Origin of the sequence: Pseudovibrio sp. Ad46 (genome assembly GCF_001623065.1) — a bacterium.
Lineage (GTDB): Bacteria > Pseudomonadota > Alphaproteobacteria > Rhizobiales > Stappiaceae > Pseudovibrio.
On sequence record NZ_LMCG01000080.1, the window covers coordinates 115,344 to 173,014 of the forward strand.

General features: G+C 50.8%; 46 protein-coding genes, 1 tRNA gene and 1 riboswitch (1 of these 48 only partly in view). Of the genes, 20 read left to right on the plus strand and 27 right to left on the minus strand.

Features of this window, described 5'->3' with window-relative positions; translation table 11 throughout:
* The 3 genes from PsAD46_RS23895 to PsAD46_RS23905 form a co-directional block, all read right to left on the minus strand.
* Window positions 1-617: the 5' portion of a calcium/sodium antiporter gene (locus tag PsAD46_RS23895; RefSeq protein WP_063308015.1), read on the minus strand. The gene continues 361 nt to the left of window position 1, outside the view; 617 of the gene's 978 nt are visible here — the first part of the coding sequence; it begins with the start codon at window positions 615-617; the stop codon falls past the left edge of the window.
* A gap of 94 nt (window positions 618-711) precedes the next feature.
* Entirely contained in the window at window positions 712-1,512 is an 801-nt protein-coding gene (locus PsAD46_RS23900) for a sulfite exporter TauE/SafE family protein (protein ID WP_057465702.1), read from the minus strand.
* Window positions 1,513-1,609: 97 nt separating this feature from the next.
* Window positions 1,610-2,392 carry a sulfite exporter TauE/SafE family protein gene (locus PsAD46_RS23905; protein ID WP_063289964.1) on the minus strand — a complete coding sequence of 261 codons (783 nt, stop codon included), beginning with the start codon at window positions 2,390-2,392 and terminating at the stop codon, window positions 1,610-1,612.
* Between the two features lie 163 nt (window positions 2,393-2,555).
* Between PsAD46_RS23905 and PsAD46_RS23910 the strand changes: the two genes are divergently transcribed.
* Both PsAD46_RS23910 and PsAD46_RS23915 read left to right on the plus strand, forming a co-directional pair.
* Entirely contained in the window at window positions 2,556-3,128 is a 573-nt protein-coding gene (locus PsAD46_RS23910; RefSeq protein WP_057465700.1) for a thioesterase family protein, read from the plus strand.
* Window positions 3,121-3,804: a glutathione S-transferase gene (locus PsAD46_RS23915; protein WP_063293923.1), complete on the plus strand. Its 684-nt coding sequence runs from the start codon at window positions 3,121-3,123 to the stop codon at window positions 3,802-3,804. The genes PsAD46_RS23910 and PsAD46_RS23915 overlap by 8 nt, the downstream gene beginning before the upstream one ends.
* Here the strand turns inward: PsAD46_RS23915 and PsAD46_RS23920 are convergent.
* Window positions 3,788-4,444 carry a class I SAM-dependent methyltransferase gene (locus tag PsAD46_RS23920; RefSeq protein ID WP_063289967.1) on the minus strand — a complete coding sequence of 219 codons (657 nt, stop codon included), beginning with the start codon at window positions 4,442-4,444 and terminating at the stop codon, window positions 3,788-3,790. The two genes, PsAD46_RS23915 and PsAD46_RS23920, sit on opposite strands and share 17 nt — an antisense overlap.
* A gap of 83 nt (window positions 4,445-4,527) precedes the next feature.
* Complete coding sequence (locus PsAD46_RS23925; protein ID WP_063290148.1) at window positions 4,528-5,274, minus strand: pyridoxamine 5'-phosphate oxidase family protein; 747 nt, start codon at window positions 5,272-5,274, stop codon at window positions 4,528-4,530.
* Window positions 5,275-5,600: 326 nt separating this feature from the next.
* On the opposite strand from PsAD46_RS23925, the gene PsAD46_RS23930 reads away from it, so the two are divergent.
* A complete protein-coding gene (locus PsAD46_RS23930; RefSeq protein WP_057465821.1) occupies window positions 5,601-6,089 on the plus strand; it encodes a BA14K family protein in 489 nt (162 codons plus the stop codon).
* 107 nt (window positions 6,090-6,196) lie between these two features.
* On the opposite strand, the gene PsAD46_RS23935 is transcribed toward PsAD46_RS23930, so the two are convergent.
* The 7 genes from PsAD46_RS23935 to PsAD46_RS23965 all read right to left on the minus strand — a co-directional run bounded on the left by PsAD46_RS23935 (window position 6,197) and on the right by PsAD46_RS23965 (window position 17,966).
* On the minus strand, window positions 6,197-7,006 hold the full coding sequence (locus PsAD46_RS23935) for an extensin family protein (protein WP_063289968.1): 810 nt from the start codon (window positions 7,004-7,006) through the stop codon (window positions 6,197-6,199).
* 605 nt (window positions 7,007-7,611) lie between these two features.
* The gene (locus tag PsAD46_RS23940) at window positions 7,612-8,208 is read right to left on the minus strand and encodes an NAD(P)H-dependent oxidoreductase (RefSeq protein WP_063308016.1); all 597 of its coding nucleotides are present in this window, start codon (window positions 8,206-8,208) and stop codon (window positions 7,612-7,614) included.
* Window positions 8,209-8,389: 181 nt separating this feature from the next.
* Entirely contained in the window at window positions 8,390-12,136 is a 3,747-nt protein-coding gene (gene metH, locus PsAD46_RS23945) for a methionine synthase (RefSeq protein ID WP_063308017.1), read from the minus strand.
* Window positions 12,137-12,225: 89 nt separating this feature from the next.
* Window positions 12,226-13,146 carry a methylenetetrahydrofolate reductase [NAD(P)H] gene (gene metF, locus PsAD46_RS23950; protein ID WP_063308018.1) on the minus strand — a complete coding sequence of 307 codons (921 nt, stop codon included), beginning with the start codon at window positions 13,144-13,146 and terminating at the stop codon, window positions 12,226-12,228.
* 2 nt (window positions 13,147-13,148) lie between these two features.
* Window positions 13,149-14,165 (minus strand): metalloregulator ArsR/SmtB family transcription factor, encoded by a 1,017-nt coding sequence (locus PsAD46_RS23955; RefSeq protein ID WP_208860167.1) that lies wholly within the window; start codon window positions 14,163-14,165, stop codon window positions 13,149-13,151.
* Window positions 14,166-14,382: 217 nt separating this feature from the next.
* Window positions 14,383-16,725 carry a mechanosensitive ion channel domain-containing protein gene (locus PsAD46_RS23960; protein ID WP_063308019.1) on the minus strand — a complete coding sequence of 781 codons (2,343 nt, stop codon included), beginning with the start codon at window positions 16,723-16,725 and terminating at the stop codon, window positions 14,383-14,385.
* A gap of 155 nt (window positions 16,726-16,880) precedes the next feature.
* Complete coding sequence (locus PsAD46_RS23965; protein WP_057465693.1) at window positions 16,881-17,966, minus strand: DUF2336 domain-containing protein; 1,086 nt, start codon at window positions 17,964-17,966, stop codon at window positions 16,881-16,883.
* 525 nt (window positions 17,967-18,491) lie between these two features.
* Between PsAD46_RS23965 and PsAD46_RS23970 the strand changes: the two genes are divergently transcribed.
* Entirely contained in the window at window positions 18,492-19,379 is an 888-nt protein-coding gene (locus tag PsAD46_RS23970; RefSeq protein ID WP_063289973.1) for a LysR substrate-binding domain-containing protein, read from the plus strand.
* Window positions 19,380-19,583: 204 nt separating this feature from the next.
* Window positions 19,584-20,186 (plus strand): helix-turn-helix transcriptional regulator, encoded by a 603-nt coding sequence (locus PsAD46_RS23975; RefSeq protein WP_063293929.1) that lies wholly within the window; start codon window positions 19,584-19,586, stop codon window positions 20,184-20,186.
* Window positions 20,187-20,210: 24 nt separating this feature from the next.
* Here the strand turns inward: PsAD46_RS23975 and PsAD46_RS23980 are convergent, their stop codons facing one another.
* Window positions 20,211-20,837, minus strand: coding sequence for a metalloregulator ArsR/SmtB family transcription factor (locus tag PsAD46_RS23980; protein ID WP_057465690.1), 627 nt, complete (start codon window positions 20,835-20,837; stop codon window positions 20,211-20,213).
* A gap of 392 nt (window positions 20,838-21,229) precedes the next feature.
* Here PsAD46_RS23980 and PsAD46_RS23985 point away from each other — a divergent pair, with 392 nt between their 5' ends.
* Window positions 21,230-23,254 carry a diguanylate cyclase gene (locus PsAD46_RS23985; RefSeq protein WP_208982010.1) on the plus strand — a complete coding sequence of 675 codons (2,025 nt, stop codon included), beginning with the start codon at window positions 21,230-21,232 and terminating at the stop codon, window positions 23,252-23,254.
* A 29-nt stretch (window positions 23,255-23,283) separates the two neighbouring features.
* Window positions 23,284-23,619, plus strand: coding sequence for a DUF2293 domain-containing protein (locus tag PsAD46_RS23990; RefSeq protein WP_063308021.1), 336 nt, complete (start codon window positions 23,284-23,286; stop codon window positions 23,617-23,619).
* Between the two features lie 7 nt (window positions 23,620-23,626).
* Here the strand turns inward: PsAD46_RS23990 and PsAD46_RS23995 are convergent, their stop codons facing one another.
* Entirely contained in the window at window positions 23,627-23,890 is a 264-nt protein-coding gene (locus PsAD46_RS23995; protein ID WP_063293931.1) for a hypothetical protein, read from the minus strand.
* Between the two features lie 259 nt (window positions 23,891-24,149).
* Between PsAD46_RS23995 and PsAD46_RS24000 the strand changes: the two genes are divergently transcribed.
* Window positions 24,150-25,040 (plus strand): glycosyl hydrolase family 18 protein, encoded by an 891-nt coding sequence (locus tag PsAD46_RS24000; protein ID WP_063308022.1) that lies wholly within the window; start codon window positions 24,150-24,152, stop codon window positions 25,038-25,040.
* A gap of 260 nt (window positions 25,041-25,300) precedes the next feature.
* Window positions 25,301-26,038 carry a hypothetical protein gene (locus tag PsAD46_RS24005; protein WP_063308023.1) on the plus strand — a complete coding sequence of 246 codons (738 nt, stop codon included), beginning with the start codon at window positions 25,301-25,303 and terminating at the stop codon, window positions 26,036-26,038.
* A gap of 58 nt (window positions 26,039-26,096) precedes the next feature.
* Here PsAD46_RS24005 and ettA read toward each other — a convergent pair whose 3' ends face one another.
* The 3 genes from ettA to PsAD46_RS24025 all read right to left on the minus strand — a co-directional run bounded on the left by ettA (window position 26,097) and on the right by PsAD46_RS24025 (window position 30,054).
* A complete protein-coding gene (gene ettA / locus PsAD46_RS24010; protein ID WP_063308024.1) occupies window positions 26,097-27,746 on the minus strand; it encodes an energy-dependent translational throttle protein EttA in 1,650 nt (549 codons plus the stop codon).
* Between the two features lie 223 nt (window positions 27,747-27,969).
* Window positions 27,970-28,635 (minus strand): energy-coupling factor ABC transporter permease, encoded by a 666-nt coding sequence (locus PsAD46_RS24015; RefSeq protein WP_063308025.1) that lies wholly within the window; start codon window positions 28,633-28,635, stop codon window positions 27,970-27,972.
* A gap of 35 nt (window positions 28,636-28,670) precedes the next feature.
* A riboswitch (cobalamin riboswitch) is annotated at window positions 28,671-28,882 on the minus strand.
* A gap of 356 nt (window positions 28,883-29,238) precedes the next feature.
* Entirely contained in the window at window positions 29,239-30,054 is an 816-nt protein-coding gene (locus PsAD46_RS24025) for a hypothetical protein (protein ID WP_208982011.1), read from the minus strand.
* A 426-nt stretch (window positions 30,055-30,480) separates the two neighbouring features.
* Between PsAD46_RS24025 and PsAD46_RS24030 the strand changes: the two genes are divergently transcribed.
* Window positions 30,481-33,690: an EAL domain-containing protein gene (locus PsAD46_RS24030; RefSeq protein WP_063308027.1), complete on the plus strand. Its 3,210-nt coding sequence runs from the start codon at window positions 30,481-30,483 to the stop codon at window positions 33,688-33,690.
* Window positions 33,691-33,734: 44 nt separating this feature from the next.
* On the opposite strand, the gene PsAD46_RS24035 is transcribed toward PsAD46_RS24030, so the two are convergent.
* Both PsAD46_RS24035 and sbcD read right to left on the minus strand, forming a co-directional pair.
* Complete coding sequence (locus PsAD46_RS24035) at window positions 33,735-37,484, minus strand: AAA family ATPase (protein ID WP_063308028.1); 3,750 nt, start codon at window positions 37,482-37,484, stop codon at window positions 33,735-33,737.
* Window positions 37,484-38,731 carry an exonuclease subunit SbcD gene (sbcD, locus tag PsAD46_RS24040; RefSeq protein ID WP_063308029.1) on the minus strand — a complete coding sequence of 416 codons (1,248 nt, stop codon included), beginning with the start codon at window positions 38,729-38,731 and terminating at the stop codon, window positions 37,484-37,486. The genes PsAD46_RS24035 and sbcD overlap by 1 nt, the downstream gene beginning before the upstream one ends.
* A 379-nt stretch (window positions 38,732-39,110) precedes the next feature.
* Here sbcD and PsAD46_RS24045 point away from each other — a divergent pair, with 379 nt between their 5' ends.
* The 5 genes from PsAD46_RS24045 to PsAD46_RS24065 all read left to right on the plus strand — a co-directional run bounded on the left by PsAD46_RS24045 (window position 39,111) and on the right by PsAD46_RS24065 (window position 42,670).
* A complete protein-coding gene (locus PsAD46_RS24045) occupies window positions 39,111-39,842 on the plus strand; it encodes a pirin family protein (RefSeq protein ID WP_063293938.1) in 732 nt (243 codons plus the stop codon).
* A 157-nt stretch (window positions 39,843-39,999) separates the two neighbouring features.
* A complete protein-coding gene (locus PsAD46_RS24050) occupies window positions 40,000-40,362 on the plus strand; it encodes a metalloregulator ArsR/SmtB family transcription factor (RefSeq protein WP_063298235.1) in 363 nt (120 codons plus the stop codon).
* 22 nt (window positions 40,363-40,384) lie between these two features.
* Window positions 40,385-40,795: an arsenate reductase (glutaredoxin) gene (gene arsC, locus PsAD46_RS24055; RefSeq protein WP_063289985.1), complete on the plus strand. Its 411-nt coding sequence runs from the start codon at window positions 40,385-40,387 to the stop codon at window positions 40,793-40,795.
* A gap of 12 nt (window positions 40,796-40,807) precedes the next feature.
* Complete coding sequence (gene arsH / locus PsAD46_RS24060; protein WP_063289986.1) at window positions 40,808-41,515, plus strand: arsenical resistance protein ArsH; 708 nt, start codon at window positions 40,808-40,810, stop codon at window positions 41,513-41,515.
* Between the two features lie 285 nt (window positions 41,516-41,800).
* Window positions 41,801-42,670, plus strand: a complete 870-nt coding sequence (locus PsAD46_RS24065) for a BadF/BadG/BcrA/BcrD ATPase family protein (RefSeq protein ID WP_063289987.1) — start codon at window positions 41,801-41,803, stop codon at window positions 42,668-42,670.
* A 29-nt stretch (window positions 42,671-42,699) separates the two neighbouring features.
* Here the strand turns inward: PsAD46_RS24065 and PsAD46_RS24070 are convergent, their stop codons facing one another.
* From PsAD46_RS24070 to PsAD46_RS24095, 6 genes are all read right to left on the minus strand, one after another.
* Window positions 42,700-43,302 carry a curlin gene (locus PsAD46_RS24070; protein WP_063290150.1) on the minus strand — a complete coding sequence of 201 codons (603 nt, stop codon included), beginning with the start codon at window positions 43,300-43,302 and terminating at the stop codon, window positions 42,700-42,702.
* 41 nt (window positions 43,303-43,343) lie between these two features.
* The gene (locus PsAD46_RS24075) at window positions 43,344-43,868 is read right to left on the minus strand and encodes a curlin repeat-containing protein (protein ID WP_063308030.1); all 525 of its coding nucleotides are present in this window, start codon (window positions 43,866-43,868) and stop codon (window positions 43,344-43,346) included.
* 117 nt (window positions 43,869-43,985) lie between these two features.
* Complete coding sequence (locus PsAD46_RS24080; RefSeq protein WP_063308031.1) at window positions 43,986-45,545, minus strand: curlin; 1,560 nt, start codon at window positions 45,543-45,545, stop codon at window positions 43,986-43,988.
* A gap of 250 nt (window positions 45,546-45,795) precedes the next feature.
* Window positions 45,796-46,746 carry a CsgG/HfaB family protein gene (locus PsAD46_RS24085; protein WP_063302580.1) on the minus strand — a complete coding sequence of 317 codons (951 nt, stop codon included), beginning with the start codon at window positions 46,744-46,746 and terminating at the stop codon, window positions 45,796-45,798.
* Window positions 46,747-46,761: 15 nt separating this feature from the next.
* Window positions 46,762-47,229: a curli assembly protein CsgF gene (locus PsAD46_RS24090; RefSeq protein ID WP_208860170.1), complete on the minus strand. Its 468-nt coding sequence runs from the start codon at window positions 47,227-47,229 to the stop codon at window positions 46,762-46,764.
* A 344-nt stretch (window positions 47,230-47,573) separates the two neighbouring features.
* Window positions 47,574-47,650, minus strand: a tRNA-Ile gene (locus tag PsAD46_RS24095).
* A gap of 206 nt (window positions 47,651-47,856) precedes the next feature.
* Here PsAD46_RS24095 and PsAD46_RS24100 point away from each other — a divergent pair.
* The 3 genes from PsAD46_RS24100 (at window position 47,857) to PsAD46_RS24110 (ending at window position 51,758) form a co-directional block, all read left to right on the plus strand.
* A complete protein-coding gene (locus tag PsAD46_RS24100) occupies window positions 47,857-48,939 on the plus strand; it encodes an AI-2E family transporter (RefSeq protein WP_057461156.1) in 1,083 nt (360 codons plus the stop codon).
* Between the two features lie 125 nt (window positions 48,940-49,064).
* Complete coding sequence (locus PsAD46_RS24105) at window positions 49,065-49,820, plus strand: SIMPL domain-containing protein (protein WP_063289991.1); 756 nt, start codon at window positions 49,065-49,067, stop codon at window positions 49,818-49,820.
* 498 nt (window positions 49,821-50,318) lie between these two features.
* Window positions 50,319-51,758: an MFS transporter gene (locus PsAD46_RS24110; RefSeq protein ID WP_208982012.1), complete on the plus strand. Its 1,440-nt coding sequence runs from the start codon at window positions 50,319-50,321 to the stop codon at window positions 51,756-51,758.
* Window positions 51,759-51,906: 148 nt separating this feature from the next.
* Here the strand turns inward: PsAD46_RS24110 and PsAD46_RS24115 are convergent, their stop codons facing one another.
* Window positions 51,907-52,164 (minus strand): hypothetical protein, encoded by a 258-nt coding sequence (locus tag PsAD46_RS24115; RefSeq protein ID WP_057461158.1) that lies wholly within the window; start codon window positions 52,162-52,164, stop codon window positions 51,907-51,909.
* Between the two features lie 512 nt (window positions 52,165-52,676).
* Between PsAD46_RS24115 and PsAD46_RS28025 the strand changes: the two genes are divergently transcribed.
* Window positions 52,677-56,303, plus strand: a complete 3,627-nt coding sequence (locus tag PsAD46_RS28025; RefSeq protein WP_063308033.1) for a hypothetical protein — start codon at window positions 52,677-52,679, stop codon at window positions 56,301-56,303.
* A 92-nt stretch (window positions 56,304-56,395) separates the two neighbouring features.
* Here PsAD46_RS28025 and PsAD46_RS24125 read toward each other — a convergent pair whose 3' ends face one another.
* Complete coding sequence (locus tag PsAD46_RS24125; RefSeq protein ID WP_057461116.1) at window positions 56,396-56,743, minus strand: helix-turn-helix domain-containing protein; 348 nt, start codon at window positions 56,741-56,743, stop codon at window positions 56,396-56,398.
* Between the two features lie 91 nt (window positions 56,744-56,834).
* Between PsAD46_RS24125 and PsAD46_RS24130 the strand changes: the two genes are divergently transcribed.
* Entirely contained in the window at window positions 56,835-57,575 is a 741-nt protein-coding gene (locus PsAD46_RS24130) for a hypothetical protein (protein ID WP_063302582.1), read from the plus strand.
* Window positions 57,576-57,671 lie beyond the last annotated feature (96 nt).

Here is a 57,671-nt window from a genome sequence, read left to right on the forward strand (position 1 = left end):
TCGGAAACCCCAAATTGATGCGCAATTTCAACGCTGGATGACACCAGCAAACTCGCCCCAATAACGATGCCAACCACACCGACAGCAAAAATTGCAAGCCCCGCCCAAATGGAAAGGTTCGGATAGCTCGCCTGATCAGCTTCAGCCTCATGAATCTGAGCCGCTGCTTTTCCCGCTTTGCGTTCCGACCAATAGCTGAAGAGTGTATAGGCCAGCAGCAGGCCAATCAGAACGAAACCAGCCCATCGGGACAGATATCCCGTCAGGATGACACCCAGCAAAATCAGGCTTGAAAGCACAAGCACGGCACCGTCACGCTGAAAAGCTTCCCGGTTCACCGCAATGGGTAAGATCACTGCCGTAATGCCTAAAATGAGCAGCACATTAGCTATGTTGCTGCCCACAATGTTGCCAATGGCAACACCGGGGTAACCAGCAAGCGCGCCCTGCAAACTGGCTACAAGCTCCGGCATGGATGTGCCAAAGCCAACAAGTGTCAGCCCGATAAACAGTTTGGAAACACCCAGACGCGTCGCAACAGCCACACTGCCGCGCACCAGTGCTTCGCCGCCAACAAGCAGCAGCACAAGCCCCCCAACCAATTGAAGGATCACCATTTTCTGAAAACTTTCCTTAAGCGCAGTTCGCGCTTGCGGTTTAGACTGATGTGCAATTGGGTATCCTTCAATCAGATTGCAAGAAGGTTGGTCATCACATTACATTCAGCCAAACCTCTTTGATAATGAGGCCGAGACCAGAAAAAAGCATCATCACCAGCACGCAATAGCGGAACAGGATCGGGCTGAAGCGCCGGCCAAGATAGTTACCACTCTTGGTGCCGATATAGACAAAAACCAGCCCGGTGATCGAAATCGCAAAAGCACCAAGATGCAACAGGCCCATATATGTCAGACCAAGGATCATCATGACTGTCACGACTGTGAAGAAGCTATTGATCGTTTGAATGAAATGGCTGCGCGGGAGATCGAGCGACACCAGAAACGGTGTGATCGGCATCAATTGTGAGCCTGTCATCCCTGTCAGCAATCCGGTTGAGAATCCAGACAGCGAACTCCCAGCTTTCTCCCAATGCGTTTTCAGCTTCAGGTTCTTGGAGAGCAGCGCATATCCCACAAATGCCATGATGATGAATCCCAGCAGGATTGTCAGCCAATGCGTGGACGCCCACCCCAAAAACCAAAGGCCAATGACAACGCCCGGCACCGAATAAAGATAAATCCGCCAGAAGCGAGAAAAAGATTCCCGAAAATGCCCGGCCTCATAAACCAGTATGAGATCACTGATGAGCCCCGGAATCACAATAAGCGGAATACCCTTCTTCAAACCCACCGTGTAAGCGAGAACAGCAAGGCAGATTGTTGTAAACCCAAGCCCTGCAAGACCTTTCACAAAAGCTGCAAAGAAGAACGTGAACATGATGATGGCAATCTCAAAGGCCGTATAGCCGAGATACTCCGCCGCCATTGCCATGTCTGCTTCCATATCCATCATGCAGCAGAGCCTAGGCGTGAACCTGCAACAATCTCTAACATCTCCATCTGCAAACTGAAGGGATCCATCAACCACCAGTTAGCTTAGAGCATGGCCGCTAAAATCCTTTGACCAACAAGCTCAACCCAAGCCCGAACAAAAGCAGCAGAATAGACGCCCTGAAAACCGACGGCGACATCAGCTGGCGCACCACCGAGCCCAGCTTGGTGCCCAGATAGACAAAAGCCAGCCCAAGTGCAGAAACACCCAGCGCACTCAGATCAAGCAGTCCGAGATAATAAAGACCGCCCGCCATCACAAAGGAGGACAAAGTAAAGGAGCAATTGATCGCCTGCACAAAACGCTCACTGTTGAGATTCAGCGACAGCAGATAGGGCATCACAGGCATAATCTGCGAACCGGTAATGCCATTCACCACGCCCGTAATAAAGCCGCTGACTGGTCCCAAAAAGCGCTCCATCTCATAGGAGAGTTTCAGGTGCGGCGTGAAAAAAGCAAACAAGGCATAGCTGATAAGCACAAAACCCAGCACCACAACAGCTTCCTGAGCGGGCGCCACATCCAGAAACCAGAGGCCCAGCAGAATCCCCGGCACCGTTGCAAGCAACATCCAGCGAAAGCGAACCACCATCTCCCTGAAAGACCCGGCATCGACCATCACCAGAATATTGCTGGTAATACTGGGCAGTAAGATGAGCGGAATTCCTCTTTTCAACCCCACCGCGTAAACTAGAAACGGCAGACAAGTCGTTGAAAACCCGAGGCCTGTTGCGCCTTTAACGAAAGCTGCAAAGAAAAAAGCGCCCGCAACAGCAGCAAGTTCCGTTGAGCTATACGCAATCTCCCACACAAAGAGATAACTAGAAATATCTTCAAACATCTGGCACAACACACCTAACCTAATAGGAAACCTAATTCCCTATTGGAAAATCCATTAGATTTTTGTGAAAGCCCGTGAGCTATCACGTGGAGAAGAAATGCAACTCTGGTTTAGACTTATACTTTATTTCATTAAGTTCCCTTTTCAGGAAAAACTAGCAGACATGTTCAGCAAGTCTGTCGTCCGATTGCGCGTTCTCCCCTCTGACATTGACATGAACATCCACCTCACCAACAGCCGCTATCTGGCCATGATGGATTTTGGCCGTGTGGATCACATGAGCCGCACCAAGCTCGGCAAAGCAATTTTCCGCAACAAATGGACACCACTGGCCAATCACGCCACTGTCCGTTTTCGGCGCGAGCTCCCGTTTGGCGAGCCGTTCAAGCTGGAAAGCGAGATTGTGTACTGGACGGATGAGGCCTGTGTGATGGAACAACGCTTTATCTTCACCAAAGGCCCGAAGAAAGGCATTGTTGCCGCAACCGGTCTGGTGCGCGTCAGCATGTACGACCGCGCACAGAAGGCTTTTGTCCCAACCTCAGCGGTGCTGGAAGAGACCGAAACGCAGGCCACCAAACTCCCATTACAGCCGCATATCGAAGCTTTTTTGAAAGAAGAGAAGGCAATTCAGGCTTATGAGCGCAAATCCGCTGGCATTGCTCCGGTAGATTCATTAGAAATACCAGCTGCTGAAAACGATCAATCAAAGGCAGACAACAGAAAGCATGGCTGAGCAGACCTCCCTCCCGATCCTGTATTCATTTCGTCGGTGTCCCTACGCAATGCGCGCAAGACTGGGATTGGTCGCAAGCCAGACAACCGTTGCCCTCCGCGAAATCGTGCTGCGCAGCAAGCCAGCCCACATGCTGGAAATCTCACCAAAAGGAACGGTTCCTGTCCTGCAACTGGCAGATGGAACCGTCATTGAGGAAAGCCTTGAGATCATGCTCTGGGCTTTGCAGCAAAACGACCCTCAAAGCTGGCTCTCACCTGAGGTGGGTACGCTGGAGGAAATGCTGCAGCTGATTGAAGAGATGGACGGCGACTTCAAACGTAATCTGGACAGATACAAGTACTCAACACGTTACGAAGGCGCGGATCCGGACGAGCACTACACCCTCGCCATCCTAGAACTCTCCAAGCTCTCTGAGCGCCTTGAAGGTTCAACGTATCTGTTCGGAAAACGCCCAGCTCTCGCAGATCAGGCACTCTTCCCATTCGTGCGCCAGTTCGCCAATGCAGATAAAGAACGCTTTGAGATAGAAGCCCCTACAAGCGTAAAAAAATGGCTGCTCGAACGGATCGACCAGCCGGATTTTAAAACCGTATTCGGTATGAAATGGAAGCCATGGTCACCCGAGGATAACCTTGTGCTCTTCCCGCAAGAAGTGACTACACACGCCCTTTAAACAGCGCAACTTCGCCAACCACTTCAATCGTCACATCCCTGAAATACGTCTCCAGATTGGAGCGCAAATCATCAAGGTTGTCTTCAGAATTCGAAAAGATGCCCTTGCTGTTGTAAAAGCCCATCAGCTTGCGCGCTGCCCAGTTTGGCTTCTGCCCTTCACCCAAAATGGTTGAGCCAAACAAGATCCCACCGTCATTCAGCAGCGGTCTGAGGTTCTCAAACACCATATACTTCTGCTTCATGGTTCCCGGCAGGCAGTGCAGCAGATAACCCAGATTAATGCTGTCAAACTTGGCGTCGGTCCACTCAATCGGCTCCAGCACATCAGTCTGTGTCACGCTGACATTTGCCACCACAGAGCGCGCCTTGGCATACTCCAGACAGGTTTGGTTGAGGTCCATCAGCACCAGACGCGTCTTATCCGGAAAGCGCCCGTGCTCCAGAAAGTAACCACTGCCAACCCCTACATCGAGGTGATTGGCACTGACATTGCGGTTGAAGAAGCTCAGTGCCTTTGAAGCGGAACAGCGCCACAGAAACGTGTTGGAGAACCGCAGAACCAACAGGTCATAAATACGCAGAGTTTTATCGGAGTAGACCTCTGCCCCTGCCGCGCTATCCAAATTCTCTTTGTTCATTTCCGCACCAATCCTGTTTTGCTTCACGCATGCATAGTTGCCATACTAGAACAACAACATGAGCAAAACCCTACGTCATGGTTTTACACAGAACAACCAAGAGTTTGCATCAGCAGCTTTTCTAGCTCCGTAACCGACACTTCCTGATCCCAGGAATGACGGTAAACTGCCTCTCCATCAAAGAAATCAGCCCCCTCACCATCAACGCTCACCAACCCCCATTTTGAAGCGCCAACCTTGAAGGTTTTCGAGGCAAACACCCCAATATCATCAGCACGGCGCTCATTCATGCGGATAACAAGGTCATGAGCGGTAGCCGCGAGTTGCTCGCGTCCCTCATCAGAAGACAGAACATCCTCGGTATCCAGCAGGAACGCTTTACCAAAGCCGCCGTTCATGTTCACCCGCTCAACATGCAGGCGATACCAGTCGAAATCAGCAAAATCGACATAGAGCTTTGCCTTGGGATGCCGCATCAAATAGCGGTTGCGTAGCTCAGTGCACAGCGGATCCCCTTTGCTCAGTCGCTCAAAGCGCCCGATAACGGTCAGCCGCGGATGAGCCAGTGGGTCCCCTTTACCGGGCTCACCAATCAGCAAAGACACCCGCTGATCCTGCACAAGGCATTGAGAATGGTTGGAAAGGCTGGAGGCAAGCATAAACGGCGCACCAACAACATCCGAGCTGACACCAACACGGCTGACAATAGGGTAGCCGGTCTCTGGCTCCAGAACAGCAAGAGAAGCAAATCTGACAGACCTGATCAGCTTCTTGGCAAGAGCGCGTGCTTCATCGGTGGTTTCACGAATTGGATCTATCTTCTTTTCCATACCAACCTCACTTTTCCCAATCTGACCCTGCTCAGATTCTTGGCTCTTGTCTATCTCCACTTAAGCGTATTCCCGAAAAGTGGTCTCCATAATCTGGAGAGGACAACATACTGATTTAAGTAAGATGGATAACGTACTCAACTTAAAATTCGGCAAGAAACCAGCGTCTTAAACATTTTTTCAAACATCTAATGAATTGATTTATATAGTTTTTCTAGCCCATTCATCTACATGAACAGAAGATGAATGGCGCTCTCAAAGAAGGTTCAGGCCACTTCTGGTTAATTAGTCTCAACAAACACGAAATACCGTTTACGGAGACGAAAATGGCTAAAGCATCAGCAGTAATTTCAGTAGCGCTTGCAGGGGCAATGATGTTGCCAGTCGTTTCTGCAGCTCAGGCAGGCCCGCGAAACAATACGTACATTGAGAACAACACTTACGTTGAAAACAACTATTACCATAAGCGTAAGAAGAGAAAGCATAAGAAGCACGGCATCAATGCAGGTGAAGCAGCTGCAATCGGCGTTATCGGTCTGGCGGCAGGTCTCATCATCGGCAATGCAGTGACACCGCAACCTCAGTACGTTGCACCACCACGCCCGGCCTACCGTCCACCAGCGCCAGCGTATCGCCCACCAGCCTACCGTCCGCCAGTGGTGCATCAGCCAGCACCGGTTTATCACGCTCAGGCTGTAGCCCCAGCCCCGTGGTCCCCGGCTTGGTTTGCCTACTGCACCAACAAATACAGAAGCTTTAACCCGAACACCGGCACCTATCGCACGTACTCTGGCAAAAACCGTTTCTGCCAGTAAGCCCTGTCATCACAGAACACGCCCGCTTGAAAGAGATAAAGCCCCGTCTCAATCAGGTGGGCGTTCCCACATCATGCTTTTGAAAAAAGGACTGTGAGCCCGCGCCTTTATTTGCAGACGCGATATTTGCAGCCCTTGCCGTGACAGCCCTGATCGAAGTGTAAGTGGTCTCGGTGATACTTGTCGGCCTCTGGGCCAAGTACGGTCGTGAACCGCTCACAGGCTCCTTTATGTAAGCTGCTCAGGAAACGCACTTCAGCTGAAGACCCGTCCCAGCCCTCTTCAACAGTCACTTCTCGTCCATCAGACAAATAGAAGGCTGCAATATCGATGGCGTTGCCCTTGCCATGCTCTGAGAGCTTCGCGCCGCGTTTGTTATTCCGGCCACGACAAGCATACCCTGCAGCCGTGCGAATGCGCGTGATGGATACACCAAGTTCCCGCCGAGCAGCAGGCACTGCCACATCCTGCAACCAGCCATCCAGCTTTTGTGCCAGCTCGCACTCAATTTGCACTGGCATCGTCAGGCCAATCTCTTGGCCACCACCAACCACAGACCGCAAAGAAACAGGCTGATCAATCCCACATCCGCCCGGCCCGTCAACAGCGTTTGAGATCTCAACACTCCAACCACGGAGCACACACATCCTCGCATCGCTTGCAGGAGGAAAAACACGCTGGTTTTCAAGTGGCACAGGAACGAGAGAAAGCGGCTTGCCCGCAGGAACACGTGAAGGCTGAACACTCACCTTGCTCTGAGGAAGAGGCATCGGAGGCAATAAGGTTACATTGCCCACATAAGGACGAGCTTTGGGCATCGGGGCAGCACTAACGTGTGCAGCGCCGATGCACATACCGATAACCAAAACGGCAGACAAAAGTCTTCCGGCAGCGTTCCCACCTGTCTTGTAACCCACCTCGAAATCCCCGATTTGAACAGGCGTTTGCCCGGCGCTGTTCCTGATTCAATGCTGAATATTTCCGTTTTCCCGCCTGAATTGTCATGAATGTTTTAAACTATCCACGCCCAATTCACCCCAGGAAAAGCATGAGTATAGCCCGACGAATATTCGCGAAGCTGCAGAAAACCTGCATATTGATTTGACAGAGGAAACGCAAGAATTCCCTTGGTCTTTCACAAAACAACCAGAAAGTATCCTCCGGCTTTACACATATTATTCGCTACAGAAATTTTCAGTGATCCTAGGTGCTTTTCTAGCAGTGCCATGAAAAATGGCATTTTTTTGCTTCCTAACGTGGCTTCCGTCACATAAGCTTTAAACAGCTAGTGAGTAACGGGAGATAAATCCATGACTGTCACACGAAGCTTTAACGCCGTCGCAATCACACTTGCATTTGCATTTGTTGGTGCTGTCGTTATCGGCTTGCTATAGTCCCCCTCCCCCACACTGACAAAGTCCTTCACAAAACAAAAATCGAAGGCAAGACTTACCAGACGCACAAAGAAACCCACCTTGTTACCAAGGTGGGCTCCAGTTGTTTAATTGCTTTTGCGTATCAGTTACGCTGCCACAGATGTCAGGCCAACCATTGTGTTCTGCGCTTGTGCAATTGCTGCATCACGGTCAACTGCAACACCTTCCGCTGCAACAACGTCCACATCGCTCACACCAATAAAGCCAAGCACCTGCTTGAGGTAAGGCACAGCAAAGTCTGCTGGAGAGCCAACAGGCACACCGCCAGCTGCCGCAACAATGTATGCCTTCTTGCCCGTCAGCAAGCCCTGTGGGCCGTATTCGGTGTAATTGAAGGTCACACCCACACGTGCAATCTGGTCAACCCATGCCTTCAAAACAGCAGGCACAGAGAAGTTGTAGATCGGCGCACCAATAACCAGCACATCTGCCGCTTTCAGCTCCGCAATGAGTGCATCAGAAAGCGCAAGACCTTCTTTCTGCTCTTCACTGCGCTGCTCGTCAGGGGTGTAAGCAGCACCAATCCATGCTTCGTTGATAAACGAAATCGGGGAATTCAGATCACGCTCGATAACGGTGTCACCATTATTGAAGATCTTGGAAGCAAGTTCATCAGAAAGCTGGCGGGTTACGGATGTTGCAGTTGCCGCTGAGCTATGGATTTTCAAAATTGTCTTTTTCATCGGTCGTCTCCTACGCCCCAAACAGGAGCTATTGTCTTCTCCTGAACATACATAATGGAACCACAGCGAATGATTAGATCACTATTTGGAAACAGTCTTTGCACGTCTCAGCGACAATCCGACAAAGAAAAAGGGCTGCGAAAACATCCGCAGCCCCTCTAAATTTCAATGCTCCAAAGCGTTACTCCGCAGCTTCGCGAGCCATCGGGTTGTAGTTCAAGATTGGAGCCAGCCAGCGCTCCGCCTTTGCCAGTTCCCAACCCTTACGCTTTGCATAATCTTCCACTTGATCCCGCTCAATCTTGCCAATGCCGAAGTAGTGGCTGTCAGGATGAGAGAAGTAGAGACCAGACACAGCAGATCCCGGCCACATCGCGTAGCTCTCGGTCAATGAGATACCTGTCTGCGCTTCCGCATCAAGCAGCTCCCAAAGAGTACCCTTCTCAGTATGATCTGGCTGCGCTGGATAACCCGGTGCTGGGCGGATACCATCGTAGTCCTCTGCAATCAGATCAACATTGGACAGACCTTCATTCGGCGCATAGGCCCAAAGCTCAGTACGAACCAGTTCGTGCATCCGCTCTGCAAGCGCTTCTGCCAAACGGTCAGCAATCGCCTGACTGAGGATCTTGTTGTAGTCATCACCAGCTTCGCCGTAGCGCTTGGCAATTTCATCCTCACCGATACCCGCAGTCACAGCAAACCCGCCAACATAGTCCGGGATGCCGCTGTCAATCGGTGCAACAAAGTCCGCAAGAGCAACGTTCCCACGATCAGAGGAACTCCGGTCCATCTGCTGACGAAGGGTATAGAGACGGTTCAGCTCAGTTGTACGGCTCTCGTCGGTGTAAAGCACAAGATCATCACCATCCTGCGCACAAGGCCAGAAACCAACCACAGCATTCGCTTGCAACAGATTGCCGTCCACGATCTCCTTCAGCATCTCCTGCGCATCATTATAAAGCGCCTGAGCTGCAGGACCATAGCGGTCATCTGTCAGCACTGCAGGATAGGCTCCCTTAATCTCCCAGGTGGAGAAGAAAGGTGTCCAGTCAATGTACCTCACCAATTCCTTCAAGGAGACATTGGTAAATGTTTTAGTGCCGATGAACTTAGGCTTGGTTGGAGCATATCCATCAAAGTTCGGCTTGAAGCGGTTTGCACGAGCCTTCTCGATAGATGCCCGAACCTTCTTGTTCCGCGACCGCGCATGTTTTTCAGCAACATCCACATATTCCGCGCGGGTTGCATCATAGAGTGCCTCACGCCCACCTTCACTCACCAGACGGGACGCAACACCCACCGCACGCCCAGCATCAGTGACGTAAATCGCCTGACCCTTGGAGTAGTTCGGATGGATCTTCACCGCTGTATGAACACGAGAAGTCGTCGCGCCGCCAATCAGCAGCGGAATATCCAGACCTTCACGCTCCATCTCAGAAGCCACGTGACACATCTCATCAAGCGACGGTGTGATCAGGCCGGACAAACCAATGATATCAACATTATGCTTGCGCGCTTCATCAATGATCTTGGCTGTTGGCACCATCACCCCAAGGTCAATAACCTCAAAGTTGTTACACTGCAGAACAACGCCAACGATGTTCTTGCCAATGTCGTGCACATCCCCTTTAACAGTCGCCATCAGGATCTTGCCGTTAGACGAGCTCTCATCCAAACCACTGCGACGCTTTTCCTCTTCCAGGAATGGCATCAGATAGGAAACAGCTGCCTTCATCACACGAGCAGATTTCACCACCTGCGGCAGGAACATTTTACCAGCGCCAAACAGATCACCAACCACGTTCATGCCGTCCATCAATGGACCTTCAATCACATGCAGCGGACGATCAAAGTTCTGGCGAGCTTCTTCCGTGTCTTCCACGATAAAGTCCGTGATACCGTGAACCAATGAGTGCTCAAGACGCTTTGCAACAGTTGCCTCACGCCAGCGCAGATCAACCTCACGTTTCTTTCCACCCGGACCTTTAAACTTCTCAGCAGCTTCAAGCAGGCGATCCGTGGAATCTGAACGGCGGTTCATGACCACATCTTCACAAAGCTCACGCAACTCAGCAGGAAGGTCATCATAAACAGCCAGCTGACCAGCATTCACAATGCCCATGTCCATGCCAACCTGAATGGCATGATACAGGAACACAGAATGCATCGCTTCACGAACCGGCTCATTCCCGCGGAAGGAGAACGATAGGTTGGAAACACCGCCAGAAATATGAGCGTGTGGCAGGTTCTCAGAGATCCACTTGGTCGCTTCAATGAAGTCCAGACCATAGTTGTCGTGCTCTTCAATACCAGTCGCAACCGCAAAGATATTCGGATCAAAAATGATATCCTGAGGCGGGAAACCAACCTTATCAACCAGCACATCATAGGAGCGTTTGCAGATGTTGATCTTGCGTTCAAACGTGTCAGCCTGACCCGTTTCATCAAACGCCATCACAACAACAGCAGCACCATAACGGCGGATCAACTTAGCCTGGGCGATGAAGTTCTCTTCCCCTTCTTTCAAGGAGATAGAGTTCACCACAGCCTTACCCTGCACACACTTCAGGCCAGCTTCAATAACAGTCCACTTGGAGCTGTCGATCATCACTGGAACTTTTGCAATGTCCGGTTCCGCCGCAATCAAGTTAAGGAAAGTAACCATGGCTTCTTCACTATCAAGAAGCCCCTCATCCATATTGATGTCGATGATCTGCGCCCCATTCTCAACCTGAGAGCGGGCCACATCCAGCGCTGCATTGTAGTCATCGTTCTTGATCAGTTTGCGGAACCGCGCAGAGCCCGTCACGTTGGTGCGCTCACCCACGTTAACGAAGTTCACTTCCTTAGTGAACGTGAACGGCTCCAGACCGGACAGACGCATCAGACGCGGCACTTCTGGCAAAGCACGCGGCTTCAAGCCTTCCATAGCATCCGCAAGGGCCTTAATGTGATCCGGCGTCGTACCACAACACCCGCCAACCACGTTGACCAGCCCAGACTCGGCAAACTCTTTCATGAGGCCAGCCATGTATTCCGGGCTCTCATCGTATTCACCAAACTCATTCGGCAGACCCGCATTCGGATAAGCACAAACAAGAGTATCCGCAACACGGGAAATCTCATCCACGTGCGCACGCATTTCCTTTGCACCCAGCGCACAGTTCAGGCCAACCGTATACGGATCAGCATGACTGACAGAGTTCCAGAACGCTTCCGGTGTTTGACCTGAAAGGGTACGGCCAGACAAGTCTGTAATCGTACCGGAGATCATGACCGGCAGCTTGATGCCTTTTTCCTCAAACACCTGATCAATCGCGAACAAAGCCGCTTTTGCGTTCAGGGTATCAAAGATGGTCTCAACAAGAATGAGATCACAGCCACCATCAACCAGACCACGGGTCGCTTCAGCATAAGAATCCTTCAGATCATCAAAGGAAACTGCGCGGAAGCCCGGATTGTTCACGTCCGGAGAGATCGAGGCCGTCCGGTTTGTTGGCCCAAGCCCACCAGCGACAAACCGGCGGCGGGAAGGATCAATCTCCTTCATCTGCTCAACAGCTTCACAGCAAAGGCGGGCACCTTCCTTGTTCAGCTCATAAACAATGCTCTCCATCGCGTAGTCAGCCTGCGCGATAGAAGTGGAGGAGAACGTGTTGGTCTCGATGATATCTGCACCCGCTTTCAGATACTGCAGGTGGATATCTCGAATGGCATCTGGCTGGGTCAGGATCAGAAGATCATTGTTCCCTTTCAGATCCTGGTTCCAGCTCTTGAAGCGCTCACCTCGGAACTGCGCTTCACTGAACTGCAGATTCTGGATCATAGTTCCCATGGCGCCATCCAGAACAAGGATACGCTCCTTGGCGGCTGCTTCTAGGGCTGCAAAAATGTCCGAACCGGTCTTTTTCACCTGCAAACTCATGGGATCCGATCTTTTCTAGTACTTTACTTTTGCGGGTCACGAATGGGGTCGTAATCCGACAAATATCTTTATATGTGCGTGGATTGGGTTCAGGCAGCGACAGATGCTTTCACATCCTGTTTTGCGCGAAGACCAAGCATGTGGCAGATCGCGTAAACGAGGTCTGCTTTGTTCATTGTGTAAAAATGGAAGTCCTCGACACCATCATCTGCAAGGCTCATCACCTGCTCAGCAGCAACAGCCGCCGCAACAAGTTCACGGGTGCGAGGGTCGTCATCAAGACCATCAAACCGGTGCGCCAGCCAACCTGGAACAGATGCTCCGGTCTTCTTCGCAAAGCCAGAAATGCCCTTGAAGCTGGTCACTGGCACGATACCAGGAATAATCGGGATCGTGATGCCAGCGGCACGAACACGGTCCACATAGCGGAAGTAATGATCATTATCGAAGAAGAACTGCGTGATCGCACGGGTCGCACCCGCATCCACTTTCGCCTTCAAGACATCCAGTTCTGTTTCCCAGCTTGGAGATTCCGGGTGTTTCTCAGGATAGGCTGAAACAGAAACCTCAAAATCACCGATGGAACGAATGGAATCTACCAGATCAGCGGTAGACTGATATCCACCTTCATGCGGATGATACTGCTCACCAAGTCCCGCAGCCGGGTCACCACGCAGCGCCACAATGTGGCGAACACCAGCATCCCAGTAAGCGCGAATGACTTCATTCACTTCTTCCTTGGTGGCATCCACACAGGTCAGGTGTGCAGCAGGCTTCAAAGCAGTCTCATTCACAATACGCGAAACCGTAGAGTGAGTACGCTCACGGGTCGATCCGCCAGCGCCATAAGTGACAGAGACAAAGTTCGGGGCCAATGGCTCAAGCCGTTTGATTGATGACCAAAGCTGTTGCTCCATCTTCTCGCTCTTAGGAGGAAAAAACTCGAAAGAAACGGAGATGTCAGAGGCTCCATTGAGCCTAAAACGGCGATCGATACTATGTTCGCTCATAACTAAGCAAGCTCCTTGGTCTGATCCGCTACAGGCAGGTCGGTCACAACCCGACGATCCTGAGCGAGCCAAAGGGTAACGGTTAATTTGTCTTTCTCCCCCGCGCCCGGGGTAAGATCATTCGTTGAAACAAGCTCCAGATCAGCCTCGGAAAGCCAATTGCCCACTTGTCCCTGAGAAAAACCAAGACGACGATGCGCATGCTTCTCCCGCAAAAACTCCAATTCGTGAGGAGCAAAATCTACGAGCAACAGACGCCCACCCGGCCGCAAAGCACGGGCAGCTTCCAAAATCGCTCGCCCAGGCTCTTCCAGATAATGAAGAACCTGATGAACCACAGTCAGATCAGCTGTGTCTGGTGCAACCGGCAACGCGTAAATGTCGCCCTGACGCACCTGCGCTTTCTGCAAACCAGCACGGTCCAGATTGGCCCGTGCAACAGAAAGCATGTTCTGGCTGGCATCAATGCCAATGCCACGCTCGTACTGTTCACTGAACAACTCCAGCAAACGGCCAGTTCCAGTCCCCAGGTCCAGGAGGGTATCAAAGGACTTGGACCCCACGAGTGCACGCATCGCAGCTTCAACGGCAACTTCCGGCACATGAAGACTACGCTCCTTGTCCCAGTTGTTGGCACGTGCTGCAAAGAAAGCCGCCGCTTCCTCTGCCTTTGCACGGCGCAACGAAACCAATCGCTCATGGTCGGCAGCAAGTACCGGATCATCCTGCTCGCTCTGCGCAACAATGCGCCGCGCCAGCTCAGCCGGACCACCTTCACCAAGACGATAATAAACCCAGGCTCCTTCCGGATACCGCTTGATCACCCCTGCCTCACAAAGAAGCTTGAGATGTCGCGAAATCCGAGGCTGGCTCTGCCCAAGAATGACTGTAAGATCCTTCACGGTCAGCTCACCAAGCACAAGCAAAGCAAGCAGACGAATACGCGTCGTCTCTCCACAGGCACGCAAGCAGCCCACCAGGTCCTCTACAGGGAGTTTGCCTTCCGGTTCATTGTTCACTGTCGTTATCAAGCCTACTACCGCCACCAACTGATCGAATAATCTGATATAAAGATATCTTTATACGTATAATAACTCGATGACAAGGAGGAACATTCCCTTCTCGCACCAAAAGAGGAATAGTTTTTCTGAGTTTTCCTTGAAAATTGGCTGATCAAAAATCAACTCTGACATTCCGGAGCGGCAAACAGAGCAAAAAAGCGCGGAATTACAACACTTACGCTTTTGGAGAGCCGTTCTGGTCATCCTCTTCAACCACAGGCAAAACAGCACCACCCACTGCCTTTTTCTGTGAGTCAGAGAAAGTTTGCCCACCAGCAGCCCCTTCATCGATCCTCACCTTCACCTCACGATGGGCAAAAGTGATGCCCTCGCGGTTGAAAATCTCCCGAATGCCTGCAAACACTGCCTTCCGCAAAACATACTGATCCCCAGGTCGCGTCGTAAATTTGACCCGCACAATCATCGCGGAATCTTCCAGAGCCGTGATGCCTTGAGATTGAAGTGGCTCCAGAAACTTCGGGCCAAGCTCAGGATCCTCGAGCAACTTGTCTCCCAGCAATGAGATCAACTCCCGCATCCGGTCGACATCCGTGTCATATGTGACCCGAAACGCCAACTTCATCATGGTCCAGTCACGCGACGAGTTTTTCACAAACGACAAATTACCAAACGGAACCGTATTCAGGAGACCGTCCGATTGCCGTAGCTGCATGGACCTTATGGAGATCCGTTCAACCGTCCCTTCAACATTATTGGTGACATAAATGTACTCACCTGTTCGAAAGGCATCATCGAGCAAGAAAAACGCACCTGAGAAGATATCTTTGATGAGCGTTTGCGCGCCAAACCCGACAGCAAGCCCAACAACACCTGCACCAGCAAACAGAGGACCAATGTTCACCCCGATCTCCGAAAGAGCAACCATGCCGGAGAGCACAACAATAGAGACCAGCAGAAAATTCCGCAGGATCGGCAACAGCGTCGCCAACCGCCCCATCTTGGCTTGCCCACTTTTATCGCTTTCAGAGATTTCAATCTGACGCTGGATAGTAATGTGAACGGCCTGGTAAGCCATGTAGCCAAAGAACACGATCAACGCGACTTCCACCAGATTGCCAAACAAACCATCCTGCTTGAAAAGATTGATCCCCCACGCTTCAACGATCACCGCAAGACCAAACATCAGCGTCACAAGGCGGGCACCATGATCAAGCAATTGCCGGTAGGGCCGTCGGGCAGCCTCTTTTTCTGCCGCCAACGCTCGGGCTTCAGCATTGACCTCCTCAGGATTATAGGAATGGCCGGCCTGCTCTTCGACCTGCACAATCTCCTCAACAAAGGCATCCTGCAGTTTGTCGATGTTAATCGGCGGCAAAAGCCACTTATCAATGACAAGAAGTAAGATACCGTAGAGCAAGACGCTGGCAAAAATAGCCATAATCGGCGCCAGTAACAGGAGACTGTCATAGCTCAGTCCTAAGAGCAGGCGGTGGGCAAACACCAGCCACGCCACCAGAAAATACGCCAAAGCACTCAAATGCCAGTTTTGGCTGAACAACCTCCGCCAAACCCGCCGCCTCTCAGTGCTCGCATACTCCCCGGAAAACCAGCCTCCAATAGGCCTGCGAAAAATATAGCAAATCAACGCTGCAGAAACGGCCAGAAACAACCCACTTTGAAGATCATGAATCCGTTGTGCATTGGCATTGAGAGACAAATGGCTCATCCACCTGCCAAATGCCAGCAGGAAGAAAGCAACCCCGCCGCACAGAATAATGGCATTCAGAAATGACCGGGCAACGTCATCATCCAATGGCACAACACGGTGATGTTCATTCCCAACAGCCAGAAAGTTCCGCGTGAAAACCATCAAAAGCCGAAAGAAGAAGTAAAAGCTCGCAAAGATCAGCGCAGCATGTCGAACACTCTCTGTATTACCGGAAATAACAAGAATGAGCCCGAACGTTACAATCACATGCAGAAAGATCGCGGCAACCTGCACCAGTGATCTTGAGAACAGAAATCCAATCTTCTCAGCCCTGCTCTCCGGCATCCCGCGATAAAATCGTAAAAGCCTTTTGGCAAACAGCTTGTCTGCAAACAGCTCAACCACAAAACCAAGCGTGACTGCAAACAGCGTCAGCGCAAATATCTGCCACACCCACGAAACACTCGTATCGGGCCGCGCCCGCTCCAGTGCATTATGGACGTGCCTGGGAAAGTTCCCAAGATCCTTCAAAACAGCATTCAGAGACTGGCTGGAGCGATCAATGTTCTCCAGCGAGAACAGCTCCAGTCCATTAGATAGCCCAAAAACAAGCGGTGCCCCTTCCATAGGAATTGGCTCGCTTTGCACCACCATTTCCTGAGCATCAACCATAGGGTCTGCAACAACTGAGTTCTGGGTTTCTGGCGTTTGCGCAACAACAAAACTGATGTGCAGCAAAAGCCCCATACCAACCAAAACAGCGAGTGTCAGAAAGGAGATAAGGAAATTGAGAAAGCGATCCGCCTTAGAACTGTCAGAAGAAACTTTTTTGCTTTTTCTTATTTGCATCAATCCTGCTTTGGCTACACAACCCAATCAGCAGGAGTAAACACGAACAGCACCTAAAGTTGCTTTGGCAGAAACATTCGACTTTTGGACTAAATTGACCAAAGAAAAGGGCCGCACACGCGACCCTCACAAAACCACTTAAATTTTTGAATGGATCAGGCCATCCATTGCTCTTTCCAGGTAATAAATTGCTTATAGGCTTCTTGTTGGTCAAGCGCCTGATAACTCTTTAACGCAGTCTGACGCTGAGAGTTTGAAAGGCGGTAACGCCATGGCCCAATCTTCAGGAGAGCCTGAACGGTCATCATCCCAAAACCAGAGGCACGACACACCACAAGGAAAGGCTCAGTGTCATTCCGCACGGTCCAATGCTGCGCTTCTGCATGACCAATGCCAGCCAGCATCGCAAACGCAGCAACCGCTTCAGCAAACCGGTCTTCCTCAGCATAAGCACGCAGAGCATTCTCAGTCAGCTTGCCTTCACGGACCAGCTCCATGACGCGGCCACGACCAGTCTCAAAATCATACCGGCCTAGCCAGAATTCGTTAGAAAGTTTGCCAGCTGCAATCCGAGCAGCTTTCGGCAGTTTCCCGGCAGCTTCAGTCGCGCCTTCTTTGATCAGAAGCTTGCGAACCTGCTCACTAGCGAAGTTGATAAGCGCTTCAATATGAGCATCTGCCAAATCTGCGCGTTGCCCAAGGGCCAGCTGAAGGACTTCGTCCCCCTTCGCGTCAGTCATCAGCGAGTTCACACTGCGCTGACCAAGCACTGCACCATCATTCGCAGCAACAGTCTGCTTCACCTCGGTATTTCCAAGGTTCACCAGCACATCACTGATATTCTCGGAAATGACATCCCGCTTCGCAATCGCCAGACGATGATCATCGCTCTTGCTGCGCGCAATGCTCACCAGATCACTCTCGCGCAGAACGTTAGAGTTCCGAAGAAGTGGCTCTGCAATTTCAATTTCATCAAAAGCAAGCTTGCGAACAGTCTGCTCAGGCGCACGGCGCACTTCAGAAAGCTGTTCCGCCATATAACTCAGTGCATGCCGCTCAACCATTTCTGAGAGCCGCAGCATCACACCATCGTAAATATCGATCTGATCGTCAGAACACCGTTCCCATGTTCGCGCAAACAAAAGCGCTACATGACGCGCAAGCTCCGAACGTCGCTCAATATTGTTCTCAAGCGCGAGAGATTTGAAATCAACGATATGAGAAGCCAAGTCAGATGACATTTAAAACACCGATGGGATACGCAAACTGATAAAAACCTATGGAACAGGATTAAACAAAACCTAACTCAATCTATTCTATTTTTAGTTAATTTAGAAAAAATAACATGCGATTTGCATGCTTCAAAAAGCGGAAAAACCAATAAGTTTTCTCCCGTTAAAACAGATTTCAGAAATTTAATTAAAAAGGTAAGTGACAACAACGAGTTACAAAAATATCACGGAGACTTAACAAGCTTCATCTATGTTGCGAGCAGACCCGCACTCGTTAATGACTTGTTTGCGACATGCGTTCTTTTTATCAAAACGTCCCCAAATTATGAGTAACAGCATCAACGTTTTAAGGCCTGTCATTCACTCAATTCCTTACCAAAAGGTCAATTTCGTAAAACCAGCCGTTTTGAGTCGCACCATGCCAGCAACCATGGAGTGCAACACCCCTTCATGATTTCAAGTCAGTAATCCAGTAATAATTAGATCAGAACATGTGAATTCAATTTCTTATATTGATAAGATATCCTGATCCTTATGCTTACGTTCAAACAACTCCGCTATTTCCTCGCCGTGCAACAGCATCACCACTTTGGCAATGCCGCAGAAGAAGTCTGTGTTTCCCAACCTGCACTCTCCATGCAGATCCGGGATCTCGAAAAAGAGCTAGGTCTTTGCCTTGTCGAGAGAAACGCACGTTCAATCCGGATCACGCCGGAGGGCGAAGAAATTGCCAGAAGAGCCAACCAGATCCTGCGAGAAATGCAGGACCTTAAGGATTATGCCAAACACGCAGCATCCCCGCTGAGTGGTATCATACGCCTCGGTGTCATCCCTTCACTTGCACCATACATTCTGCCCAAGCTGCTACCCGCTCTTATCAAGCAATATCCTGATCTTCAGCTCAATCTCCGCGAGACTTTGACAGCATCTTTGGTAAGCGAGCTAAAGCACGGCACCCTGGATGTTGTTCTCGCAGCCCTTCCCATCGAAGAGCCAGAGCTTGAAGAAGTACCTATCTTTGAAGATCATTTCCTTTTAGCTGTGTCCAGCTCACGCAAAATAGATGAGCGTAAGAGGATGGGTCCAGATGATTTGCATGGTGAAAATCTGCTATTGCTTGAAGAAGGGCACTGCCTCAGAGATCAAACACTGAGCTTTTGTGGAGCAATTGGTCAAAATCAATCAGCTAACGTAGGCGCAACAAGTATAGCAACTGTCCTGCACATGGTCGCTGCCGGATATGGCGTCACTGTCCTGCCTGAAATTTGCGCAGATACAGAAATCGCAGACGATCGCATAACACTTTTGCGGTTTGCAGAGCCTCAACCTTCCCGTAGGATAGGTTTAATTTGGCGAAAAACTTCACCTAAAAGCGAGGATTACATGGCACTTGCAAGGTGTTTGCGTAACGTCACCAACTAATGAAACGAGTTAATTTAACCCGTTGCTGTGAATAACCGAAAAATATACCGTGCAACTGCATACGTATTATCGATTTCTCACTAAGCTATAGAATATGGATTAGAAGAACGACTCTTTTTAAGATGAACTTCCTTCCACTCAAATGCACACTATTACGCCATCAGCCGGTTTTAGTTGCTTGGTGTAAAACAGGAATCCACTAGCTTGAACCAAGAGACCGCCCATATTGTAGACCAAGCATTCTGCAAGTTTCTTGCAGACAGCCTTGACCGGCTACAAAAGGGCGTGGCCATTATTCAGGGTAATGGAACCATCCTGCAATGTAATGAGTTTGCAAAACGCTTGTTTGAGCAAACACCTCAGATCAAGGTCAGCACCGGACGGCTAGAGTTCACCGACCCGAGCCACCAGCGCGAGTTCCAGAACGCACAAAGTCTGGCCACAGCAACAATTGATCTGGATGTACAGCAAGAGCTCGTCCTCAGAAGAGATGAAGCATTTCTGCGCCCGATCCATATCGACATACGCCTGGTCGATACTGAGTTCGACGATCTCTTCTTTCTATTCGTCACGGATCTGGAAATCCAACAGCAAATCAACATCCAGAAGGCAACGGCCCTCTTCCGCCTGACGGATAAGGAAGCGATTGTCCTGGAGCAGCTGTCTGGCACACAAACAGAGCCTCAGATTGCCGCTGATCTGGATATTACGAAGAACACACTGCGTACGCACCGCAAGAACATCTACGCAAAGCTTAACGTGAGCAGTCGCGTGGAACTGGCAATGCTTCTGTCAATTCTGGTTTAAAAAGAACGTGAGGTCGCGAGCAGCTTAGTTGGGTGAGACCTTATAGAGACAACGCCGGTCACCTTTCAGGATATGCTCAACACGCTCAATGCGTACATCATCTCCCAAAACCTCCTGAAACAAATCAAGCTCTGATCGACAAAAGTGTTGGCAAGACCGGGCTGCAGCACAAATAGAGCAATGGTTCTCTGCAAACAGATAGCCATTCTCGCCATCCTTCAGAACCTCAGCCATGTACCCTTCTTCACTGCGCTGTTCAGCAAGGCATTGTAGCTTGTCAGACAGGGTCTTTGCAGACTTCATCGCAGTTAGATAGGACTTCCGGGATTGATCAGCCCGCGCATCTATGAGGCGCTGGAGTCCTTCTTCGCCGTAAAGGTCTTTGATGTTTCCAAGCAGATCAACCAGCACACCACTATGGTTATCAGGAAACTTCCTGTTGCCTGTCTCAGAAAGACGCCAGGTTCTGCGAGGACGCCCCACAGTCCCTTTCAGGTCTTCAAACTCAACAAGATCCGCTTCCAGCAACGCATCAAGATGTTGACGCACGGCCACAGCCGTCACGCCCAAATGTTTGGCCATAGTTGCAGCTGTGTTCGGTCCGCGCGATTTCAGCGCGTACATCAAACGATCTTTCGTACGGTCACTCATAGGCATCTCATAGCACAATCGAAATTATATGAAAAGTTTTAGCTTTCCTAATAAAGTAAAAGCTGTAGTGCACCAACATCAGAAAACAACGCGAAGGAATCACTGATAACTTACCCATAAAATAGTATTGTCTTTGAACCATAAGAGATTATGCATCATAATTACTCTTCTACATATGTAATGCACAAATAAGAAATTTCACTTTTCATATAAATCAGAAAAATAGAAGGTGCTTATCCCCATTTTCCTAAAATTTACCTAGTATTTTTATAGTATTCACATAAAGCTTGCCCCTTAATTCTCACAGAGCCCCCCGCTTTCCTTTTGCGTAAAAGCACATAATCCCTATCAATAAGGGCGTGGTAAATAATTGGTTGATAGTGGTGGGAATGATGTCTGAAGCAGGCAACGCAAAATACAATATCGAGTACCCGGCATATAAAACGAACCTGCATCCAGTAGAGATGCCCCCGCAGCCATTCGCTCAGTCTGTCCTGCGCGTCTACGAGAAACTGTTCGAGCTCCCGACCTTCATCATGGTCAATCAATCAGAAACAGGGAGTGGTTCAGAGCTTTTCGTTTCCGATAGCATTCAGCCTTATAAGAACCAACTCAACAATCTGCTTTCCAAGATTACGGAACTCCCAATCTGCGGAGATGATGTGCAGATTTTCCCACATAGGTTTAATGGCGAAGACGCACCCTCAACAGCCAGGTCACCGCATCTCGCAACGCAGTTCATCGCACTCATGCCTCTCTCCCTCCACGAGCGAGTGATCGCCGTCGTGGGTATTCTCTGCAAGTCCGATGCAAACAACACTGCCCATTTTCCCAGAACACATTTCCAGCCAACCACACCTTCAGATCAACTCATAAATGCAGACCTGACCAAAAAGCTCAAAAGCTTCAGAAACCTGGCAAGAATTCTCGTTCCCGGTCTGCTCCGCATCCTCTCAACAAACGATTTGTGCAGCACACTCTCAGTCAATGCCAAGGTGGCAACAAAATACTTACTGCCACCAGAGCAAGCCAATCCGCGAGAAATCTTCACAGTCTGCAATATTGACCCGTTGACTGGCCTGCGAACCAGAGAGAGCTTTGAGCAACTTATCTCCGACGCCATAGAAAGCGTGACAAACCCAGATCAACGCGTGGCCTTGTTCTATGTCGATCTGGATCATTTGAAAGTCATCAACGACGCTCACGGGCACGCTGCAGGCGACGCAGCTTTGGTGGCCATTTCCGACCGTTTGAAGCAGATGGAATGTGAAAACGTCACAGCGCTCAGATTGGGCGGCGATGAATTTGCATTACTCCTGGAAGACACCACATGTCATCAGATCAGAGTATTGCTTGAAGAATTGCCAGTATCTCTCAGTCATCCGATCTATCATGAGCACAGCGAAATACGACCCAAGGTCAGCATTGGCGCTGCGGTATTCCCACGCCACGCAAACACTGTGAAGGAACTGCAGGATAGTGCCGACACAGCTCTGTATCATGCAAAAAAGAGAGGCCGAAATCGAGCCAGCCTGTTCAATCAGGTCATGCGCACCCGGTTGGAACGGCAGGTCACCCTTCAGCAAACCGCAAAACAGGCACTCTTGCAAAACCAGGTCGGAACTATCTTCCAGCCCATAAGGTTTGGCCAAACAAGCCAAATACGAATGTTGGAGGCACGGCCAGAATGGCCGTCTCAGATTTTAGAAATTGCTCGGGGATGTGACCTTTCAAACATCTTCGACAGCGCAAGCTTCAGCAATGTTCTTGGTGAGACAACAATTGCAGCCATCATTCACACCATGCGCGCCTGTCAGAACACTCCTATGCAACATTGGGAGTTCCTGTTCCGCGTCCCCGTTCCCTCTGTGTTAAAGGAAGGATTCTGCGATGATCTCAGCTACCTTTTACAGGAAAACAATGTATCGCCAGACAAGTTCACATTGGAGATCCCCTCGCGTGTTCTCTTAAGAGCCAACGCTCATATCCTCATTGGTCAGCTGAATGAGCTAACAAACACAGGTGTCAAGTTGTGCATCAACCACTTTGACTCCGGCGGACTAAAGATTGAGCATTTCCAGAAGTTGAAGATCTCCTACATCAAACTACACGCGGGCTCTGTAGAACGGCTGTTTGAAGATGATAAAACAGCACGATTGCTTTCCGCTGCAACTGAGTTCGCACATGCCTTGAACATCGAGATCATCCTTTCGGAAATCAAAAATGCAAACACCGAAGAGAAACTGAGAAAATTAGGCGCAGAGTACGTCCAAGGCGCATTCTATGGCCCTGAACAACGCTTTTCTGAGATTTACAAGAAGCACGTGCTCGGCATCTCGCCAGATCCAATCCAGAGAGTAAAAACAAACATGGCACTTAGAAGAATATCGCGCCTGCCATCATCCATGATAAATTAGCGCGCAACACCAGCGCAAAGAGATCATGTGTGAGCAAAACCAAAAGACAACGAGCGATCAGCGACGCCCTGAGCACGCTTATTCCGCATGTTCCATTTCTGGATGCAACTGAAATACGTAGCAAAGCCAACCAACAGCACCTGCGCCACCTCCCAGCCCACATTGCGGTTCTGCTGGCAACAACCAGCTATGTGCGCCATCAATATACTGACTACGATGATTTACTGGAAGAAGGTCTGGACCGGGACGCTGCTCGTTACTGCGTCGCAGATGAGATGGAAGCCACCATCACATCATGGGGCGGAAGCATCACCGCCGGGGAACTGCTTGCCGCTCCCAATGAAAGCGGCGAGCAAGATCAGTAGCTACAAATTATCGGCAAACACCAATAATCCAAGTAAACGCAAGCGCTACAAGGCACAGTGCAGGGATGATGATCGCAGCATACCCGAAGAATGCAATTGCCAAACCCCAGCCAACAAAGAAGTTCGCGCAGAAATAGTATTTTGCTTCGCTGTTGCCATGCACAGCATCTTTGAACAACCAACCGATGATTGGAACAAGGAAAAGAAGTTTGAAGAAGAGTGGATCATTATCCTGCTGATCTTCAGCAGAAGACAGAGTTGTATCGCTCATTGCAGTGCCCGTTATTGATTGATGGGGGAAGAACACAGAGTTGACTTACATCAATTTAACATTCACGCGCATGCGTCACATCAGCACATCTACGTATGAAGCATGAATATAGATGATGGCTCATCTCCCATCATGAGGCCGAAGTCTCACGTATAACTCTAAAAGCATTAACTAAAACACACTTATCAGATCACGACCTCTCTTGATTTTCGTCAGCTAAACGCGAGCTCATTGAGCACAAGAGAAAAAAGGAAATCAGATGCCAAATAAAGAAATTGTCGGCTACGCTCTCAGCACGAATACACAGCTCATCGCTGAGATGGCGCAAAGCGATTATACAACAGTCATTCTTTGCTTTGTTGTGAGCGATGAAGCGGGAAATCTCTCCCCAAGCACAGAACTTCAAGCCATGTTCAATGCACCGGATTTGATCAGTAATCTGAAAAAAGCTGGCAAGCGTGTCTTGATTTCAATCGGCGGCGAAGTCTTTACAACCGCTGCTTGGGCAGCTCTTGCAAACAACCTCGACAACACAGTCCAACAGCTGACTAAGATGGTAACCGACCACGGCCTTGATGGTGTTGATATCGACTGGGAGGATACAGGCTATACTGGATATGACGCAACGACGTTCCTTGTTGACTTATCTAAGTCGCTAAAAACAAGTCTTCCTGAGGGCCAGAACTTCGTAACACATGCGCCGCAAGCACCATACTTTTACGGCGGAGCTCCCGGCTCATACACACAGATCTACGTCGATGTTGCGAAGAATGCCGGAGACACGATCGATCTCTACAATATCCAATATTACAACAATCCTTGGTATGTTGGCGAAACAGCAGAAGAAGAAACCGGCAAGGTTGTAGGCACTGAGCTGGTTGATGGCCAGACATTTCCCTCCAGTGTCGTTGGCATCGCATCAACAGGAGTACCTGCGTCCAAGCTTATTGTAGGAAAGCCGACAACACAGGCCAACGCTGGAAGCGGCTATTTAAGCGACGATGATATAGCATCAAACCTCATCACACCTCTCCTCGCAAAAGAACCTGACTTTGCCGGCGTGATGGGTTGGCAATATCCTACTCAATACGGTTCAGATACAGGCACTGATGAATGGGCAGCAACCATGGCAAAGGCGCTTGGTAACTGATCCCGAGCTATCAGCGAACGGCGGAGCATGCCCTGCTCCGCCACTCAGAAGCAAAACCCCACCTAAAATCAAATAGCGGTTTCCCAGACAAGCAACTTCAAAACAACCGATCTGAAAACAATTTCGTGATCAGTGCCGAGCAGCACGTAATGCACGCTGCACATTCCCTATCTTCTCCCTCAAAGGTTGTAGCAATACAGGGACCAGACAGCCCTGTCTGATGACGCGGCCTTCAAGTTTTCAAGCGAGGAGAGGATCTCATGCCAAAGTTTGGACTGTCTCTTAAACTGCAAGTCCCACCATTGCAGCTCAACCAACCTCAGCAACAGGCTGCTACCAACCACCAAGCCAACAAACCAGGAGGCTTGGCAGGTAAGCAGGACGCTGTTGCGCAGCAAGTGAAAGACTTGCCTGCACCAGTATTCCGCCCAGCAGCAAACCCACCAAACTTCGAAGCAGCAAAGAACAGTGGCTGGGGGTCAGAGAACAGTGGTTGGCGAACGCTCAATATTGAGAGTCAGGACAGCTTCATCCACACCAAGCGCATTGATCCAAACGCAAAAGGTGAGTTTGCGGGTGACAAAATCCATTTAAGCATCGAGCCTAGTCAGGTACCACAAGCCTTTGATGCCATTAACACACTTCTCTTTTCGGAAGACTCTCCGGTCGATAAATGGAAAGTAACCGACATGACACGCGTGACAGAAGGCTCACGCGTACAAGTCGGTGCTCAATTTACTCTTTACCTGCGCCCAAGTGCTGAAGATTCCCAGTACACGGCGCAAGATTTGAAGAATGATAAATCCTTTGTCGAAACCATCGAGCAGAAACTCTCTCATGCAGGTATCCAACCTGGTGAACGACCAGCGTCAGACGTTGCTCCACACCATTGGGACTTTGCCAGCTATCGCAACGAAATTCGAAGCGACCGCGATGGAGGTGCTGCGCAGACAGAAGCTTTGCGGCGTGAACCTGTCTTCGAGCTGCTAACCATCTAGTAAAACAACAAAAAAGGCCCGCAAAATGCGGGCCTTAATTCTTTCAAGCAAGCTAGACTTAGCGTGTAAGTGGCTTGTACTTGATGCGGCTTGGGTCTGCAGCGTGTGCGCCCAGGCGGCGAACCTTGTCTTTTTCGTAGTCTTCAAAGTTACCTTCAAACCACTCAACGTGGCTATCACCTTCAAAGGCCAGCATGTGCGTTGCAAGACGGTCAAGGAACATACGATCGTGCGAGATAACCACGGCACAACCAGCATAGTTCTCAAGCGCATCTTCCAGAGCTGCAAGTGTTTCGGTGTCAAGATCGTTGGTCGGCTCATCGAGCAGAAGAACGTTTGCGCCTGACTTCAAAACCTTAGCAAGATGCACGCGGTTACGCTGACCACCGGAAAGATCACCAACTTTCGCCTGCTGTCCAGCACCCTTGAAGTTGAAGGAGGAGCAGTAAGCGCGTGAGTTGATCTCTTTCTTATCAAGATAGATCACTTCAGCACCTTCGGAAATCTCTTCCCAAACGGTCTTGCTGTCATCCAGTTTATCACGGGACTGATCCACATAACCAAGGTGCACACGGTCACTGACGACCACTTCACCGCCGTCTGGTTTTTCCTGACCGGACAACATCTTGAAGAGTGTTGACTTACCAGCACCGTTTGGACCGATGATACCAACAATACCACCACGTGGCAGTTTGAAGGTCAGATCATCAATCAACAAACGATCGCCAAAGCCTTTGGAAACGCCTTGAACGTCGATAACATTGTTACCCAGACGCTCACCAACAGGGATCAGGATCTGCTCAATTGAAGGCATACGCTCTTCTTGAGCAGTCAACAGCGCATCATAAGCATTGATACGCGCTTTTGACTTGGTCTGACGGCCCTTCGGCGTCATGCCCATCCATTCCTGCTCACGCTTGATAGCGCGGGAACGAGCCATGTTCTCACGGCCTTCCTGCTCCATGCGCTTAGTTTTCTGACCAAGGTAAGTGGAGTAGTTGCCTTCATAAGGAATGCCCTGACCGCGGTCGAGTTCCAGAATCCAGCCAGTCACGTTGTCAAGGAAGTAGCGATCGTGGGTAATGATCAGCACTGAACCCTTAAACTCACGCAGATGGCGTTCCAGCCAGTGCACGGTCTCAGCGTCAAGGTGGTTGGTTGGTTCGTCAAGCAGCATCAGGTCAGGCTCGGACAAGAGCAGCTGACACAACGCGATACGGCGACGCTCACCACCAGAAAGGTTATTTACAGGAGAGTCGGATGGAGGGCAGCGAAGCGCTTCCATTGCCATCTCAACCTGGCTTTCCAGATTCCACAGATCTTGCGCATCAATGATGTCCTGCAGCTGAGCACCTTCATCGGCTGTCTCATCTGAGTAGTTCATCATCAGTTCGTTATAACGATCCAGAAGTGCCTGCTTGTGCGCAACGCCTTCCATCACGTTTTCAAGGACGGTCTTGTCCTCATTCAGCTTTGGTTCCTGCGGCAGGTAGCCAACCTTGGCACCTTCTGCAGCCCATGCCTCACCGGTGTACTCTTTATCAAGACCAGCCATGATCTTCAAAAGAGTAGACTTACCTGCACCGTTTGGACCAAGGATACCGATTTTCGCATCCGGGTAGAAAGACAGGTGGATATTGTCGAGTACTTTTTTTGCACCGTAGGCCTTGGAGACCCCGTGCATGTGATAGATGAACTGGCGCGCCATGGACTGCCTGCATCTCCTGATCTGTGTAAACAATGAAATCTCTGGAGAGCACTCATAGTGGAAGCAGCGCCAAGGGGCAATCCATAACACTTCAGCGATGATCAAATCCGTCGCTTTTTCTCCTCAAACGGAGAATTTCACGACAACACCTGGTCACTTCCACGCAAGAAAAAGGGCAGCAGGTTTACACTGCCGCCCCAATAACAAACAAACTCGTGAAAACTTACGCAAGCTTCAACTGCTGAACCACTGTCAGGTTCCGAACAATCGCATTGTCTTCAACGGCCTTGAGCCCCTTCACAGCAATGAAGGTGACCAATGGCTCACACGCAACAATTGCCAGATAAGACAGAGCAAACTGCGCCCATGCCGTAAACGGCGTAGCAACGTCCCCAATCATCAACCAGAAGCCAACCATGCCGGTCACGCCAGCATAATACATCGCATCCAACTTCAGAATCTGCGCAAAGCTCACACGCTTGGTCAGTTCTTTGGACAACAGCTCACGGCCACTCAGGTAGTGAACGGCAATCAGCGGCAACATCAAAGACAAGCTGTTGACGCCAAGGTGGTACATGTCCTGCGGATCAAAAGCGAGCGCCTGAAACAGCAAGCCAATGGCAAACCCAAGCAGAACAGGGGTAAACCCGAGCGTCAGATACATCGCCATCGCACCAACGAAGTGAAGTTCTGATGCTCCAACAGACATATGGAAGCTCTGCATGAAAATGGAGAAGAAAACCGCAGCCAATAGCGTTTTCAGTGGTGTGAATGGCTCTTTCAGGAATTCGGAGATCTGCTCTTTGCAGCCCCAGACAATAACGCCAACGGCCCCTGCATTGGCAGCAATAACCTTGGCGGCGGAAACGTAACCCGGTTCAATATGCATTTAATATGCTCCTCTTCGCACCCTCCGTGCGGTCATGAGTTTATGTCGTGTCGGGCAGGTTTCCTGGCTTATGGCTTTTGCGTCCTCCGCCTTCCCAGAGATCATCTCCAGTGGCTTTTATGAAGAAGGCACCACGTAACAGTTGCGGGGGCAGCTGCGGTTCGGGCCCATCTTTGGTCATCCCTACCGCATTCCCTTTTCATCCAAGAAGCTTGGCTTCTACAGAACCCAACAGCGGGAATATCCTAAATTACAAGAGAAGACACAACTAGAAATAAGAGGTAGTTGGAATAAGCAACAATCAGAGGGATGCAACGGCCTTCGTAACCCGCCAGAGCTGCAGGCAAAAAAAGAGGCGTGTACCCGTTGGTACACGCCTTTAAGAAAGTTGACACTCCCCCATCCGAGTGCCAGCCGAAGCTGCATTTAGAAATATCAGAGTGCCCCATTTCTTCATTGATCTTCATCAAAATAAATAAAATTACCTCAGAAACATCGGATATTATTCAACATTACAAAAGCACTCAGATTTTCAATCGATTAAAACTAGAATAGATCAAATATATCTCATACAGGTTGCAACGAAAGTCTCAGTATTTTCTATTAGTTCTTGCTATAAGTTCTCTCCGAAGGTGCCTGCCACGAATATTTCCTTAGCCAATGCTCCTCAGGAGAAACCACAAAGCTCCAGGAGTTCTGCTGCTCTCCAGAATCATCAGGAGTTGAATCCGGTGTAGGAGTGGAAGTATTTTGGCTGGCAGAAATTTGGATTTTAAGCACCCCTTCACCTTTTCCAGCAAGCTTCAGCAAGCCAAGATCACTGTGAGATCGTCCAAGAAAAATCTGGGGTGCTGTTCCTATTCTCTCCCAGATAGTACGGGCAAGATCTGTAGAAGACACCGGCGCTGCGCGGGGAGTAACCTCGATAACCCGAAATCTCGGAAGTCCGTAATTCAACTCCGCCATAGTGCAATCTACTTCATGGTCTCCAAAGCTTAAAACCCAAATCTGAAAGTGATGTTCTTTCAAGAACCCCACCAACTCTTTCAGAGGCTGAAAAGCAAACTCTCTATATGTCGCGCCAACAGCCTTCGGCCCGTGTAATGACAGATGAGCACGTACGCTTTCAGAATAGTCAGCAAAGCTACCAAAACTATCGCCAGCTTCAGGTGGCATCACTGCATTGTCTGCGCCAGCCAGCGCGTCACTCCATAAAGCCCCATCGCCAACCAAAACAGCAACACGGTCATCGAGTTTCACATATTCAGGGCTCCCGGCCCGAGCCATACGCTCAATGCTTTCCACGATACCATGGCGCGCTGTGGTTGAGCTCCAACTCGGCAAGATATTATCTCGCTCTCCACCAGTTGGCTGCAAAACCGAAACCGCTGAGTATAAAAACAAGCTGGACCACTGCATCGTTCAAGACCACCTGAAAGTTGTTTCAGCAAGATGGTGAACTACAATGCACATCAATTGCCCATAAAAAATGAACTAAATGCTGTCGTGAAAAGAGAAGAGAATCATAATTGACAGCCCGTCCCTCTTTCCTCTCAACTTGAAGATAAATACGAGTATTCACGTATATAAAGAATTTCACTCAACGAAACACTTACTTACAATTTTCATAAATTTGCTTTGGAAGTGTCAGATAAACATCATATGCACCGCACTTTTCGATACTTTTTAGAATTAAACTCGGTTCATCCCTAGAATTCTTAATAAATGCGCAATAATTTCAAACAATTATGCCGAGGAATTTCCTGGGGTACCCAAATGCATTTTCGAGCCCTCTTACTTCCTGTATTGCTCCTTTTCGTTTTAATTGGTTTATCGATACACTTCATGTCAGCGTCATCGTATGCGTCGATTTTCGATCCTGCGACAGGTGGCCTTCACAATCAGCTCAATCAAGCTGAACTGCTCACTCAGCAGCAGAACCTATGGACCATATTGTCTGTTGGATTGTTCGCGCTTGGTGTTCTTGGAATACTAATTGTCTATTCCAGCCTGTTTATTCAGGAGCGTATGCGGGCGACGCGTTTTTTCAACCGTGCCCTTCTCCTCATCGCCATCAGTTCAGCAGCATGCCTGCTCATCGACACAACGCTGAACTTGCCTGATGTAACGGCACAATTAATCCTCTGGCAGTCTCAAGTGGAGTTCAGACCACAGGGGGACATCCACGCCGCTGCAATCCACGCAGCAATGGCAGCGATGATCGCAGTTCTGGCTTATCTGCCTCTATCGCATCAGCTGACACTGCGTGCGACGGTCATTCTTGCACTCTCAATCGGCGGGATCATTTACCCTGCCTACCTGAAGGGTGTCCAAGGGTTATTGCTTCATCCGATTAGCCAAAACACCGTGCTGTCAGTTGGTTTCGAGCAGATTGGCGGAGGTACCGTAGTCACATTGCTCGCAACCTTCGTAGCCTTTTCCGGCATGTTAGTGACCGGATTAAGAAACTCACCAGCGTTACCTGAGTACATTCTGCGCAACACACAAAACTACAATGTGCTGCAGATCAAAGCAGGCGCGGCGCTGATGGCCGTTGGCGGCATTGGCTTTTCTGTCGGTAACACAAGCATTTACTCCGGAGAGCTGGGCAGCGCGATCTTCAACGTTCTTGTCGCAACCGGCGTCTCGGTACTATTGGGTGTCGCCCTCGGCTTTTTCGCACCGCGCAAGGTCATGTACCCAACCATTTTGCTGAGCATGATCGGCGGCTTGTCCTCCGTTCTCGGAAATGCCCAGCATCTGACGATTGCAGGCGTCGCTCTTATTGCTCTGACGGCCTCAGCTGCTTCTATAGCAGTCGCGCGCATTATCTACGCAAGGTCTAAGACCCACAAAGTCATCATTTACTACACCAGCCTTGGCATTGGCTCTCTGATTGGCCTATTCGGCTTCACAACCGCACTACCAGCAGACCATGTGCTGGCTGGGTTCAGTCTGGATAACCTTATACTTCAGGCAGTTGGAGCTTTACTGACCATCCTTTGGGCCTTCTTGTCAGGTCTATTCCTGTTTACGGCCTTCAAATTTGCGAAGCAGTTCCGCCAAGCCGACGAAATTGATCTGAATGAAACGCCGATTGTCAGCACCATCAGCCAGATGGAGAACTTGATCGGCAAGTTGGTTTGGCATGACGCCAAGCTGGATGAGCGCTTGCCGGTACGGGACAGTGACCCACAAGAACGTCTCGCTTCGCTCTTCAACACGTTCCTCGACAAACTGCAAAGCGACGAGAAACGGCGGAAAATCAGCGAAACATCAAACAGTAAGCAGCAGGAAGAACTCAGCAAACTCGCCACATTTGCAGAAGGCGCATTTGAAGGCCTCGCCATCTCGACAGACGGAATAATCGTGGAATGTAACCACGTGCTCTACGAGCTGCTGGACTATCAGGCAGGTGAGATGCGCGGAACCAGCTTGCTGTCTCATGTCGCGCCAGACTTCCGCGAAAAAGCGCGTGAGAGCATTGTGGCCAATGAGCCAACTCCGAACGAAGTCATGCTTTTAAGCAAGTCTGGCGAGCGTATCCCAATTGAAGTTCGTGGTCGCTTGATGGAAGTGGCAGACGAGAACCTTCGTGTCTCAGCTGTACGTGATATGCGTAAGCAGAAAGAAGACGAAGCGCGCATTCTCCACCTCGCTCAGCATGACATGTTGACCGGCCTGCCGAACCGCACTTACTTCCGCGAGCGCTTCCAAAAAGCAATCAAAAACCAGGCAAACGCAGAACAAACGATCTCCGCAGTCATGCTGCTGGATCTGGATCGCTTCAAAGATATCAACGACTTATATGGCCACCCAATTGGTGACAAACTCATCCAGACAGTGGCTCGCCGCCTCAATGCATGCGTCACCCATCACGACACAGTCGCCCGTCTCGGCGGGGATGAGTTTGCGATCATTCAGGTCAATCTGAAGACAACGGCTGAAGTCGGTCTGCTGACCAACAAAATACTAGAGGTCCTGTCAAAGCCGATCCATGTTGGCAACAACATCACGGTCAGAACGAGCGCCAGCATTGGCATCGCGTTGATTCCGGACCATGGGACGGATCCGGATGAGCTGATGTCCAAGGCGGATATCGCGCTTTATGAGGCTAAAGAAGCTGGCCGAAACACCTTCGCGTTCTTCGAAGACAAGATGGAAGAGGCCATCCTGCTGAGAAGAACAATGGAAGGCGACCTGCGTAACGCATTGGAAAATGAGGAACTTCAGCTCCACTTCCAACCGCAGGCACGCTCGGACACCCGTTCCATTGTCGGCTTCGAGGCGCTTTTGCGTTGGAACCATCCGGAAAAAGGCCAAATTGGACCGAACAACTTCATCCCGGTTGCGGAGGAAAGTGGTCTGATCATTCCGATTGGCCGCTGGGTTCTGAATGAAGCCTGTGCGCAGGCTTCTCAATGGCCGGAGCGGTATCGTGTGGGGGTGAACCTCAGTCCGGTGCAGTTCTGTGATGAGTACCTCATACAGGAAGTTGAAGGTGCATTGGCGCGAAGTGGGCTGTCTCCAGAGCGCTTGGAACTGGAAATCACTGAGAGTGTGTTGATCCACGACGACCGCCGTGCGCTCAATACCTTGAGGCAACTCAAAGAGTTAGGCATCACCATCGCTCTTGATGACTTCGGTACCGGCTACTCCTCCCTCAGCTATCTGCGTCGCTTCCCGTTTGATCGTCTGAAGATCGATCGCAGCTTTGTCAGCGGTGTAACTCAGACACCGGAACTGGCAGCAATCATCCGTGCAGTCATCGATCTTGGGCAGGCTCTGGGAATGGAAGTTATCGCTGAAGGTGTTGAAACTGAACCAGAATTAGAGCTGCTGCGCAATGAATCCTGCGATGAAGTGCAAGGCTTTTTGATTGGCCGTCCGCAAGTGATGGATGGTGAGATGGCAAAACATGTCAGCAATGCCAATCTGGAAATTCAGGCTTTAGACCAATACATCGCAGCACTGCAGGAAACCTCTCTAAAGCTAAAAGAGATGGAAAATCAGGCAGCTAAGCAAGAGCATGAGATGATTGACGCAGGCGACTAAACCCGCATTCTAGTGATGAAACAACAAGCACCCAGCAGGAGTTATCACCATCCTGCTGGTGCATTCACCGCCACACGGCTGCGCCCGGATCCCTGCCTAACCACCTGAACCTGAACGGGAATTCGATCCTTCAGCGCTTCCACGTGGCTGATGACGCCAACTTTTCTCCCCTGCCCCTGCAGCATCTCCAGCGCATCAATGGCAAGGTCGAGGCTTTCAGCATCCAGAGAACCGAAACCTTCGTCGATAAAGAGCGTGTCAACAAACGATTGGCGGCCTTCCAGACCGGAGAGAGCAAGTGCGAGGCTGAGCGAAATAAGGAAGCGTTCTCCGCCACTTAGCGAGCGCGTAGAGCGCGGTGTGTCGCCCATATCGCGGTCGATGACGAACAGGCCAAGACCGAAGTCAGCCCGTTTCAGCTGGTACCGTGGTTTAAGCTGATGCAGCTGTTTGTTGGCCAGCTCCACCAGCAAATCGAGAGTAACGCCCTGCGCCACCTTCTGGAACTTGGAACCATCCGCAGAGCCAATCGCTTCCGAAATCGCCCCCCACGTCTTGGCGGTCTCTTTCGCTTCCAACAACAAACCCATGATTTGCTGGGCTTTTTCTCGGGCGACGGCATCAGCACGTAGCCTTTCAGAAAGAGCCCCCTTACTCTCCTGCAACTCGGAAAGCGCCTGCTTCGAAGCCTCCAACAACGAGGATAACTCCTCCTGTGGCTTCTCCGGCAAAGGCAGGGCCTCAACAACAGCAAGCTCCTTCTCCCAGGTGGAAACAGCCGTTTGCGTTGCTAAGTAAGCGTCATCCAGCATTTTCAGTTCGGAAACCAACGCGTCCAGCTCCTGAGAGCTCCGCTCCTGCAATCCGTCATAAGCCTCTTTCGTCAGCCCCAAGCCCGCAAGCTCTGCGTTTAACCTGTTCAAACAGTCAGTTAACGCAGCAACAGCTTTGGCTTCAGCATTTTTTGCCCCCACCAAGCCGGCTTCAGCACGGCCAAACTCAGCCTTTGCGTTGCTATGTGCGTTACTTGCGTTCTTTATGCTTTCTTTTGCGTTGCTGTGTTTTTCAGAAAATGCCGCCCGATGCGCCCCGGTCGCCATCCCGCCTAACAACAGTTTCCGCTCTGCAGAGCGCTCCTGATGCAACAGACGCAGCTGCTCCAACTGCCCCAGCAACTCACCGGAGGACTTGGCCAGTCCATCCCGCCGTTCACTCAAACCACTCGTTTTCTGTTCAAGCGATTGCAGCGCGGCAGAAGTTGTTCCCTCCTGCTGCTCCAGTTGCTCCCAGGTGGAGATACGCTCCTGCAAATTCGCCTTCAGCGCTGGTAACTCGGCACCAAGGGACCCGAACACCATGCCACCAGCCAGCAGCGTTTCACCAAGCCGCTGTTCCAGTCGTGACTGTGCCTCAAAGTTCTCGGTATGACGACCTTCCACGCCAGAAAGCTCCACCTTGATGGATGAAACTTCTTCAGCCTTGCGAGCCTGATCACCAACTGCTTTCTGGTGTGCATCCCGCAAACCACGCAGCATGACATCCAGCTGCTCCAGCTCTTGACGCAGCACGTCTTCCTGAACAAGAACGGCACGTAGAGCCTCAACCTGTGTCGCCACTTGCACAAGCACAGCGTCCAGCAGGTCCGGCGCATCAAGCAAGCCATCAAGAGCAAACGCCACTTCAACCGGCGGCGCCAAAGCAGCCCACTGTTCTTCCGCCTCAGCCCGAAGCGCATCAGCCTCACTGGCATAGCGTTCCATCAGCGCAGAAGCATTTTTCTGCGATGCCTCACAGGCAGCAAGCTGGCCGTTGATCTCGTCTAGGTTTCGCTGCGCAGCTGCGCGAGCTTCTTCCGCTTCCTTGCGCTGTAGAAACACGTCGCCGAACAGCGTGTCCAACGCAGCCCGGCCCTCCTGTGTATCTACGGGGTGATGGTCAGAACCACAGACCGGACATGGTGCATCATCCACCAGCTCGGCACGCAACAACTTCACCTGATCGCCTTGCGCCGCTTCAGCAAGAGTGGAAAGGCCGCGCGCTGTCTCAAGGGCTTCCCCTCGAAAAGTCAGTTCACTGGACGCTTTGCCTTTCGCCTGCTGCAACCCGGTCATCTGGTCCACCAGCTTCTTCCAGGTCTCACTCTCAGCCTGCTTGTTACGCTTGGCTTTCAAAAAGTGGCGAGACGTCTCCTGCAACTTTTCAGCCCGCTGACGGAACGTAGAAAGCTGCTCCATGCTTTTACGGGCACTCTCAGCACCAAGAGCGGAAATCTCGCCTTTCTTGGCAGCAAACGCGCCTTCACACCCTTCCAGATCAGAAACAAACTGCTCCAGCTGGGCAGAAAGAGTGCTCTGGATATCGCTCAACTCACTCTCGCGCTTGCGCATCTGGGCAAGGTGCGTCGCATCTTTCGTCAGCGCAACCTGAACCCGTTCAAACTCATCCAGATCCGCAATCAGGCTCTCCTGACGGTCTTTCAAAATCTTGGTCGCACTCAACCGCGCCATCTGCTCTTTCACAGTGGCTTGCAAGGCTTTCTGCTCATCCAGAGATTTGGTGTGCTCTGCCAGCGCTGCATCCGCCTGCTTGGCCTCCGCCACAGCAGTGTCAGAGCGGTCCCGCAATTGTTTGCCTTCAACCTCAAGCTCACCCAGCTTGGTGTCCAGTTGCTCAGCTGCACTCCATTCCGGTGTCAACTTGGCGAGTTCAGCTTCCAGCTCATTGAAAACCGCATCAGCCTGTTTGGCCTGCTCTTCCTTGCCAGCAAGGTCTTTGCGGGCACCTTCCAGCATCACCCGGCTTTTTTCAGCAGCAGCACGCGTGCCCGCAACATCCTTCTCGGCCTCAACCACACGGTGGTTCACAGGCTCTAAAGACTTAATGCGCTCAAACTGCGCTTTCAGATCCCGCTTGGCCTTCGCGTTTTCATGGCGGGCCTTCAAAGCTACAAACTCATCTTGCGCTGACGCCAGCTTTGTCTTCGCTTCATCCAGCTTCTGTAAATGGCCCAGCGACTTTGCAATCGCATCCATGTCCGATTGAACAGACTTGGACTGCGTTTCCAGCTCCTCTGACTGCCCCACAAGGGCAGTACGCTCTTCCTCTTCCAAAAGACCAGCCACATCAGACTTTTCTTCCAGTTTTGAGGCTACATCCTTCGCATCAGTAAAGCGCTGGAAAATCTGCTTGGAAATATCCCTGTAGCGCTGCGTGCCCGTCACTTTTTCAAGCAAGGCAGCGCGCTCGTTGTCATTGGCTTTCAGGAAGGCATCAAAATCCCCCTGCGCCAACAAAACCGTACGCTTGAACTGGTCATAGGTCAGGCCCAATCGCTCTTCGACAGCCGCATCCACCTGTTTGATGCCGCTCTCAACCGCAGCATTGTCTTCAATGCGAACCAGCGAGCGTTCCACATTTTGCAAACGTCCTGATGCTTTGTTACGGGCCCGGCGCACAGTCCAGCGCGCACGGTATCCCGTTCCATCCGCGCCAACAAAGTCCGCCTCGGCAAAGCCAGAGGCAGCACCACGTGTAAGCACGGTGCGCGGATTTGTTTCTCGCAGCTCAGCACCGGCAACATCCGGCACGCTATCGCTGCTGCCCGCAGCGCTCAAACGTGGGCATTGCCCAAACAAGGCAAGACACAAAGCATCCAGCAATGTGGATTTGCCCGCACCCGTTTCTCCGGTAATCGCGAACAAACCAGCCCCGTTCAAAGGCTCCTGTTCAAGGTCAATCTCAAACGGAGCCGCCAGACTGGCAAGGTTTTCGCCACGCACCGCTAGAATACGCATTACTCAACCTCCGCTTCTGCGATTGCGCGATAAAAATAATCCAGATGTTTGGCTTCCGGCTCAATGCCGTGCACCCGCTCAAAGGCGGACTTGAAAAGCTCATCCGGCTGAATTTCAGAAAGGCGAATGAGGCTCTCAGCCTCCGCACTTATTGGCTCCTGCGGTTTTTGCCGCAACACCGAAACACCAGCACTGCGCACTGGATATTGCGCAAGGACCTGATCCACTTCAGCTTTCAAGCCACCAGCCGAAACCTGCGGTCGCAAGTCCACATGCACAAACGGCTGTTGCTCCACTGGCAGATCCCCATCCAGCTCCAGCGCCACAAGGGCTGGCACCAGCTCCTCCAGCAGCAAACCACCATCCCCTTTCAGGCGATGGAATGGCACAGGTCGGCTAAGAGGCAAGCGCTCAATGGAAAGCACACCGGCATCAGAATAACTCAGCAAGTTCACGCTATGCTTGTAATGCTGTTCAGCAACAGAAAGTGGAAACGGTGAACCGGAATAGCGAATGGTTTCTTTGCCGACAATCTGTGGTTTGTGAAGGTGTCCAAGCGCCAGATAACTCAGATCATCTGGAAACTGTTCCCACGGCATAGCATGCTCGCCACCTATCAGAATACGCCGTTCAGCCCCTTCAGATTCATAACCACCAACTACATTCAAATGGCCAGTCGCAATCAACGGCATCTCGCCAATTTGTTCTCGCGCCTGAGACACAGCCGCCTCATAAAGCTCTGCCACAGCCCGCACCACAGGAGACCCTTCCTCAGAAGAAGAGAAGCTCAGCCCCGGCAGATCTGTCGCCCGAGGAAACGGCAGCGCCAGCACATAGGCTTTCACGGCACCATCAGTGTCATGAAGCGGTACAAGATGATGGGAAAGGTCCAGCAAGCCGTCCTTTCGGCGCACCATGCCAACCGCCTGCACGCCAATCTTTTGAAAAAGCACACCCGGCGCTTCTACACGTCCGGCAGGGTCATGATTGCCAGCAGTCAGCACCGTCACCAGATGCGGGCGCTTCTCGCGGAACCGCGCCAAAGCTTCATACAACATCTGCGTGGCGTCTGCGGATGGGTTCTGGTTGTCAAACACGTCTCCTGCCACAACCAGCGCGTCCACCTCATGGCGTTCAATCAACTCTTCAAGCTCCATGAAGAATTGTTGATGCTCATAGGTGCGCGACCAGCCATTCAGACTCTGGCCAATATGCCAGTCTGCTGTGTGCAGGATTTTCAACGCCATACTACCTGTTCCACGCTCCAAGCCTTGAGGGCAGCCGTTTTGAAGGACAGCTGCATCATGACTCAGAAATCTTTCATTAACCAATCCGCAAATTAGGCATAGGGTTTACACAGAAGTCTTTAAAGCGCGGCGCTAACCCACAGATTTAGGGGCTTTGGCACAAGTAGCGCACAGGAATCTGTGCCAGCACCTCCCCCTGCGAAATTTTTGAGAAATTCAGAGCCGGATTTTGCAGTTTCCGAAAACACGCCCCGAATCTATTCGTTCACTAATGACGAACAATCAGATCACCAAAGCTTACCTTGTTCATTCCAAGCACTGGAATATCTTTAAGGGCATGACGACACCACTGTAAATATTAAGAAATCAGGAGAGCCCCATGTCTGTTACAGCATCTGATTTGAAACTGAGAGTTCGCCCTTCCCACCAGCGCGGCCATGCCGATGCAGGTTGGTTAAAATCCGCCCACTCCTTCAGCTTCGCCAGCTATTTTGACCGCAATAACATGAACTTCCACAATCTGCGGGTCATCAACGATGACTGGGTCGGCCCCGATGGCGGCTTCCCCATGCACCCCCATGAGAACTTCGAAATCTTCTCCTACATGCTGGAAGGCGCACTGGAACACAAAGACACCATGGGCAACGGCAGCACCGTGCACAAAGGTGGCATCCAGTTCATGAGCACCGGCACCGGTGTGCAGCACTCCGAGTTCAACCCGTCCAGCACGGACGAAACGCACCTGCTCCAGATCTGGCTGATCCCGGACCGCAAGAACACCACACCGCGCTATGAGATGTTGGACCTGAGCGAGGAAGCCCGCAGCGGCAAACTACAACTGTTCCTCTCTCAAGATGGCCGTGACGGGTCCATCCGCACAGAAGCCGCCGCCGATGTCTACTCCGGTAAGCTGGATGGCGCTGACACCATCAGCTTTGAGCTGGCAGACGAGCGCGCAGTCTACGTGCACGTGGCCCGCGGCGAAGTGCAGATCGGTGGCCAAACGCTGAGTGATGGCGATGCCATTGAAGCAGAAGGCCGCGGCACGCTGGAACTGAGCAACGGCAATGGGGCTGAGGTCATTCTCTTCCACCTTGTACCGTTCGGCTAAACACAACGCACACCCCATCTGCACCACCCAATGCCTGACAGGTTGGCATTGGCACATTGGAGGGAGGCACTCCTCAAAGACAACAAAAGCCTCCCTCTCTTTTTTCCTTCAGAAGACTCACCTTGCAATACTACAAGGATATTTGTAGTATTATTGCATGACAGAGAATTCTGAGTGCAACACCTCCGCAAATCTAAAGGAAGACGAAGCCGTCGCAGCGCTGAGCGCTCTGGCTCACAAAGACAGGCTCGCTGCCTTCCGTCTCATCCTGACAGCAATGCCCAAGGGCCTGCCCTCTGGACAGATCGCCAAAGATCTCTCCATCGCCCCCACACGCATGTCCTTTCACCTCGCTACGCTTGAACGCGCCGGGCTTCTCACCGCCCAGCGAGAAGGCCGTGTGGTGCGCTATGCCATTGCCCCACACACCATGCGCGGCCTGCTTCGTTTCCTGACCCAGGATTGCTGCAGCGGCGATCCCACCCTGTGTCTGGATTTCAACCCGTTTCCTTGTCGTTGACCGACCCCATCGGAGAGACCAAATGAACCCGATCATCTACCACAACCCAAAATGCGGCACCTCCCGCAACACCCTCGCCATGCTCAAGCAGGCAGGCATGGAACCAGAGGTCATCGAGTACCTCAAAACCCCGCCTTCCCGCGCTACACTGGAAAAGCTGATCAAAGACAGCGGCCTCACCGTGCGCGAAATCCTGCGCAAAAAAGGCACACCCTACGAAGAGCTCGGCCTCGATGATAAAAAATGGACCGACGCGCAGCTCATCGACTTCATCGAGCAACACCCGATCCTCATGAACCGCCCATTCGTCACCACCGCCAAAGGCACCCGCCTCTGCCGCCCTTCTGACGTCCTGCTGGAAATTCTGGATGAGGAACAGATAGGCGCATTCACCAAGGAAGACGGCGAAGTCGTCATTCCGGCAAAGGGTTAAGCCGTGTCTGAGATGTCTTCTGATCTGCCAAAGGTGGAGGCCGACAGCTTCCAACCCATCAACACTGGTGCTCTGCGCAAAGACGACGCGCCAGACCATGCCCCACGCATCCTGCTGCTCTACGGCTCCCTGCGCAAACGCTCCTTCTCCCGCCTCGCAGTGCTGGAAGCCCAGCGCATACTGGAGCAGCTCGGCGCGCAAACCCGCATCTTCAACCCAAGCGGCCTGCCACTGGCTGATGATGCAGAGCCTGACCACCCCAAGGTGCAGGAACTGCGTGAGCTGATGATGTGGTCCGAAGGTCAGGTCTGGTGCTCACCAGAGCGCCACGGCTCCATGACCGGTATCATGAAAACCATGATTGACTGGGTGCCCCTCTCCGTCGGTGCAGTCCGCCCAACTCAGGGCAAGACACTCGCTCTGATGCAGGTCAGCGGCGGCTCCCAAAGCTTCAACGCCGTCAACCAGATGCGCGTGCTGGGCCGCTGGATGCGCATGGTCACCATTCCAAACCAGTCCTCAATCCCCAAAGCGTTTCTGGAGTTCGACGAGACCGACCGCATGAAGCCGTCCTCTCTCTACGACCGCGCGGTGGACGTGATGGAAGAACTCATGAAATTCACCCACCTCACCCGCGGCCATGCAGACTACCTGACCGACCGCTACTCCGAACGCAAAGAAACCGCCGCCGAACTCTCTGCAAGGGTGAACACGAAGTAAGACAGGCACACCTCACGGCAAGGGGCTCAGCTCTCAGCAAGCAAGCCATCACATCATAAGCGCGCTGCAGACCTAAACACCTCAGTGCGCTTATGCTCTGCGAGGTCCAACGCCGGGTAAACCGCTTGCTCATCAACAAACTCGTCAACCAACACATCCTATTCCAGCCACCGTCAACCAATCCCCCTCAAACCACCGCCCGCTAAAACTGACAAGTCTCAACCATGCATTAAACACCTGCTGCCATACACAGCAGTGGGATTGGAACAAACAGAGGCAAGCTTCATGGATTACATTCTGGGTGTTGATGGCGGCGGCTCCAGTTGTCGTGCTGCAATCGCAACAGCAGATGGACGTTTGCTGGGACGCGGCAAAGCCGGATCAGCCAACATCTACAGCGACCCGACCCAGAGCCTCAGCTCCATTCTCCATGCCGCCAAAGAGGCCTGCAAGGACGCAGGGCTGACCGAAGAAGCCTTACAACAGACATTCGCAGTGCTGGGGCTGGCAGGCGCCAACGCCCACAACGACCCCATTGGCCTTGCCGAAAACCTGCCGTTCGCCGCCGTTCAGGTCGTCTCCGACAGCTTAATCGCATTGGAAGGCGCTCATGATTCTGACGACGGTGTCATCGGCATCCTCGGCACAGGGTCCAACTTCATGGCCCGCAAAGGCGAAAAGCACTATTACCTTGGCGGCTGGGGCTTCCATTGCGGAGATCAGGGCAGCGGTGCCAAAATGGGCGAACGCGCACTGGAAGAAGCCTTGCTCGCCCACGACGGCCTGCGCAGCCTATGTCCGCTAACGGAACACATTTTGCGCCAGTTTAACGACGATCCGCGTAAGCTTTCCGAGTTTGCCCGCACCGCAAAGCCAAAAGACTTTGGCGAGTTCATGCCCATCATCCTCGTCTATGCCAAACAGCAAAGCCGCCTTGCCCTCGACATTGTCGAGGAAGGCACCACCTACGTGGCCTCCGCCCTGCGGCTTTTAAGCGATGATGGCAAACTCCCCATCGCTTTGCTCGGCGGCCTGAGCCACGCCTACGACTCGTTTCTGCCTCCAGACCTGAAGCAGTTCATTGTGCCCGCCAAGAACGACGCCCTGCGCGGTGCTCTGGCAATGGCAGAGCGTGAGAACGCCCTGAACACTTGAAGCTCGCCTCTGCTAAAGCATGGCTCAGCCTACTGCTGATGCACCATCACAGTATTACCTGGTGCATAGACGGTAAGCGTGTTGCCAGCAGCAACATCTGAAGTTTTAAGCCCGTTCCCACGCTGCGTGTAAAGCACATTGGTCCCGTTGCTCGTCACAGCAAGCCCGGCTTCGTTGTTATTGCCATGTTGCCATAACGTGCCCTTGGAACTGCTGCCGGATACTTCTACCGAGCCCTGATTACCGTCACCCGTCTGGAACAGATTGCCCGTTGAATTATCACCTGAAATCACAACGGTTGCTTCATTCCCAACACCAGCGGCAGAAGGGGCGAGAAAGCTGTTGCGCACGGCAAGCGCAGCAACATTATCTGCTGTATCCAGTGTATTTTTTGAGGCACCCAACAGCTTGCCGACAAACCATGTCCCACGCAAAGCTTGTTGACCCAAGCCTGCGGTTAAAGTGTCTCCCCCTTGCAAGACAGTCACATCACTGCCACTCGCATTTTGAGAAACCTGAACTTCGTGATTGTCCCCCACCTGCCGGATGAGAGCCGTATTCCCATCACCTGCAAAAGCCGCAGATGGCATCAAAACAGATGCCAGAATTAAACCCGCTAATTTCCTAAACATATCCATCACCCGAAAATTCGGAGCGAGGAGCCCAATGAAGGCTATTGCCCCTGCATGATACTCAGAGAGTTTCCATCTCCAAATTGATTGAAGAGCGCCCGGTTGTTGTTCCCGAACTGCCCCACCAGCGCATTGTTGTCGTGCCCATAGGCTCTGCCGGAGAGTGCATTGCCATATCCATACTGGATAAATCCAAAGCCATTCCCTGTTCCCTCAGCCTCATAAAGCACCGTATTCCCAGTCCCGATAATGAGCCCCTGCCCGGCAACCGGAGAGTTCGGCACGCCGCTGACTGTTTCTGGCATCACAGGAACGATCAAAGTGGCGTAACTCTCTTCCAGCCCCCGAAGACTGATGGTGTTCCCACCAACTTCAGTCACTTGAGGAATGTTGCCCGTAAACACCTTAGCGCTCTTATTTTCCAGTAACTGAGCAGTTGAGGTACCCTGCTGATACCCAGAGGCATCAACTTGCGGAATAACCGCCATTTCCTGGGCAGAGACACCTGAAAGCGCACCACAAACAACACTGCCAAAAACGAAAAAAACGACACGCTTAAACAACATTGCAATGCTCCGGAAGTGGAATACTCCACTCCCATCACATCACAGCATTTTCTTTTTTTTCTGCATTCAGTCACTAAAACTGAAAAGACCCCGGCCCGTAGGCCGGGGAAAGAAGACTTACCAGTTCGAGCCCATCAAAGTATTGAACGGAACAGAACTGTCAGTCACGATAGCTGGAACTCCCACACTGGCAGCACCCTGATTAATAGTTGCAGAGTTGCTGTCACCGGTCTGGCTGACACTAGCAATGTTGAAGTCACCCTTCTGACCAACCATTGCTCTGTTGTGGCTTCCCATCACAGAGACGCCGGCTTGGTTGTAATCACCGATCTGCCCGACCTGAATGTGGTTATCATTGCTGGTAGAGGCATCAGTCCGATTACCAACGTTACCGGTGATCGAGTTGCCGGTACCGTTCTGGGTGAGGAAGATCTTGTTCTGATCACCATTAACGTCTTCAAAATCGATGTTGTTGGCATCACCACCTTTTTGGATGAACTGCAGGCGGTTGTAGCTACCATCAACAACCCCAACCGTTACGCCGTTGTCGCTTGTCGTCTGCAACACATAGAACTTGTTGAGATTAGGACCATTCAAGCCATCAATGTAAACGCCGTTGTTATCACCAGACTGCTTCACAGCAATATATTGCCGATCGCCCCATGAATAACCAGAGAAGGCATTGCCAGCACCAGACTGCTGAATGGAAACTTTGCCGTTGGTACCAGCACCCACGTAGTCAACTGTGTTGGAGTCTCCAGCCTGACGCGCACGGATCATAAAGTTGCTGCCGTTTAGACTGACATCAATATCCTGCATGTCACCAGTCTGGCGGTATCCAGCATCATTCATGTCACCTTCAATGACAGATTTGGTGTAGGACTGATTTGAACCAGCATCCTGAACCAGATCGACCATATTGCCGACACCTCTGGACTCAAGCCAGAAGTTGTTGCGCGAGCCATTCTGAAGAGCTGATGTGTCGTTGGCAGAACCAACCTGAATCAGCTTCGCACCATGGGATGGACCTTCAACAACAGGAGTACCTGTTCCTGTTGGATCTGGTGGAACATCATCAATGTTAGCGCCGTTAAAGTCCCCACGCTGACGAATTGAAGCAGTGTTTACACCACCAGTTACAGAGGTATTTTCCTGCCTAACCTTAGCAACAACGTTGGTGTCACCACGTTGGTCAATTGTCAGGCTGTTCTGTAAGGCAACAGCACCGGCCTGGCCGGTCTGATTAACACGCCAGACACGATGGTCAGGAGTACGATCAGAAGGAGAGCCATTTGCACGCTGCAAGATACTTGCAGTGTTCTGGTCTCCGGACTGACTAACATTTCTCACCATCTGATTGTTATCTTGGTTGATGGAAAGAGTATTGCTGGCGCCATCCTGCACCATCTGCCCGTCGTACTTACCGCTTGGGCTACGATTGCTACCAGCAATGTTATTGCTGCCAGTTTGCAGCACAGTTGCGTTATTACCACCACCTGCAGTGTTGGTCTGCACTACAATCGCGTCGTTGCTGTCGCCAATCTGGGTGATTGTACCCGTGTTGCCTGCACCAGCAAGATTTACCTGGCTCAGGGAAGATGCATTACCATCTCCCGCATGTGCAGCAGCAACTGAAAATGCCAAAGCTGAACATGACAAAATAAGAATTTGCTTCATAATTACGAACCTTCACCTATAATAGTTCGGGTGAGCAAAGGAGATTGTAACCAATCACATTTGCTCCGTTGCGACATGAGGGTGTGTGAGTTTTTGCGAGGTCGCACACCCTCTATTACCGTTTTTACGGTAACCGAGATCTCTTGCCACCATTTCTCATAGTCACTTATTTTCAATGTCTTAGAGAAATTTTGGATCAAGAGGAAAAAGATGGATGTTGTTCTAGAACTGCTGAACATTTTGCAACATCCTAAGATTTCTTATTCGCCCACAGGTTTGACCATGCCAGTGGAACACTACTCCGATACGGACCCATATTCGATGGGGGGCGAGCCTTTTTAACCTTTACACGCTGGGTCACCTGTGCCTTCTCAGATGTGTATTCCTGATACAAAGCATTGGCTTGAGCCGGGTTCTCAAAACTCCAGGCTCCAACACGCGCCCCTTCCATAACAATGGAATAAACCGCCTTCTCAATGGCCTGCTGCACAGCAAGGGTGACAGGCTCATTCTTGGTGATGCCAGCTTCGGCTTCTAAAATTTCATCCAAAGCGATGTAGCGGAACGCGCCGCCTTTCAGCCCGACAGAGACAACGGATTTTTGAACCATCACGTTGGCCATGACTTCACCGGTCCGTGTGCTGACAGCACGCAGCGAAACCGTCACGTCATCCTGCCGGTAATCCGCATTCCCGCCAATGCCCAGATAACGAGCCCCTAATCCGCCTGTTCGGGTGTTGCTGTCATACCCAACGACACCACCTTCAAACAAAACCCCCGCATAAAGCAGTGGTGGCAGAACCTTCGGATCAACTTTGTCTTCACCCAGATAGATTTTGCGGATCTGGGTAACGATCTGGCGTTCTTTCAGCAAAGCATCAAGATTGCCCCTTTCAACCACGCGGAACCATTTGCGATCCCCGGCATCCTGAAGCGCACGAACCAGCATGGTGTCAGCACCCTGTGTCACAGATCGTGACAGTGTCTGAACTTTGTCAGACGGCTTATACTGGCCTGTCAGATCCTGATAACTGTAGACAGCAGCGTAAATCGGTTCCTTCGGAGCGGGCAGCTTTTTCAGCTTGCTGGCTTGCACCGAAATCGTTGCAAGCTGAGGTCCGGGACTAAATGCCATGCGTGTTACCGGCCCGCAGGCAGACAACGACAACGCCATGGCAACAACAATGGATTTCTTCATCATATCAATAACCTGGCATTAATTTATGGGAGTACCGTCCTGCAGGACAGGAACCGTGATATCGGTAATGGCACCCGTGCTTTCATCAATAATCTGCAGCTGAATGGAATCTGTGCCGCGAACAAACGAAACCTTCTGGTCGCCAAAGCTCACAGTGCCGCTGTCTTTCGGATCATCACCAAAAATCGCCTGGGATACCTGATCCGCCAGAGCATAAATCAATCGGTTCTGCAGCTGGCGTACAAACAAATCAGCCAGGCTACTGCCAGAACCATCAGCACCGCTACCAGACCCGGAACCATACTTGTTGCTTCCTCCGACAGTTGCAGTTTTCTGGGCATTCGCCGTTGCAAAAAGGTGGGTAGTATTAGCCGCATATCCGCCAAAGCTCGGATTAGTCGGCTGATAAACAAGTTGTTGTGCGTGAGAGGAGCCAACACTGAGGACACACCCCAGCATAAGCCCGAGAGCAGAATTTAGTCTCATAGCAACCCCTAATCTAACGAGGACTTCACGATAAATTTCTGAGAAAGAAAGTGTCAGTTATATCGATGTAGCTTTGGTATATTAGGGGAATACTATTGTGTCATCTCTCGACATATCGAGGTATTAGTTTCTTTTAACAAGGTAAGAACCAAGTGATTACTTTAAACTAATTTCACCTAGTAGATGCCTGATAGAATATATCACCTATAAATTCATATTGGTATAAATATCAATTCTAATAGAGCCCACACGATTACATCATGCAGATAGCATAAATGCATAACTTGAATGCAAGTTACATCAAGGCAGCTGTTCTAAAAGGGAAATGAACAAGATAGGAAAGGTGGTAGGCCCGGAGGGACTTGAACCCCCAACCAGTCCGTTATGAGCGGACGGCTCTAACCAGTTGAGCTACAGGCCCTTACCGAAGACAGGTTCTACACCAACAACCACGGGTGAGTAAATTGTTTATAGCAGTGAACAAGGCAGATCCTGTTGAAACTTGGGGATGCGCCTTTTCCCCGGCAGATCAACAGAGCATTCATCACAAAGCTTTATAAATACCTGATTTTAAGAGACTATGTGAAAACTAACAGCTTCCGGCAGCCTGACCCCTTGGAGTGCATGATGCGCCAGCCTCTCATTAAGTTCACCGCCTCTTTGTTCCTTCTTGTCATTATTGGCTGGCTACTCTTCATAGGGCGCTCCCTCATTATACCCCTGATTATCGCATTGGTGCTTTGGTACATTATCAACTCCATGTCCTCTGCCCTGCGACATTTGCCTGTGGTTGGACCGTATCTGCCGCGCCCGCTCACCATTTTGCTGGCCCTGTTCGCGATCTTTTATGTCGTCGGCATCCTGTTCAACATCGTCTCAGTCAACCTGCAACAGCTGGCGTTCGATGCACCGACCTATCAGGGACGGCTGGATGAGCTGCTGCTCAAGCTTGCCAACCAACTGAATATGGAAAAGCCGCTCCAACTTTCAGACATCCTGCCCAACTTCTCGCTAAGCGCAGCCCTCAGCACCGGAGCATCCGTTCTCACCAGTCTGGCCGGATCCAGCTCACTGGTCTTCATCTACGTGCTCTTCATGATTTTCGAGGCGGCAACCTTTGACAAAAAGCTCGCCGCCCTCTTTGAAGATTCCGACCGCGTACAGCTTGCGTTCGCCATCCGCGGAGAGATTGGTCGCCGCATGCGTCACTACATGGGCATCAAAACCGGTGTCAGCATCATCACCGGTTTCCTCACCTACGGCATCACGTCATGGGCAGGCCTGCCCTACGCGGCCCTTTTCGGGTTCATCGCCTTCCTGCTCAACTACATTCCAACCATCGGCTCTCTGATTGCCGTCATCTTCCCAAGCCTGTTATCACTGGTCTATTTCGACACCCTCACACCATTTATCGCGATTACTCTTGGGCTGGGAGCAGTTCAGTTCATTCTCGGCAATCTGGTGGAACCACGTCTGATGGGCACACAACTTAACATTTCACCCCTCGTCATTATGATCTCATTGAGCTTTTGGGGGGCATTATGGGGCGTTATTGGAATGGTGCTGTGCGTGCCACTTGTCGTGCTTGCCATCATCATTTGCGCCCAGTTCCCATCTTCGCGTCCCATTGCAATCCTGTTGTCGGGGGATGGCAATGTTGGCGATCCGATAAACCTGGATCATCAAAATCAAACCCGTGAATTGACATGATCACGCCTGAGAGCCGCCGCAATTGTAACTTCTAATTGCATTTCTCGATATTCGGCTGATCAAGAATGATAGTCCGCAGCACGGATCAGGCATCAGCCTCAACAAATTTGAAACTGGAGAATTTAATGCAGAGCGAACAGAAGAAATTGCGTCTTCCAAGTATAAGCGCGCTGGCAGTTGCTGGTCTTGTTGCCGCCGCCCTTGTTGTATCCAGCGGTGTCAATGCCAAGGCTGCTGAACAAACAGGCAAGATCACAATCTCTGGCCAGGGATCGGTCAACGTGGCGCCTGATATGGCGACGCTGGTCTCTCGCGTAATCACACAGGGTGATGATGCAAAGTCCGCCCTTCAGCAAAACTCCGTCACCATGCGCGCCATCCTGCAGGATGTTGAAGACGCAGGCATCGAAAAAAAGAACATCCAGACCACCGGTTTTGACATTTCACCGATCTACGACAACCGCCGCCTCAAAAACAATGAGCCCAAAGCTCCTGAGATTGTTGGCTACCGTGTGCAGAACGGCATCCGCATCAGTCTGCAGGACATCACCAAACTGGGCACCACGCTGGACATGCTGGTGCAAAACGGCTCCAACGATGTTGGCCAGATCCAGTTCGGCGTATCCAATCCTGAAAAATATATTGATGAAGCCCGCGAAAGCGCCGTGAAAGACGCCCGCACCAAGGCGGAAACCTACGCGAAAGCTGCCGGTGTTAGCCTCGGCAAAATTCTCAGCATTTCCGAAGCCGGGTACAACCCGCGCCCTTACCCGGAAATGATGGGCATGAGAGCTGCAAAAATGGACAGTGCCCCGCCAATTGCAGCAGGTCAGGAGACCCTCTCGTCATCAGTTACAATAACCTACGAACTTGTGCAGTAACACAAGCCTCCAATGCAACCTCTCAAAACCCCGCCCCAAGCGGGGTTTTCTTTTTTAATGCCGACAACCATCATAGTCCGGCAACATGCACATTCCCACGAGCGCTCCTATATTGGGGTCTGATAGTCTCCCCCAGACATTCATTATTTATGCATATTCTGAAGCCACCTCGATTCAGAACACCTCACAAAGCACGCAGCATTTTTCATCGTTTCAACAATTCAAAACCGCGCCAGGCTTCACGTAGGCGACCGCCAAGTGCCCGCATAAACCTAGCTATTCAAGTTGCCTTCACATCTGCCGAAAAAAGGACCTCCTCGTGCTGTAAGAAAGCTAAGCCTGCGAAACAAAAGGAACAATCCGCCAATTTATGTTGGGCCAATTTTTGCAAAATCGATTTATTGAAATAGCAGGTGCGCCACGATTTAATAAGAAAAGACTTTACTTATTAAACATCTCAAATTAAATAAGTGATATATTTTTAAATAGGCGATACTCATGACCATATCCAGCCCGGCACAAACAATCCCATTATCGCCCTTCAAAAAGCTGACCATGGATGGTCGCTGGCTTGCGTCTCTCATCATGATTTTGGGTGTTGGGTCGGCAAGCATGAACAACTTCCTCTCCTCCGCCATCATGCCAGATATCATCCGCGATCTTGGCGGCCAGCAACGCGCCTTCTGGGTCCTCAGCCTGTTTCAGATCGGCTCCATTCTGGCAGGCACGGTCACAGGCTCGTTGAAAGCACGCATTGGCGCACGCCCTCTCTTTATCGCGGCGGCCCTGTCGTTTCTGGCAGGCTCATTCGTTGGCGGCGCTGCGAATTCGCTGGAACACCTGCTGCTTGGCAGAATGCTGCAAGGTTTGGGCGAAGGCATGATTGTCTCCCTCTGCTATACGTTGATTTCAGACCTTTATCCGGAAAACGCCGTCTCCTCAGTTTTTGCTTTGCTCTCAGGAGTTTGGGCTGTCTCCGCAGGCATCGGCCCCCTCACCGCAGGTATCCTGACAGAAAGCTGGTCCTGGCGTGCAGTGTTTTACGCCAACCTGCCTCTGTCTTTGATGCTACTCCTGCTGGCAATCACCGTCATCCCGTCCACCACCAGAGACAAAGCCACAACGACGCAATCCTCAGATAAGATGAGCATGTTCCCCCGCCTCGGACTTCTGGCTGTGGCGGTATTGCTCATTGCGTATGTGGGCGAACTGCGCAGCCTTCCCCGCATCACTGGAGCTCTAGGCATTGGCTTGATCCTGCTGTTCCTCGCCGTGAAATGGGATAAGAAAAGCACCAGTCCGTTCATTCCACGCAGTGCGTTCAAGTTCACCGGCATTTTAGGCCTTGGCATGTGGGTCACGCTGCTGCTGTCCATCGCCAGCGCGGCTCGCGTTGTCTATGGCGCTGCTATGGGTCAAGTTCTTTGGGGGCTTTCCGTCACTCAGGCGTCCTATGCCATGGCCATCACAGCCTTCACATGGACAGCCGCCGCATGGATTGTCGCCCGCGTGCAAACACCACACGCCCAAACCTCTCTGATCCGTCTGGGAACCTTAAACATCATTGCTGGCACACTGCTCACCGTTGTTTCACTCTACACGATGTCCCTATGGATATTCCTGCTTTCCTCCGTCTTTAACGGAGCAGGCTTTGGCATGAGCAGCCAGTTCCTGAAGAAGGCAATCATTTACGCAGAAACGGACGACGAGCGCGACAGAGCCTCCGGTTTCATCGGGCCTCTGCAATCCGCAGGCATGGCCATTGGCGCAGCGCTGGCAGGCCTTCTGGCTGGCCTCTCCGGCTTCTCCGTTCCAGGTGCAGAAGACTTGATTACACTGGAAAATGCAGCGCAGTCCGGCCCGGTCCTGTTCCTCATCATGGCGGGCATCGCAAGCATTGCAGCTCTATTGGCGTTCAAGATGCCAAGAATGGCCTAGTCACATTGAAGGGATGACAAACATGTGCCGCAAATGTGGAGACAACCCGGGACGCGATCCGCCAAAGCTTCAGGCACCGGCCGGTGCTTAAAGCGCACCTTACCAAAGTGAGTGCTGATTTTCGGATCAGGACACGCAGGAAAGTAAGTCAGCGTGGAAGCGGTTGACCCGGTGGCGGCGGAGGTGCTCGTCGCAACGGCTGATCAAAATACCTGTCAGGTCCATGCCCACGCCAACCAACACCATGCATGCGGTTCATCATCGCAAACATCATAATCACAGCAATCACCACAAGAACCAGCAGTGTTGTGATGATCGAAGTCGCAATCACCCATCCCCTGCTCGGCTTCCGCCCAATCGAAGCCCTCAACCCGTCCAGCTCACGCCGCATATCTTCCGGTTCCATATCCTGCTCCATGACCGAGTATCATTGTGTAGAATTGCTCTAATACGATTTGCTAGTATTTATGTTCACAAATCGAAGGCTCTAGTAGTTGCAGAGGGATAATGCACCAAAACATAGAACTGGAAATTGAGAGGAAGTATAAGATTCGTCTGCCTGTAACATAAAGGCAAATTTCCAAGGGCGAATGAATATCCTCAAATACAACCCCTGCGTGACACACGGTAACTAGTCAAAATGCTGCGAAGTGAAACAAACTATAAATAAAGTGAAATTTCCTCACCAAAATGCTGCAATACTCAATTTTCTGAAAATGCTATCAACAAATAGGATCTGAATGTGATAATTGTTCCTAATAGAGACTCATAGATATATTGCTTCAACAATAGTGACACTGTCTTTGACGCATTTCACTGATTAATTTCAGTTCATAAATTATCTAAGAACATGATTTTTATAAGTGTCTATTTTAAGTCACTCGATCAATGCACTTCCTGACTTACCTAGAGAATACCATGTACGCAAAAGCCAATCTTCATCACCCTCAATCTCCTTCGCTCCCTGGTCAATTTTCATCAGGCAACTTCGGACACCGCAATGCTACAATTTCTGACTCGCACTTTTTTTTAGGCGAAACAGGTGATGACAATATCGATGGTTTGTTCGTTGGTACCTTTTGGTACGATGAAGACAATCCGTTCCAAACTGAAGTTACCTATAGTTTCCCTCAAGACTCGAATGACTTTCAAAGTGACATGTCTTCCAAGGATGTAACTGCCAAGAACAATTTAATTCCATTTGGAAGCGCTCAGCAAAGCATCATGAGACAAGTTCTTAACGGTTTTGAGGATGTCGCAAACTTAGAGTTCACTAAGGTTGCCCCTCACGTTGAAGCAAATATCGTCATTGCGGGGACCTCCAGCAGCAACGTCAAAACTGCATCAAGCGAGATCCCCTATCTTGATAATGTAAACCAATGGTACAATGCCTTCTACAATGACCTGACTCCAAAAGCAGGGAGTTATACTTGGAAAACTCTAATACATGAAACTGGGCACAGCCTAGGCTTGGCACACGGACACGAGATAGATCGAGAATCTCCATTCTATGATCCGATTCCAGGAAAGAAAATGAAGTATTCGCGAGACTCAATGGAGTTCTCGGTTATGACATATCGCTCATACATAGGTAAATCCTTGGAGAAGGGGTACTCGAACGACGAAAGTAGTTATGCCCAAAGCTTGATGATGTACGATATCGCTGCACTTCAAGAAATGTATGGCGCTAACTATGACACCAATAACGGTGACACAACCTATAAGTTTTCGAGTAATACAGGCGAACTATTAATTAACGGTGTTGGCCAGGGCAAACCTGATGGCAATCGTATTTTCAGGACCATCTGGGATGGTGATGGCAAAGATACCTATGATTTTTCGAACTATGATAATGGAATGACTGTGGACTTGAGACCTGGTAATTGGTCATTATTTTCAGGCACTCAACAAGCTGACCTCGGAGATGGGCGATACGCACGCGCGAATGTGTTCAATGCACTTACACATAATAATGATACTCGCTCTCTTATCGAAAATGCCATCGGAGGAGACGGTAACGATATAATCACCGGAAACAGCGCTAATAATAACCTTAAAGGTAGCGATGGAAACGACACACTTGATGGCAACGATGGAAATGACACACTACTCGGCGGAGATGGCAATGACATCCTACGAGGAGGAGATGGAGCCGACGTTCTTCGTGGAGGAGATGGGAATGACACCATCTATTTTGACAACTCAGATAAATTTTGGGACAGCAACAGAAAAGCTATTAATATTGGCGGAAAGGGCACTGACACTCTTATAATCAATGATGGATCTGCATTTAGAACTTCGAACATCTCAATGTATGGGTTTGAGAAATTTGAAGGGGCAAATCAATCAGATAGTATTCGCGGAGCTTCCAACAGTGTGAACTATCGTCTTGACGGTGGCGGTGGCGATGACATCCTGAGAGGAGCAGGCGGTGATGACACACTTATTGGAGGGGACGGTAACGATACTCTCCGAGGTGGAGACGGTGCGGACACACTTCGTGGGCGCGACGGAAATGACATCATCTACTTTGATAAATCTGACAAATTTTGGGATAACAAGAAAAATGCTATCAACATCGGGGGGGGGGGTAGAGACACGCTAATTCTTGAAGATGGAGCTTCATTCAAAACTTCCAATCTGTCCATGTATGGATTTGAAAAATTTCTCGGTTCCAATCGTACCGATAGCGTGCGCGGCGCTTCCAATAACGTTGACTATCACCTTGACGGCGGTGCAGGTAATGACACCTTACGTGCTGAAGGCGGCGACGACACACTTATTGGCGGCATTGGCAATGATACACTCATAGGAGGTGATGGTAATGATGTCCTTCAAGGAGGTCACGGAGCAGACATCCTACAAGGTGGAGACGGGCACGATACCATTTACTTCGATAATCTTGATAAGTTCTGGGACAGCAAGAAAAAAGCCATTGATATCGGCGGTGATGGCAGAGACACACTCATTCTTGAAGAAGGATCGTCATTTCGAACCTCAAACCTATCTATGTATGGCTTTGAACGCTTCCAAGGCGCTGATTTGGCAGACAGCGTGCGCGGCGCATCTAACGACATCAACTACAGGCTAGTTGGTGGTGGTGGAGATGACAACCTAAGAGCTGAAGGCGGCGACGACACACTTATTGGCGGAGAAGGTAATGATACTCTCCGGGGGGGAGCTGGAGCAGATATTCTGCGCGGGCGCGAGGGAAATGATACCATTTACTTCGATAATCTTGATAAGTTCTGGGACAGCAAGAAAAAAGCCATTGATATCGGCGGTGATGGCAGAGACACACTCATTCTTGAAGAAGGATCGTCATTTCGAACCTCAAACCTATCTATGTATGGCTTTGAACGCTTCCAAGGTGCTGATTTGGCAGACAGCGTGCGCGGCGCATCTAACGACATCAACTACAGGCTAGTTGGTGGTGGTGGAGATGACAACCTAAGAGCTGAAGGCGGCGACGACACACTTATTGGCGGAGAAGGTAATGATACTCTCCGGGGGGGAGCTGGAGCAGATATTCTTCAAGGTGGAGTTGGGGATGACATCTATTATGTTAGCAATACTAGTGACACAGTAACCGAAGAACTTAATGCGGGACTAGATACAGTGTTTTCAAGTGTATCTTTCGAGCTTAGCGATAATGTCGAGCATCTAACACTTATTGGTGATGGCAGTATTAATTCGATCGGCAACGCACTCGATAACGTATTAACCGGCAACGACAGCGACAATCAGATCAATGGCGCAGCTGGAGATGACATTCTCTCGGGCGAGGGAGGAATTGACATTCTCATAGGGGGTGAAGGTAATGACACCTATTATATTCATCACCAAGGTGACATCGTTACTGAAGAGCTGGATGCAGGGTCGGATATCGTATTTTCTAGTGTATCTTTTGAACTTAGTGGCAATATTGAGAGTCTAACACTTATTGGAAATGTCAGCATTAATGCCACCGGCAATGCACTAAACAATACAATTATTGGCAATAATAATGATAATATTATAGACGGAGCCTCGGGAACTGACACCATGAGCGGTGGCATAGGTGACGACACTTATTACGTCGACGATCTCAATGACCTCGTAGTAGAAGAAGTTGATGAAGGAACTGACATTATCTTTGCAGTCACCTCATATGGACTTGCAGAGAACGTTGAAAATTTGACCTTAACCGGAACCACAAATAGCTATGCTGTTGGTAATTCTCTAAACAATACGATAGTTGGCAATGATGGCGATAATTTTATTGAAGGTGGGGCCGGCACAGATGTGTTAACTGGAGGAGCCGGCTCAGATTCATTTAACTTTCGAGAGGGGATGGGGAACGACATAATCACTGACTTTGAAGTCGGTATTGATAAAATCAATATTCCCAACGGGCCGCCACCAGACTATCCAGATTTTATTATCTCCGATATCGGAGAGGATACATTGATTAAATACAACGACGATAGCTTTTTGCTCAAGGATGTCGACGCCACAAGAATTGACCCAGCTGCATTCGATTGGCACTGGGACTTACCATTCTAGATTTAACTGGAGGGATGATCTGTCCCTCCTTTTATTCTCTGCAACATCTACCGATTAAGTAAACAAACCAGCATCCAGTCCGCGCCCTCACCTCACGCAAACGTCTCACCCCATTTCAACAGTTCCAGCAGGATGGGGCCGACGGCTTGGCCTTTTTCGGTCAGGACATAATCGGCCCGTGGGGGGTGGGAAGAGTAGAAGCGCTTTTTGAGGACACCGTGTTCCTCCAGCTTTTTCAGGCGAGTTGAGAGCGTGTTAGGACTGACCTTCAAACTCGTTTCAAGGTCTTTGAACTTACGCGGCCCATCCAGAAAAAACTCTCGTAATATCAAGAGACTCCACGGATCGCCCAGCACGCCAAGCGAGCGCATGATGGGGCAGTTATCGCGGTCAATTCCAGCAAGTTCAGGCGGCAGAAGAGAAGGGTCAAACTCAGTCATATAAGCAGAGGTAGCATAGTAAATTCAAAAATGGAATTGACTCCTATATTTGAAGTCACTACCAATATTGAAGTTATTCAGGAGAACTCCCATGACTTCAATCATTCTGGAATTCATTGTTTTAGCCTTCGCTGTTATATTCCCGACTACACTGGTTGCTATCGTCGCAAACAGAGCCAACCACGCCCAGTTATCACCACCCGCTCAAAGTTGGGCCGTCGGCGTCTTCATCACATTGCTTGGGGTGTGGTTTGCAGCTGCCGTCTTGCTTGCCAAGGCAGATCTGTTCACGCTGCCCACCGAAGCCCCACAGGTTCCACGATTGATCCTTCTGCTTCTGGGCGGCTCCCTCACCGTATGGGCCCTGGCAAACTTCACGGCAGCAGGACGCAAGATTCTGGAAGCCACAGGCCAAAGCGTCTTTATGGGAATTCAAATCCTGCGTGTGATCGGCTTTGTGTTTCTAGTGGGGTGGGCAATGGGGCCAGTGCCATGGGAATTTGCCATGCCAGCGGGCCTTGGAGATATCGCAACAGGCATTCTGGCCGTGTTTGCTTACAAAGCAGTCCGCAGCAACGCCGCCAACGCCCGCGCTCTCATGATCCGCGTTCACATTCTCGGCCTGTTGGATTTCGTGGCCGCAATCGGCACCGGTGTCCTCACCTCAAACGGCTACTTCCACCTGCTCTCAACAGATGCTCCCAACATCATAGACCACTACCCCCTCGTCCTCGTCCCCGCCTTCTTCGTCCCCCTCTTCCTGACAGCGCATATTCTGTCGATCCAGAAGATGGTGACAGAAAATAAGAAAGAGAAAACGGTAGCAGCATAACTCTCAATTAACGCAGGAAAGCCCGTCCACTCTCCAGCCAGAAAGTCTCAACCCAACAAAAAAAGCCGGTCTCCTCACAGAGACCGGCTTTCTTAA

What these genes read in the sequence shown, in the direction of transcription:
- PsAD46_RS23900 (WP_057465702.1), bottom strand. Translation starts at nt 1,512, where the DNA reads ATGATGGATATGGAAGCAGACATGGCAATGGCGGCGGAGTATCTCGGC.
- PsAD46_RS23905 (WP_063289964.1), bottom strand. Translation starts at nt 2,392, where the DNA reads ATGTTTGAAGATATTTCTAGTTATCTCTTTGTGTGGGAGATTGCGTAT.
- PsAD46_RS23910 (WP_057465700.1), top strand. Translation starts at nt 2,556, where the DNA reads ATGTTCAGCAAGTCTGTCGTCCGATTGCGCGTTCTCCCCTCTGACATT.
- PsAD46_RS23915 (WP_063293923.1), top strand. Translation starts at nt 3,121, where the DNA reads ATGGCTGAGCAGACCTCCCTCCCGATCCTGTATTCATTTCGTCGGTGT.
- PsAD46_RS23920 (WP_063289967.1), bottom strand. Translation starts at nt 4,444, where the DNA reads ATGAACAAAGAGAATTTGGATAGCGCGGCAGGGGCAGAGGTCTACTCC.
- PsAD46_RS23925 (WP_063290148.1), bottom strand. Translation starts at nt 5,274, where the DNA reads ATGGAAAAGAAGATAGATCCAATTCGTGAAACCACCGATGAAGCACGC.
- PsAD46_RS23930 (WP_057465821.1), top strand. Translation starts at nt 5,601, where the DNA reads ATGGCTAAAGCATCAGCAGTAATTTCAGTAGCGCTTGCAGGGGCAATG.
- PsAD46_RS23940 (WP_063308016.1), bottom strand. Translation starts at nt 8,208, where the DNA reads ATGAAAAAGACAATTTTGAAAATCCATAGCTCAGCGGCAACTGCAACA.
- metH (WP_063308017.1), bottom strand. Translation starts at nt 12,136, where the DNA reads ATGAGTTTGCAGGTGAAAAAGACCGGTTCGGACATTTTTGCAGCCCTA.
- metF (WP_063308018.1), bottom strand. Translation starts at nt 13,146, where the DNA reads ATGAGCGAACATAGTATCGATCGCCGTTTTAGGCTCAATGGAGCCTCT.
- PsAD46_RS23960 (WP_063308019.1), bottom strand. Translation starts at nt 16,725, where the DNA reads ATGCAAATAAGAAAAAGCAAAAAAGTTTCTTCTGACAGTTCTAAGGCG.
- PsAD46_RS23965 (WP_057465693.1), bottom strand. Translation starts at nt 17,966, where the DNA reads ATGTCATCTGACTTGGCTTCTCATATCGTTGATTTCAAATCTCTCGCG.
- PsAD46_RS23970 (WP_063289973.1), top strand. Translation starts at nt 18,492, where the DNA reads ATGCTTACGTTCAAACAACTCCGCTATTTCCTCGCCGTGCAACAGCAT.
- PsAD46_RS23980 (WP_057465690.1), bottom strand. Translation starts at nt 20,837, where the DNA reads ATGAGTGACCGTACGAAAGATCGTTTGATGTACGCGCTGAAATCGCGC.
- PsAD46_RS23985 (WP_208982010.1), top strand. Translation starts at nt 21,230, where the DNA reads ATGTCTGAAGCAGGCAACGCAAAATACAATATCGAGTACCCGGCATAT.
- PsAD46_RS23995 (WP_063293931.1), bottom strand. Translation starts at nt 23,890, where the DNA reads ATGAGCGATACAACTCTGTCTTCTGCTGAAGATCAGCAGGATAATGAT.
- PsAD46_RS24000 (WP_063308022.1), top strand. Translation starts at nt 24,150, where the DNA reads ATGCCAAATAAAGAAATTGTCGGCTACGCTCTCAGCACGAATACACAG.
- PsAD46_RS24005 (WP_063308023.1), top strand. Translation starts at nt 25,301, where the DNA reads ATGCCAAAGTTTGGACTGTCTCTTAAACTGCAAGTCCCACCATTGCAG.
- ettA (WP_063308024.1), bottom strand. Translation starts at nt 27,746, where the DNA reads ATGGCGCGCCAGTTCATCTATCACATGCACGGGGTCTCCAAGGCCTAC.
- PsAD46_RS24015 (WP_063308025.1), bottom strand. Translation starts at nt 28,635, where the DNA reads ATGCATATTGAACCGGGTTACGTTTCCGCCGCCAAGGTTATTGCTGCC.
- PsAD46_RS24025 (WP_208982011.1), bottom strand. Translation starts at nt 30,054, where the DNA reads ATGCAGTGGTCCAGCTTGTTTTTATACTCAGCGGTTTCGGTTTTGCAG.
- PsAD46_RS24030 (WP_063308027.1), top strand. Translation starts at nt 30,481, where the DNA reads ATGTCAGCGTCATCGTATGCGTCGATTTTCGATCCTGCGACAGGTGGC.
- PsAD46_RS24035 (WP_063308028.1), bottom strand. Translation starts at nt 37,484, where the DNA reads ATGCGTATTCTAGCGGTGCGTGGCGAAAACCTTGCCAGTCTGGCGGCT.
- sbcD (WP_063308029.1), bottom strand. Translation starts at nt 38,731, where the DNA reads ATGGCGTTGAAAATCCTGCACACAGCAGACTGGCATATTGGCCAGAGT.
- PsAD46_RS24045 (WP_063293938.1), top strand. Translation starts at nt 39,111, where the DNA reads ATGTCTGTTACAGCATCTGATTTGAAACTGAGAGTTCGCCCTTCCCAC.
- PsAD46_RS24050 (WP_063298235.1), top strand. Translation starts at nt 40,000, where the DNA reads ATGACAGAGAATTCTGAGTGCAACACCTCCGCAAATCTAAAGGAAGAC.
- arsC (WP_063289985.1), top strand. Translation starts at nt 40,385, where the DNA reads ATGAACCCGATCATCTACCACAACCCAAAATGCGGCACCTCCCGCAAC.
- arsH (WP_063289986.1), top strand. Translation starts at nt 40,808, where the DNA reads ATGTCTTCTGATCTGCCAAAGGTGGAGGCCGACAGCTTCCAACCCATC.
- PsAD46_RS24065 (WP_063289987.1), top strand. Translation starts at nt 41,801, where the DNA reads ATGGATTACATTCTGGGTGTTGATGGCGGCGGCTCCAGTTGTCGTGCT.
- PsAD46_RS24070 (WP_063290150.1), bottom strand. Translation starts at nt 43,302, where the DNA reads ATGTTTAGGAAATTAGCGGGTTTAATTCTGGCATCTGTTTTGATGCCA.
- PsAD46_RS24075 (WP_063308030.1), bottom strand. Translation starts at nt 43,868, where the DNA reads ATGTTGTTTAAGCGTGTCGTTTTTTTCGTTTTTGGCAGTGTTGTTTGT.
- PsAD46_RS24080 (WP_063308031.1), bottom strand. Translation starts at nt 45,545, where the DNA reads ATGAAGCAAATTCTTATTTTGTCATGTTCAGCTTTGGCATTTTCAGTT.
- PsAD46_RS24085 (WP_063302580.1), bottom strand. Translation starts at nt 46,746, where the DNA reads ATGATGAAGAAATCCATTGTTGTTGCCATGGCGTTGTCGTTGTCTGCC.
- PsAD46_RS24090 (WP_208860170.1), bottom strand. Translation starts at nt 47,229, where the DNA reads ATGAGACTAAATTCTGCTCTCGGGCTTATGCTGGGGTGTGTCCTCAGT.
- PsAD46_RS24100 (WP_057461156.1), top strand. Translation starts at nt 47,857, where the DNA reads ATGCGCCAGCCTCTCATTAAGTTCACCGCCTCTTTGTTCCTTCTTGTC.
- PsAD46_RS24105 (WP_063289991.1), top strand. Translation starts at nt 49,065, where the DNA reads ATGCAGAGCGAACAGAAGAAATTGCGTCTTCCAAGTATAAGCGCGCTG.
- PsAD46_RS24110 (WP_208982012.1), top strand. Translation starts at nt 50,319, where the DNA reads ATGACCATATCCAGCCCGGCACAAACAATCCCATTATCGCCCTTCAAA.
- PsAD46_RS24115 (WP_057461158.1), bottom strand. Translation starts at nt 52,164, where the DNA reads ATGGAACCGGAAGATATGCGGCGTGAGCTGGACGGGTTGAGGGCTTCG.
- PsAD46_RS28025 (WP_063308033.1), top strand. Translation starts at nt 52,677, where the DNA reads ATGTACGCAAAAGCCAATCTTCATCACCCTCAATCTCCTTCGCTCCCT.
- PsAD46_RS24125 (WP_057461116.1), bottom strand. Translation starts at nt 56,743, where the DNA reads ATGACTGAGTTTGACCCTTCTCTTCTGCCGCCTGAACTTGCTGGAATT.
- PsAD46_RS24130 (WP_063302582.1), top strand. Translation starts at nt 56,835, where the DNA reads ATGACTTCAATCATTCTGGAATTCATTGTTTTAGCCTTCGCTGTTATA.